This window comes from Pseudorhodoplanes sp. (assembly GCF_059499825.1).
The window spans coordinates 109,610-164,684 of the sequence record NZ_JCABZI010000019.1 but is presented as its reverse complement, the minus strand read 5'-3'; the positions used below and the strand labels follow the sequence as shown (position 1 = coordinate 164,684).

Annotated in this window: 56 protein-coding genes (2 of these 56 cut by a window edge); 26 read left to right on the top strand and 30 right to left on the bottom strand. The window is 63.4% G+C overall.

Annotated elements, in window-relative coordinates; translation table 11 throughout:
* The 3 genes in view from AC5I5I_RS23635 to AC5I5I_RS23625 are tightly spaced (at most 10 nt apart) and all read right to left on the bottom strand, a layout consistent with a single transcriptional unit that may run on beyond the window.
* Positions 1–261, bottom strand: the 5' portion of a protein-coding gene (locus AC5I5I_RS23635; RefSeq protein WP_495977216.1) for an MBL fold metallo-hydrolase. The gene continues 471 nt to the left of window position 1, outside the view; 261 of the gene's 732 nt are visible here — the first part of the coding sequence; its start codon is at positions 259–261; its stop codon lies off the left edge, out of view.
* Between the two features lie 10 nt (positions 262–271).
* Positions 272–1,507, bottom strand: coding sequence for an MFS transporter (locus AC5I5I_RS23630; protein ID WP_495977214.1), 1,236 nt, complete (start codon positions 1,505–1,507; stop codon positions 272–274).
* Positions 1,504–2,556, bottom strand: coding sequence for a YeeE/YedE thiosulfate transporter family protein (locus tag AC5I5I_RS23625; protein ID WP_495977212.1), 1,053 nt, complete (start codon positions 2,554–2,556; stop codon positions 1,504–1,506). The genes AC5I5I_RS23630 and AC5I5I_RS23625 overlap by 4 nt, the downstream gene beginning before the upstream one ends.
* 454 nt (positions 2,557–3,010) lie before the next feature.
* Here AC5I5I_RS23625 and AC5I5I_RS23620 point away from each other — a divergent pair, with 454 nt between their 5' ends.
* Positions 3,011–3,154 (top strand): hypothetical protein, encoded by a 144-nt coding sequence (locus AC5I5I_RS23620; RefSeq protein ID WP_495977210.1) that lies wholly within the window; start codon positions 3,011–3,013, stop codon positions 3,152–3,154.
* A gap of 23 nt (positions 3,155–3,177) precedes the next feature.
* Here AC5I5I_RS23620 and AC5I5I_RS23615 read toward each other — a convergent pair whose 3' ends face one another.
* Positions 3,178–3,396, bottom strand: a complete 219-nt coding sequence (locus tag AC5I5I_RS23615; RefSeq protein WP_495977208.1) for a hypothetical protein — start codon at positions 3,394–3,396, stop codon at positions 3,178–3,180.
* Positions 3,397–3,556: 160 nt separating this feature from the next.
* Here AC5I5I_RS23615 and AC5I5I_RS23610 point away from each other — a divergent pair, with 160 nt between their 5' ends.
* The 6 genes from AC5I5I_RS23610 (at position 3,557) to AC5I5I_RS23585 (ending at position 9,654) form a co-directional block, all read left to right on the top strand.
* On the top strand, positions 3,557–3,940 hold the full coding sequence (locus AC5I5I_RS23610; protein ID WP_495977207.1) for a GYD domain-containing protein: 384 nt from the start codon (positions 3,557–3,559) through the stop codon (positions 3,938–3,940).
* A 102-nt stretch (positions 3,941–4,042) separates the two neighbouring features.
* A complete protein-coding gene (locus AC5I5I_RS23605) occupies positions 4,043–5,068 on the top strand; it encodes a hypothetical protein (protein WP_495977205.1) in 1,026 nt (341 codons plus the stop codon).
* Positions 5,069–5,160: 92 nt separating this feature from the next.
* The gene (locus tag AC5I5I_RS23600) at positions 5,161–7,107 is read left to right on the top strand and encodes an acetyl/propionyl/methylcrotonyl-CoA carboxylase subunit alpha (protein WP_495977203.1); all 1,947 of its coding nucleotides are present in this window, start codon (positions 5,161–5,163) and stop codon (positions 7,105–7,107) included.
* Positions 7,108–7,168: 61 nt separating this feature from the next.
* On the top strand, positions 7,169–7,606 hold the full coding sequence (locus AC5I5I_RS23595; protein ID WP_495977201.1) for a DUF1489 family protein: 438 nt from the start codon (positions 7,169–7,171) through the stop codon (positions 7,604–7,606).
* A 111-nt stretch (positions 7,607–7,717) separates the two neighbouring features.
* Entirely contained in the window at positions 7,718–8,656 is a 939-nt protein-coding gene (locus AC5I5I_RS23590) for a dioxygenase family protein (RefSeq protein ID WP_495977199.1), read from the top strand.
* Positions 8,657–8,781: 125 nt separating this feature from the next.
* Positions 8,782–9,654: a FecR family protein gene (locus tag AC5I5I_RS23585; protein WP_495977197.1), complete on the top strand. Its 873-nt coding sequence runs from the start codon at positions 8,782–8,784 to the stop codon at positions 9,652–9,654.
* 66 nt (positions 9,655–9,720) lie between these two features.
* On the opposite strand, the gene panC is transcribed toward AC5I5I_RS23585, so the two are convergent.
* Positions 9,721–10,572, bottom strand: coding sequence for a pantoate--beta-alanine ligase (gene panC, locus AC5I5I_RS23580; RefSeq protein WP_495977195.1), 852 nt, complete (start codon positions 10,570–10,572; stop codon positions 9,721–9,723).
* Positions 10,573–10,734: 162 nt separating this feature from the next.
* On the opposite strand from panC, the gene AC5I5I_RS23575 reads away from it, so the two are divergent.
* The 3 genes from AC5I5I_RS23575 to AC5I5I_RS23565 all read left to right on the top strand — a co-directional run bounded on the left by AC5I5I_RS23575 (position 10,735) and on the right by AC5I5I_RS23565 (position 13,293).
* On the top strand, positions 10,735–11,655 hold the full coding sequence (locus AC5I5I_RS23575; RefSeq protein ID WP_495977193.1) for a division plane positioning ATPase MipZ: 921 nt from the start codon (positions 10,735–10,737) through the stop codon (positions 11,653–11,655).
* Positions 11,656–11,844: 189 nt separating this feature from the next.
* Positions 11,845–12,576 carry a vWA domain-containing protein gene (locus AC5I5I_RS23570; RefSeq protein WP_495977191.1) on the top strand — a complete coding sequence of 244 codons (732 nt, stop codon included), beginning with the start codon at positions 11,845–11,847 and terminating at the stop codon, positions 12,574–12,576.
* Between the two features lie 18 nt (positions 12,577–12,594).
* On the top strand, positions 12,595–13,293 hold the full coding sequence (locus AC5I5I_RS23565) for a DnaJ domain-containing protein (protein ID WP_495977190.1): 699 nt from the start codon (positions 12,595–12,597) through the stop codon (positions 13,291–13,293).
* A 41-nt stretch (positions 13,294–13,334) separates the two neighbouring features.
* On the opposite strand, the gene AC5I5I_RS23560 is transcribed toward AC5I5I_RS23565, so the two are convergent.
* Complete coding sequence (locus tag AC5I5I_RS23560; RefSeq protein ID WP_495977188.1) at positions 13,335–15,053, bottom strand: serine hydrolase; 1,719 nt, start codon at positions 15,051–15,053, stop codon at positions 13,335–13,337.
* 296 nt (positions 15,054–15,349) lie between these two features.
* Here AC5I5I_RS23560 and AC5I5I_RS23555 point away from each other — a divergent pair, with 296 nt between their 5' ends.
* On the top strand, positions 15,350–15,700 hold the full coding sequence (locus AC5I5I_RS23555; protein ID WP_495977186.1) for a phasin family protein: 351 nt from the start codon (positions 15,350–15,352) through the stop codon (positions 15,698–15,700).
* Positions 15,701–15,787: 87 nt separating this feature from the next.
* Here AC5I5I_RS23555 and AC5I5I_RS23550 read toward each other — a convergent pair whose 3' ends face one another.
* Both AC5I5I_RS23550 and AC5I5I_RS23545 read right to left on the bottom strand, forming a co-directional pair.
* On the bottom strand, positions 15,788–17,467 hold the full coding sequence (locus AC5I5I_RS23550; RefSeq protein WP_495977184.1) for a pilus assembly protein TadG-related protein: 1,680 nt from the start codon (positions 17,465–17,467) through the stop codon (positions 15,788–15,790).
* 304 nt (positions 17,468–17,771) lie between these two features.
* Complete coding sequence (locus tag AC5I5I_RS23545; RefSeq protein ID WP_495977182.1) at positions 17,772–19,082, bottom strand: vWA domain-containing protein; 1,311 nt, start codon at positions 19,080–19,082, stop codon at positions 17,772–17,774.
* A gap of 393 nt (positions 19,083–19,475) precedes the next feature.
* Here AC5I5I_RS23545 and clpS point away from each other — a divergent pair, with 393 nt between their 5' ends.
* From clpS to AC5I5I_RS23515, 6 genes are all read left to right on the top strand, one after another.
* Positions 19,476–19,811 (top strand): ATP-dependent Clp protease adapter ClpS, encoded by a 336-nt coding sequence (gene clpS, locus AC5I5I_RS23540; protein ID WP_495977180.1) that lies wholly within the window; start codon positions 19,476–19,478, stop codon positions 19,809–19,811.
* 306 nt (positions 19,812–20,117) lie between these two features.
* Positions 20,118–22,574, top strand: a complete 2,457-nt coding sequence (clpA, locus tag AC5I5I_RS23535) for an ATP-dependent Clp protease ATP-binding subunit ClpA (protein ID WP_495977178.1) — start codon at positions 20,118–20,120, stop codon at positions 22,572–22,574.
* 74 nt (positions 22,575–22,648) lie between these two features.
* Positions 22,649–23,158 (top strand): DUF6636 domain-containing protein, encoded by a 510-nt coding sequence (locus tag AC5I5I_RS23530; RefSeq protein WP_495977176.1) that lies wholly within the window; start codon positions 22,649–22,651, stop codon positions 23,156–23,158.
* A 108-nt stretch (positions 23,159–23,266) separates the two neighbouring features.
* Positions 23,267–24,580: a gallate dioxygenase gene (locus tag AC5I5I_RS23525; protein ID WP_495977175.1), complete on the top strand. Its 1,314-nt coding sequence runs from the start codon at positions 23,267–23,269 to the stop codon at positions 24,578–24,580.
* A gap of 276 nt (positions 24,581–24,856) precedes the next feature.
* Positions 24,857–25,039: a hypothetical protein gene (locus AC5I5I_RS23520; RefSeq protein ID WP_495977173.1), complete on the top strand. Its 183-nt coding sequence runs from the start codon at positions 24,857–24,859 to the stop codon at positions 25,037–25,039.
* 224 nt (positions 25,040–25,263) lie between these two features.
* Positions 25,264–27,006 (top strand): DUF3300 domain-containing protein, encoded by a 1,743-nt coding sequence (locus AC5I5I_RS23515; protein WP_495977171.1) that lies wholly within the window; start codon positions 25,264–25,266, stop codon positions 27,004–27,006.
* Positions 27,007–27,055: 49 nt separating this feature from the next.
* On the opposite strand, the gene AC5I5I_RS23510 is transcribed toward AC5I5I_RS23515, so the two are convergent.
* The 4 genes from AC5I5I_RS23510 to AC5I5I_RS23495 all read right to left on the bottom strand — a co-directional run bounded on the left by AC5I5I_RS23510 (position 27,056) and on the right by AC5I5I_RS23495 (position 30,869).
* Positions 27,056–28,435: a PAS domain-containing HWE histidine kinase family protein gene (locus AC5I5I_RS23510; protein ID WP_495977169.1), complete on the bottom strand. Its 1,380-nt coding sequence runs from the start codon at positions 28,433–28,435 to the stop codon at positions 27,056–27,058.
* Between the two features lie 154 nt (positions 28,436–28,589).
* Positions 28,590–29,213, bottom strand: a complete 624-nt coding sequence (locus tag AC5I5I_RS23505) for a glutathione S-transferase family protein (protein ID WP_495977167.1) — start codon at positions 29,211–29,213, stop codon at positions 28,590–28,592.
* A 123-nt stretch (positions 29,214–29,336) separates the two neighbouring features.
* Positions 29,337–30,536: a zinc metallochaperone GTPase ZigA gene (zigA, locus tag AC5I5I_RS23500; RefSeq protein ID WP_495977165.1), complete on the bottom strand. Its 1,200-nt coding sequence runs from the start codon at positions 30,534–30,536 to the stop codon at positions 29,337–29,339.
* A 57-nt stretch (positions 30,537–30,593) separates the two neighbouring features.
* On the bottom strand, positions 30,594–30,869 hold the full coding sequence (locus AC5I5I_RS23495) for a hypothetical protein (protein ID WP_495977163.1): 276 nt from the start codon (positions 30,867–30,869) through the stop codon (positions 30,594–30,596).
* Between the two features lie 368 nt (positions 30,870–31,237).
* Here AC5I5I_RS23495 and AC5I5I_RS23490 point away from each other — a divergent pair, with 368 nt between their 5' ends.
* Entirely contained in the window at positions 31,238–31,972 is a 735-nt protein-coding gene (locus AC5I5I_RS23490) for an AzlC family ABC transporter permease (RefSeq protein ID WP_495977161.1), read from the top strand.
* Positions 31,969–32,319 (top strand): AzlD domain-containing protein, encoded by a 351-nt coding sequence (locus tag AC5I5I_RS23485; protein WP_495977160.1) that lies wholly within the window; start codon positions 31,969–31,971, stop codon positions 32,317–32,319. Before AC5I5I_RS23490 ends, AC5I5I_RS23485 begins: the two co-directional genes overlap by 4 nt.
* 6 nt (positions 32,320–32,325) lie before the next feature.
* On the opposite strand, the gene AC5I5I_RS23480 is transcribed toward AC5I5I_RS23485, so the two are convergent.
* Genes AC5I5I_RS23480 through AC5I5I_RS23465 form a run of 4 tightly spaced genes read right to left on the bottom strand, consistent with a single transcriptional unit; the run spans position 32,326 to position 35,256 of the window.
* Positions 32,326–32,754, bottom strand: a complete 429-nt coding sequence (locus AC5I5I_RS23480; RefSeq protein ID WP_495977158.1) for an HIT family protein — start codon at positions 32,752–32,754, stop codon at positions 32,326–32,328.
* A gap of 5 nt (positions 32,755–32,759) precedes the next feature.
* Entirely contained in the window at positions 32,760–34,025 is a 1,266-nt protein-coding gene (locus AC5I5I_RS23475; RefSeq protein WP_495977156.1) for a GNAT family N-acetyltransferase, read from the bottom strand.
* 22 nt (positions 34,026–34,047) lie between these two features.
* On the bottom strand, positions 34,048–34,776 hold the full coding sequence (locus tag AC5I5I_RS23470) for a glycerophosphodiester phosphodiesterase family protein (protein ID WP_495977155.1): 729 nt from the start codon (positions 34,774–34,776) through the stop codon (positions 34,048–34,050).
* Positions 34,777–34,788: 12 nt separating this feature from the next.
* Positions 34,789–35,256 (bottom strand): RidA family protein, encoded by a 468-nt coding sequence (locus AC5I5I_RS23465; RefSeq protein WP_495977153.1) that lies wholly within the window; start codon positions 35,254–35,256, stop codon positions 34,789–34,791.
* A gap of 131 nt (positions 35,257–35,387) precedes the next feature.
* Between AC5I5I_RS23465 and AC5I5I_RS23460 the strand changes: the two genes are divergently transcribed.
* A complete protein-coding gene (locus AC5I5I_RS23460) occupies positions 35,388–36,233 on the top strand; it encodes a cell envelope integrity EipB family protein (protein WP_495977152.1) in 846 nt (281 codons plus the stop codon).
* A gap of 11 nt (positions 36,234–36,244) precedes the next feature.
* Here AC5I5I_RS23460 and AC5I5I_RS23455 read toward each other — a convergent pair whose 3' ends face one another.
* Positions 36,245–37,504: a DNA polymerase IV gene (locus tag AC5I5I_RS23455; RefSeq protein ID WP_495977151.1), complete on the bottom strand. Its 1,260-nt coding sequence runs from the start codon at positions 37,502–37,504 to the stop codon at positions 36,245–36,247.
* 43 nt (positions 37,505–37,547) lie between these two features.
* Positions 37,548–37,844, bottom strand: coding sequence for a DUF3572 domain-containing protein (locus tag AC5I5I_RS23450; protein ID WP_495977150.1), 297 nt, complete (start codon positions 37,842–37,844; stop codon positions 37,548–37,550).
* 134 nt (positions 37,845–37,978) lie between these two features.
* Between AC5I5I_RS23450 and AC5I5I_RS23445 the strand changes: the two genes are divergently transcribed.
* Positions 37,979–38,350 carry a response regulator gene (locus tag AC5I5I_RS23445; RefSeq protein WP_495977149.1) on the top strand — a complete coding sequence of 124 codons (372 nt, stop codon included), beginning with the start codon at positions 37,979–37,981 and terminating at the stop codon, positions 38,348–38,350.
* 14 nt (positions 38,351–38,364) lie between these two features.
* Positions 38,365–39,738 carry a PleD family two-component system response regulator gene (locus AC5I5I_RS23440; protein ID WP_495977147.1) on the top strand — a complete coding sequence of 458 codons (1,374 nt, stop codon included), beginning with the start codon at positions 38,365–38,367 and terminating at the stop codon, positions 39,736–39,738.
* A gap of 423 nt (positions 39,739–40,161) precedes the next feature.
* On the opposite strand, the gene rpmG is transcribed toward AC5I5I_RS23440, so the two are convergent.
* From rpmG to topA, 5 genes are all read right to left on the bottom strand, one after another.
* The gene (rpmG, locus tag AC5I5I_RS23435; RefSeq protein ID WP_325704970.1) at positions 40,162–40,329 is read right to left on the bottom strand and encodes a 50S ribosomal protein L33; all 168 of its coding nucleotides are present in this window, start codon (positions 40,327–40,329) and stop codon (positions 40,162–40,164) included.
* A gap of 73 nt (positions 40,330–40,402) precedes the next feature.
* Positions 40,403–41,146, bottom strand: a complete 744-nt coding sequence (locus tag AC5I5I_RS23430; RefSeq protein ID WP_495977146.1) for an NUDIX hydrolase — start codon at positions 41,144–41,146, stop codon at positions 40,403–40,405.
* Complete coding sequence (locus AC5I5I_RS23425) at positions 41,134–41,568, bottom strand: DUF983 domain-containing protein (RefSeq protein ID WP_495977145.1); 435 nt, start codon at positions 41,566–41,568, stop codon at positions 41,134–41,136. Before AC5I5I_RS23425 ends, AC5I5I_RS23430 begins: the two co-directional genes overlap by 13 nt.
* Before the next feature lie 5 nt (positions 41,569–41,573).
* Positions 41,574–43,847 carry a ribonuclease R gene (gene rnr / locus AC5I5I_RS23420; protein WP_495977143.1) on the bottom strand — a complete coding sequence of 758 codons (2,274 nt, stop codon included), beginning with the start codon at positions 43,845–43,847 and terminating at the stop codon, positions 41,574–41,576.
* A gap of 65 nt (positions 43,848–43,912) precedes the next feature.
* Positions 43,913–46,717 carry a type I DNA topoisomerase gene (gene topA, locus AC5I5I_RS23415; RefSeq protein WP_495977141.1) on the bottom strand — a complete coding sequence of 935 codons (2,805 nt, stop codon included), beginning with the start codon at positions 46,715–46,717 and terminating at the stop codon, positions 43,913–43,915.
* A 216-nt stretch (positions 46,718–46,933) separates the two neighbouring features.
* Here topA and AC5I5I_RS23410 point away from each other — a divergent pair, with 216 nt between their 5' ends.
* A complete protein-coding gene (locus AC5I5I_RS23410) occupies positions 46,934–47,110 on the top strand; it encodes a hypothetical protein (protein ID WP_495977139.1) in 177 nt (58 codons plus the stop codon).
* 1 nt (position 47,111) lies between these two features.
* Here the strand turns inward: AC5I5I_RS23410 and dprA are convergent, their stop codons facing one another.
* From dprA to ruvX, 5 genes are all read right to left on the bottom strand, one after another.
* The gene (gene dprA / locus AC5I5I_RS23405) at positions 47,112–48,233 is read right to left on the bottom strand and encodes a DNA-processing protein DprA (protein ID WP_495977137.1); all 1,122 of its coding nucleotides are present in this window, start codon (positions 48,231–48,233) and stop codon (positions 47,112–47,114) included.
* On the bottom strand, positions 48,230–48,856 hold the full coding sequence (plsY, locus tag AC5I5I_RS23400; protein ID WP_495977135.1) for a glycerol-3-phosphate 1-O-acyltransferase PlsY: 627 nt from the start codon (positions 48,854–48,856) through the stop codon (positions 48,230–48,232). The genes dprA and plsY overlap by 4 nt, the downstream gene beginning before the upstream one ends.
* A 31-nt stretch (positions 48,857–48,887) precedes the next feature.
* Complete coding sequence (locus tag AC5I5I_RS23395) at positions 48,888–50,195, bottom strand: dihydroorotase (RefSeq protein ID WP_495977133.1); 1,308 nt, start codon at positions 50,193–50,195, stop codon at positions 48,888–48,890.
* 4 nt (positions 50,196–50,199) lie between these two features.
* Positions 50,200–51,153, bottom strand: coding sequence for an aspartate carbamoyltransferase catalytic subunit (locus tag AC5I5I_RS23390; protein WP_495977131.1), 954 nt, complete (start codon positions 51,151–51,153; stop codon positions 50,200–50,202).
* A 158-nt stretch (positions 51,154–51,311) separates the two neighbouring features.
* Positions 51,312–51,803, bottom strand: a complete 492-nt coding sequence (ruvX, locus tag AC5I5I_RS23385) for a Holliday junction resolvase RuvX (RefSeq protein ID WP_495977129.1) — start codon at positions 51,801–51,803, stop codon at positions 51,312–51,314.
* A gap of 164 nt (positions 51,804–51,967) precedes the next feature.
* On the opposite strand from ruvX, the gene AC5I5I_RS23380 reads away from it, so the two are divergent.
* Positions 51,968–52,744 carry a CPBP family intramembrane glutamic endopeptidase gene (locus AC5I5I_RS23380; protein WP_495977127.1) on the top strand — a complete coding sequence of 259 codons (777 nt, stop codon included), beginning with the start codon at positions 51,968–51,970 and terminating at the stop codon, positions 52,742–52,744.
* A gap of 9 nt (positions 52,745–52,753) precedes the next feature.
* On the opposite strand, the gene AC5I5I_RS23375 is transcribed toward AC5I5I_RS23380, so the two are convergent.
* Positions 52,754–53,152, bottom strand: a complete 399-nt coding sequence (locus AC5I5I_RS23375) for a hypothetical protein (protein WP_495977125.1) — start codon at positions 53,150–53,152, stop codon at positions 52,754–52,756.
* A 175-nt stretch (positions 53,153–53,327) separates the two neighbouring features.
* Between AC5I5I_RS23375 and AC5I5I_RS23370 the strand changes: the two genes are divergently transcribed.
* Positions 53,328–54,404 (top strand): C45 family peptidase, encoded by a 1,077-nt coding sequence (locus AC5I5I_RS23370; protein WP_495977123.1) that lies wholly within the window; start codon positions 53,328–53,330, stop codon positions 54,402–54,404.
* 101 nt (positions 54,405–54,505) lie between these two features.
* Positions 54,506–54,745: a hypothetical protein gene (locus tag AC5I5I_RS23365; RefSeq protein WP_495977121.1), complete on the top strand. Its 240-nt coding sequence runs from the start codon at positions 54,506–54,508 to the stop codon at positions 54,743–54,745.
* Between the two features lie 113 nt (positions 54,746–54,858).
* Here AC5I5I_RS23365 and AC5I5I_RS23360 read toward each other — a convergent pair whose 3' ends face one another.
* On the bottom strand, positions 54,859–55,075 hold the 3' end of the coding sequence (locus AC5I5I_RS23360; protein ID WP_495977119.1) for a hypothetical protein. The gene runs 284 nt beyond the window's last position; the window shows 217 of its 501 coding nt (coding positions 285–501); its start codon lies beyond the right edge, outside the window; the stop codon is at positions 54,859–54,861.

The following is a 55,075-nucleotide window of genomic DNA, read 5'->3' as shown; positions in this document are numbered from 1 at the left end:
CAGCAGCGGCCGCGTTCGCTTCACATTGAGCTGCTGGTCCAGAATGAAAAACGGAATCCCGCCGAAGTGGTCGGCGTGGAAATGGGTCAGGAGGATGGCGTCGATCGCGCCGCGGTCGATCCCGGCTTTCTTCAGCGCCACCAGCGAGCTTGCGCCGCAGTCGAGAAGGATGGAGCTCCCGCCGTCCTCGACATGGATGCAGGTATTGAACCGGCCACCCGACCCGAATGCGTCGCCGCAGCCGGCGAGCTGCACTTTCATGTCACGTTCCTCAAGCCGCCGCCGCGACGATAGCGCGCTGGCGGGCCCAGTTCAGCGCGAGCCCAATCAGGGCGGCCCCGGCAATGGCCCAGCACAGGATCGGGATCCAGCTCAGCGCCACGGCCCATTCGGCGCTGTGGTGCCATCCGGTCCAGACCAGTCCCATCCGCAGGAACGTGGCGAAGGCGAGGGCGGAGAACAGGAGCCCAACCATCTTGCCTTCGTTCCCGCCTTCGCCGGTTGCAAACGCCGCGGTGAAAGCGCTCATCAGAATGCAGCCCCAGGCGGCGCCGGCTGCGAACTGGGCGATCACAAGGAAATTCAGCGCGGTCGCGAGCTCGGCCGCGCCGATGGCGACGGCGCCGGCGAGGCCGGATACGCCCATCACGCCGAACGACCCCCAGCGCCGGACAAGAAGACTCGCCGGAAACATCGCGACGTTGAAGCCGACCCAGAAGACCGGCGTCAGCCAGGCAATCTGCTCGGTGGAGTCGGTGAACTGGCGGAACAGCGGCGTGGTGTTGACCGCAAAATGCAATTGATAGCCGAGTGCCAGCACTATCATGGCAATTGCGAAGATGACGCGGGCGGTGGAGACCTGTGACGCCGCGGGAACAGCGGCCGGTGCGGCGAGGCGCTGGCTCGCGATCCTGCGCTCGACATGAGCCAAAGCGAATGTCGCCAGCACAAGCGCGACGCTCGACAGCACGAACGGGATGCGCGGGTCGATCCCGCGCAGGGTCAGCGCCAGATAGGGCGCGAGTGCACTCGCGACGCCATATCCGACGGTCACGATGGCCGTGAGAATTGGCAGGGACGGTTTCGCCGCATATTTGCCGAGCAGCATGATCGGCGGCGCCCGGAGCGCCGATGACGTCGCGGTCCAGACGATGGTGGCGGCAAAGAACATCCACTGGTTGGTGGAGCTCGCGCCATTGATGAATGGCAGGATCACGAAGGCGACACATGACACCAGCGTCACCGTCGCAACGATGCGCCCGACCTTGCCGATCATGCGCGACATGCGGTCGGCGCCGACACCGGTCGCGACGTCGAAGACGGTGAAGATCGCCTGGTCCATCATCAGGATCAGGATCACCGTGCCGGCGGCAATCCCGATATTGCCGGCGAGCGAGGGCAGGTAGATCGCATAGACGACCCAGCACAGGTTGAACAGGAATTGCAGCAAAGCGAGGTAAAGCGCAGTCGCGCCGGACACTTTTGGTTCGGATGCAATGTCGCTCACGGTTTCTCTCGCTTGGTCAGATCGGCACTCGCGTCGGCGATATACATGTCATTGCGGCAGGCGACGCGCATTTCGACGCTGAAGACCGCGCGCATGGTCAGCAGCGCGACAAAAATGCCGAGCAGGAGCGCGGCGTAAGCTGGCAGCGCGTGCGGCGACAGGCCCGGAATCCCGTACAGGATCAGCGCATCGTTGCCGCCCGGCAGCAGCGCGCAGCCGAGCCCCATCAGGATGCCGCCGAAAATATTGCGAAGCCATGACCAGCGCGGCCGCCAGTCGATCCGGAAGCTGCCGCGTTGCCAGGTCGAAGCGAACATGCCGAACAGCACCGCGCCAACCACGAACCAGCGGCCGTAGGCCGGCATCGGCCGTGTCCCGGCATGAGCCTCGATCACCTGTTGGAAGGTCGTGGTATATCCGGCCGAGCCGAAGATGAGAAAGATCAGGCCGCCGGCGACCCCCATCAGCAGGGCCGCAGTCGACAGGCGATAGGCGGGCGCGCAAACCAGCGCGCTGAGCTTGGAGCCGGCCTCACGGCTGCGCCATATCCTGACGAACTCGTAGACAACGAGCATCAGCAGAACGACGACGATATATGGTGCGGTAGCCACTACGCCGGGGATCTGGCTCGGCGCCGGCGCGGGTCGCACAATCGTGCCGGTCCCGAGCAGTGCGACAAATATCAGAACGCCCAGCACGAAGCCGAAGACCGTGAGCAGCATCCCGATTTCGCCATCGACCATGCGGGCCATTGTTGCATAGGCGCACGCGCCGTTGACGCCGGCGCCGATGCCGAACAGGAGCCCGCCGAACATCGCCGTAAGGGTGAGTTGCCATCCGGCAAGCCCGGTTGCCGTCTGCGGGAGCAGGAGAAACACCGGGACCGTAATCGCAAAGACCCACAACGCGGATTTGACGATGCTCGCGAACATGTAGCCGGTGCCGGAATGCGTGAATTCGGCGACCGCACGCACCGTGCAGATGCTCGCGCGATGGGCAGCGAATCCTAGGACGGCGGCCAGGATGCAGGCGATGATCAGATTCAGCATGTGCGGTGCAGAAGCTGCGGATTGTAACCGCATCGAGTCATCTTGGAACTTAGCGGCGAAACCCTGCCCGGCAAACATGAACGGCCGCGCCGTGCTCGGGACAGCCTGGGGACAAGCTGGGGATAGCTAGGGGACAGGATGTCCGATCCGCACAGGAAAGGTCACCGCAGACGACACATCGGCCGATTGCTACGGCTCGCTGCAACCCCATTCGCGGGTTCCGGAAGCGGCGCTAACTATATGAAATGGATGGTAAAAAGCTCCGGCTTGGAGCTGCGGAATTTTTCCCCGGAAGCCCCGAACGGTGCTATAGTGCAACACGATAATGAAAATTCAGGGCCGCTGGGCCGGCCTTGACGCGGGTAGGGCGAACCTGTCGCGCAGGATGGAGTTCAGCGTGCTAAAATCTCACAGGTACACGTTGGGGCAAACGGTCCGCTATATCGCTGGGCCGATGAACCGGGCGACCGCAAGCGGCACCTACAAGATCATCAAGCTACTCCCGCTGGATGGCGACGAGCATCAATATCGGATCAAGAATACCGAAGAAGCGTTCGAGCGCGTGGCGAAAGAAAGCCAGCTCGACCGATATCGGTAGCCGAGCAGGCTTGATCGAAGCGATCAGGCGCGGTTGATGCGTGCACGCAGGTCGGCAAAGCCGTCCTGCAGACGAACCTTGAGGCTGTTCCAGTTCGTTTCTACCACGTCCCAATTTACCATCGGGCGATTCTGGGTTGCGCCGGGCCCTGCCGCGACCGTCGATGTGTGCATGCTGTCATGATAATAGGCGCCCGCGATCAACAGCAGGGCGCCGAGAACCATTCCGAGGATCAGTCGCATCGACGTTGTCTCCGTTGGTGGTAAATCCGGAAACGGTGCCGATCCGGTCGACACCTCCGGGTCGGTTTGGCATCAGAAAAACAAACGAATCGCGTGCGGCTTGGGACTGGCGATCCTGTGACGTTCGCCGCACTGTCGGCAAGTTGCCGGATCAAACGTGGTGGATCAGCGGAAGTTCCATCACGACAGCGGCGAAGTGAGGTTCGGGATGCCGATTTTCATCACGCAGGGCCGATACACGCGCGATGCCCTCAAAGGTATGGTGGTCAGCCCGGAAGACCGGGCGGACGCCGTCGGCCGCCTGCTGGCAAAAGCCGGCGGGAAACTGATCGGCTATTATCTGACATTCGGCGAATACGATTTTCTGGTGATTGCCGAAGCGCCCGGAGCCACCCAGATGGCAGCCGTGCTGTTGGCGGCTGCGAGCGGCGGGGGCGTGAGCGACCTCAAGACCACACTCGCCATGAATTCGGTCGAGGCCAAGGGAGCGTTCGCCGCGGCCAGCGATCTGACGCATATTGTCCGTTCGCCGGGAGGCGTCTGACCGGGCATTTCATGTGCGAAGTGTCTTGCTTTGGCCGGCTTTCGGGCGTCCAATTTACCGCAACGGCAGCTGGGGCGGACTTGATGCCGGACTTAATTCAGCATGGGTGAGATGACGTCCTTTCCGCTTTGGGCCACGGTGGCTCTGGCCGCCGTGTTGGCAAGTGTTGCAGTGGTCGCCATCGTCCGGTTTGGCGGGCGCGCGGTCGTCGCTGCAGGGGTAACGGCCGTCCTCATCCTTGGACTGGGTGTGGTCGCGCTCGACCGGCTGGACGCGCAGGACAAGGCGGATCAGCGCCGTGCCATCGAGGCACGCGTCATGGCGCTCAACGCCCAGGCGCTGCTGCCGAACTCCAATCTCTCCTGTCTTGACGCCGCAGGCGGGGATCTGGTGCACGAAGCGTGCGAAAAATCGATCTTCGCCGGACCGGAGCAGGTCACGGCGGCGCTGAATTATGTCGGTGCGCGGCTGGACGTTCTGCGGGAAATCGCAGCGCTGCAGGATCGCGACGAGACAGCCTATGAAAGCCTGCGCGCGCCGATCGTTCGCAGCCTCGAGGCCGATCGCTTCGGGCTGGTCGCTCAGGTTCTGGTGGCGCGTGACGATTGCCAGCCTGCGGCCTGTTACGCGTTCGATATCCTGCCGCGCCGTGACCGGATCGTGGACAACATGAAGGCGCGTGCTTACGACGCGCGGGTGACCCAGTTCGCCGCGACCTGGAACGAGAAGGTTGGCGCGCAGCCAGGCGCCGTGCTGGCTTCGCAGGGCGCACCGTCGCCGCAGCCGCCATCGCCGCCTCACACGCCGTTGAATATCGACTTCCCCACAGCGGACTCGATTCCGGCGGTCAGTATCATGTCGAACGAGCCGGGGCGGACCGGACAGAACGGGGTTGGCGCGGCGCCGCGACCGGAATCTCGTCCGTCGCAGCCGCAGCCCTCTACCGCTCCGCCGCCGCAGGCCGCTCAGGCGCCGCCACCCGCACCGCCGGCACGCCGTCCGGCTCAGAAAGCCCAAGCACCGCGCGCGGCGCCTCCACCATCTGCGCCGACCCCGCCGCCGGCCGCCGCTGACCCGTTCCCGGTGCCGGTGGGTTCAGCGCAGACCACCGGAACGCAGCAGCAATAGGCGTCCGAAATCTGAGCGGCTCGCCGATCTGCGGCCTTCCTTTGCCGTGTTGGCACAGGCATCCTGCGTGCCATGACGCGCGCGGGTGATTCATGTTTGCTTCGGTTCTGATCGCCAATCGCGGCGAGATCGCCTGCCGGATCGCACTTACGGCGCGCCGGATGGGCCTTCGCACCATCGCGGTCTATTCGGACGTCGACGCCGATGCGCCGCATGTCCGGCAATGTGACGCGGCGTATCTCATCGGAGCCGCACCGGCGCGTGAAAGCTATCTCGACGTGGAAAAATTGCTGGCCGTGGCGCGGGAGAGCGGAGCCGCCTGCATCCATCCCGGCTACGGCTTCCTGTCGGAGAATGCCGACTTTGCCGAGGCCTGCGCGCAGGCCGGTATCGTTTTCGTCGGTCCGTCGCCCGCGGCGATCCGCGCGATGGGTCTGAAGGACCGCGCCAAGGCCTTGATGAGCGAGGCGGGCGTGCCGGTGGTGCCCGGCTATCACGGCGACCAGCAGGACGACACCTTTCTGAAACGCAAAGCCTATGAACTCGGCTATCCGGTGCTGATCAAGGCGATTGCAGGCGGCGGCGGCAAGGGCATGCGGCTGGTCGAGCGTCACGCCGATTTTGACGCATCGATCGCGGCCGCGCGGCGCGAAGCGGCGTCCGCCTTCGGCGACGACCGCGTGCTGATCGAAAAATACATCACCGCGCCCCGCCATATCGAGATCCAGATATTCGCGGACAAGCGCGGCAACGCGATTCATCTCTACGAGCGCGATTGCTCGCTGCAGCGCCGGCATCAGAAGGTGATCGAGGAAGCTCCGGCGCCGGGCATGACCGACGACCTGCGTGCACGCATGGGAGCGGCGGCGGTCGCGGCGGCGAAGGCGGTTGGCTATGCCGGAGCCGGCACGGTGGAGTTCATTGCCGACGGTGCAGGCGGACTGAAGCGGGACGGCTTCTGGTTCATGGAGATGAACACGCGATTGCAGGTCGAGCATCCGGTCACCGAGGCGATCACCGGTTTCGATCTGGTCGAATGGCAATTCCGCATTGCCGCCGGAGAGCGGCTTCCGGTGACCAACCAGACCGAGATCCCGCTGCGTGGTCACGCGGTCGAAGCGCGGCTCTATGCCGAAGATCCCGAGCGCGGCTTTCTGCCGTCGACCGGGCCATTGGTGGCTTTATCTTTTCCGGACGCGGACGGGCTTCGGGTCGACAGCGGCGTGGAGCAGGGCGGGGAGATATCGCCTTATTACGATCCGATGATCGCCAAGCTGATCGCACACGCAGACACCCGCGAAGCCGCGCTCGACCGTCTTGGTGCAGCACTCGACAGCACGATTGTCGCCGGTCCGCGCACCAATCTCGCGTTCCTTTCCGCCCTGTGCCGCTCGCCGGATTTCCGCGAGGGCAATTTCGACACCGGTTACATCGCGCGCCATCATGGCGAACTTGGACTTGATGCGCAGGGCATCGATGCGCCCGCGGCGGCAAGCGGTGCCGCGCATCTGATCGCCGGCGCGCGTGCCGAAACAGCCGTTCCGGATGCGCCGGTGTCGCCATGGGACATCGCCGACGGTTTTCAACTCTCTGGCGTGCGAGCCACGAGGTTGCCGATTGTGGTCAACGGCGATCCGGCGCAAGCGGTGCTGGATGTCTCGACCCGGCCATGGCGCATTTCGGTTCAGGATGCGGAACCGGATCCGGCCGCCACGTTGATCGAGGTTCCGAACGCGGTTTACGTCTTGAGGGGTGGCCGGCAGACGCTCGTGAGCATAGCGGATTTCGAGGCGATCGATTCCGACCATGCTGCTGGCGACGGAACCGTGCGCGCGCCGATGCATGGCAAGTTGCTCGCGCTATTGGTTGCAGCGGGCGAGGTCGTGTCGAAGGGGCACCGCCTGGCCATCATCGAAGCGATGAAGATGGAGCATGCCTTGGTGGCGCCGCGCGACGGCGTTGTGACCGAGATCGCGGTGGCGGTGGGCGCCCAGATTGCGGAAGGTGCCCGCATTATGGCGATCGGAGAGCGGAGCTGACCTGTGGAGAGCGCGGGACGAGACCTTTGACGGCGGCGCATCGCGGCCAGTATGGAAGGGTATGCCGCTTCATCTGATCAAATTGTGCGTGGGCTGCGATTCCGTCGACGAGTTGAAATCGTGGGTGGCCGCCCGCCTGAAGGAAAAGAAGAAGCGTGGGCAGAAGCCGGAACACATCCACACCACCCGTATGGTGCCGAAACGGGCCGACGAACTGCTGGATGGCGGCTCGCTGCACTGGGTGATCAAGGGCCAGGTGATGTGCCGCGAGCGCATTCTCGACCTTCGCCCATTTGTGGACAAGGACGGCATTGGGCGCTGCCGCATCGTCCTGGACGGCAAGATCAAGCTGGTTGTTCCACGGCCCTATCGGGCGTTCCAGGGTTGGCGCTATCTCTCCGACGAGGACGCGCCCGGTGCGCTCGACCGGGCGGCGCGCGGGGCCGCCGCCATGCCCGAACACTTGCGCCGCGAGCTCAGCGAGCTGGGATTGCTTTGAGCTTTCCGCGCCGGCTTTGCTATAACGCAAACCAATAATTCCGATCCGCGCTCAGTCTGGATGGTGGCGCAGCCGTTCCAGCTTCGGGCCGGCCGTGTGTGGAGGAATGGCATGATCATCGGCGACCAGAACGAAGTCACCACGGCGGTCCTCCGGGCGATGGAAAAGACGCCGGACCCGCGGCTGCGCGAACTCGTCACCCTGATGATCAAGCATCTGCACGGTTTCATCCGCGAAGCAAAGCTGAGCGAGGAAGAGTTTCATCAGGCTTGCAATTTCATCGTCCGGCTCGGGCAGAAATCCGATCCCTCGCACAATGAAGTGGTGCTGATGGCGGGTTCGCTCGGTGTCTCGGCGCTGGTCTGCCTGCTCAACAACGGCAACAAGGGGCAGACCGAAACATCGGCTTCGATGCTTGGGCCGTTCTGGCGGCTGGATTCTCCGAAGACCGAAAATGGCGGCTCGATCGTACGCTCGCCGACGCCCGGTCCGGTGTTGTTTGCCGAAGGCACCGTCGTGGATGGCGCGGGTGCTCCGATCGCGGACGCCGTGGTCGATGTCTGGCAATCCTCGACCGAAGGGCTCTACGAGAACCAGGACCCGAACCAGGCCGACATGAACCTGCGCGGGCAATTCCGTACCGATGCGCAGGGCAAGTTCTCGTTCCGTAGCATCCTGCCGGCCGGATATCCGATACCGGTCGACGGGCCGGTTGGCGATTTCATTCGCGCGGTCAAGCGGCCGCACAATTACCGGCCTGCGCATATCCACTTCCTGATCTACAAGCCGGGCTTCAAGACGCTGATCTCGCAGATCTACGTCAACGACGATCCACTGCTCGAGACCGACGTGCAGTTCGGCGTGACCAAGGCGCTGATCGGAAATTATGTGCGCCACGAGCATGAGGTGCCGCCCGCGCCCGACGTGACCGGGCCGTGGTATTCGTTCGACTACACCTTTGCGATGGAGGCGGGCGAAGCGAAGCTGCCGCGTCCGCCGATCTCCGGAAAGGCGGTCAAGGAGACGCCTTCGCCGGCGCTGGCGACCTGACGGCCGCTCGTCCGGCATGGAATACCCGTGCCGTTTCACAAGTGATTGAAAGCGGGGCACGCTCTCTTGCACCTGCGCGTGTGCTGAGCTAGCAAGCGGCCCCCGCAATAACTGCTGCAACCTGCATGAACGCTTTTCGACGGCTCGCGACACTGGCGCTTGCCTCTGCGCTGTCCGTCGCTCCGTCGCTTGCTTTTGCACAGTCCGGATCTGGTAATCCTTTTCCAACACCGATCGGCAAGCCACCGGCCACGCCGGGCGGCAGCAAGCCATCGGCCGGCACTGGAACCGTGGTCGGCAGCGTGGCAACCGTGAAGCCTGCCGCCAGCGTCGCCCGCGGTGGCGCCGGTGCAGCCGGGCTGAACAAGGGCGACGACGTTCGCAAGGGTGACCGGCTTTCGACCAATACCAGCGGGGCGCTCGGCGTGACCTTTGACGACGAGACAACGTTCAGTTTGTCCGCCAATGCGTCGATCACGGTCGACGAATTCATTTATCGCAAGGGCGCGCGCGGCAATGCCGTCGTCAGCGTCACGCGCGGCACGGTCGGCTTTGTCGCCGAACAGGTCGCCAAGACCGGGGAGATGCGGATTACCACGCCGACCGCGATCGTCGGTGTGCGCGGCACCACCGGCGTTGTCGAAGTGGGGGCGGGCGGCGTCACCAACGTCAAGCTCTACGAGGATGAAAACGGGACCGTCGGCCGCATCGAGATTTTCAATCGTCAGGGACAGCGCCTCGCCGAACTGACCCAGGCCGCAACCGGCTACGCCATCCAGATCGTGGCGCAGCAGGTCGTCGCCAACGCGCTGACCATCTCGCCGCAGCAACTGGTGCGTGACCGCAACATCGTTCGCAATGTCTTCAACTTCAAGAATCTCGGCCGCGACATCATTAACCAGCGGCTGAACCTGCGTGACCTGCCGCGCAATATACCGGGTGCGCCGCAACTGCCGTCGATACCGGGCCTGCCGTCGATCCCGGGCTTCCCGCGGTAACGGAGAGCGAATATGGAGTGGCGAATAGGCGACTATTCGCTACTCGCTAATTCGCTATTCGCTCGCTTAGACGCCGAGATTGTCGATCAGCCGGGTCCTGCCGAGCCGTGCGGCCACAAGCAGGCGAATGGGCCCCTCGGAGAGTGCGCCGATCTGGGCCAGCGTTTCGGCATGGCGCGCTTCGAGATAGTCGACTTGAAATCCCGCGCTTTCGATCGTGTTGCGACCGTCCGCCAGCACCTTTGCCGGCGTCTCACCGGCCTTGATCCGCGATGCGCTGTCCTTCAGCACGCGATAAAGCACCGGTGCGGTATGCCGCTCGTCGGGCGACAGGTAGACGTTGCGAGAGGAGCGGGCGAGGCCGTCCTTCTCCCGCATGGTCGGACAGCCGACGACCTTGACCTGAAGGTCGAGATCCGCAGCCATCCGGGTCACCACCTTCAATTGCTGATAGTCCTTCTGGCCGAACATCGCGAAGTCCGGCGTGACCTGCAGGAACAGCTTGGCGACCACGGTGGCGACGCCGCCGAAAAAGTGCGGACGGAACGCATCCTCAAGCCCGGCCGTCGCGGGGCCGCCAGGCAGGATCGCGGTGCAAAAACCGTCCGGATACATGGCGGTATCGGTTGGCGCCCAGACCAACTCGACGCCGAGTTTGGCGAGCGCCGCGACGTCGCTTTCGAAATTGCGCGGATAGGCGCCGAAATCCTCGGTCGGCGCGAATTGCCTGGGATTGACGAAGATCGACGCCACCACCGCGCCGGCACGCTTCCGGGCATGGCGGACCAGTGAAAAATGTCCGTCATGCAACGCGCCCATGGTGGGGATCAGCGCGATATGCTCGTGCTTCTGTCGCAATGCCGCGATGGCTTTGCGCAGAGGCGAAAGCGTTCTGACGATGATCGGCTTTCGAGCCATGAACCCTCCGCGCTTTGCCGCGACACACATGAACCAGTGCACCGTCCGGTGAATGCCGTTGCCGGACGGCCACGGATTAATGATGAACGCGCCCGGCTGCAACGAATGCTTGACCGGACTTGACGCAAAAGAAGATGATAGCGGCGGCAAGGGTGTTGCGTCATGTTGGTCCAGGCGAGCATTGGGCCCCGCAAGTCAGCGCATGTCGTCGTGGTCGGAAACGAAAAGGGCGGGTCGGGTAAATCCACGACCGCCATTCACGTCGCTATTGCGTTGCTGAAGGCGGGTCAGAAGGTTGCGACCATCGATCTGGATTCGCGCCAGAAAAGTCTGACGCATTACGTTCAGAACCGGAAGCTCTGGGCGCGTCGCGAGAAACTTCCGCTCGAGACTCCACTGCATTTTTGCATCGCGCGCTCCGAAGGGCTGCGCAATGATGAAAACGAAAACAACGAATTTACCGCCTTCGCCGAGACCATCGGTTCGGTCGAGCACACCCATGACTTCGTGGTCGTCGATACGCCGGGCTCCGACAGCTACCTGATGCGGCTGGCGCATGCGATGGCCGATACCCTGATCACGCCGCTCAACGACAGCTTCGTCGATTTCGATGTGCTCGGCACCGTCGACCCCGAAACCTACGCGCTGACCGGCACCAGCCATTATTCGGAGATGGTGCGCGATGCGCGACGCCAGCGGCGCAAGGTTGATCAGGAGGCGGCGGACTGGGTTGTGGTGCGAAACCGACTTTCGACTTTGGGTTCGCGCAACAAGCGTCTGTTGTCGGAGGGGCTGCAGGCGCTCGGCCTGCAACTCGGCTTCCGCGCCACCGACGGCTTCTCCGAACGTGTGGTCTATCGAGAGTTCTTCCCGCGCGGGTTGACCGCGCTCGACGACATCAACGAGACCACCCTCGGCACCCGCCCGAACATGTCGCATGTCACGGCCCGGGAAGAGGTGCAGGCGCTGCTCCGGGCCCTGATGCTGCCGATCGACGAGAAGGGCCGCCGCCGGGCCGCCGCGCGGGCGGAATGGTTCAGTTCCGGCGGCAAGCCTCTCGAAACCCACGACCTTCTGGACTGACCTGCGCCGTTCCGGTCGCCCCGGCTGCTGCGGCCGTCGGCCCGGCGACCAAGACCGCGCCTTGATCCCTGAATCCGTTGAGAAAATCGGTGCTGCGCTGTGTCGCGCCAGCTTGCGCGCGGCTCCGCCGGCGAACACATATATATTGCAGTGGCGGAGTCGGACGGCTCCGAGATCGCCAGAGGCCGGATGAACAAGGATCGACCCGATACCAAGGTTGCCAAGACCGATACCGACCGTCCGGTGGCATCGCGGGCCGAAATCGATGCATTCCTGTCCAGGGTGCGCGAGATGGCACCGACGGTGTCGTCGGGGCAACGCGGGCGGCTGGTCTTTGCGCTCGACGCCACCATGAGCCGCCAGCCAACCTGGGACGCGGCCTGCCAGTTGCAGGCCCAGATGTTTCAGGAAGCCGGTTCGATTGGCGGACTGGATGTGCAGCTCGTCTATTTCCGCGGTCTGAACGAATGCCGGTCGTCCGACTGGGTGGCGCAGCCGGAGCGGCTTGGTTCGCTGATGGAAAAGATCGATTGCCGCGGCGGCCATACCCAGATCGGCCGGGTGCTGAAGCATGTGCGCAAGGAATCCGAGAAGCGTCGGGTCCAGGCGCTGGTCTATGTCGGCGACGCCATGGAAGAGCCGATCGACGATCTGTGCGCGGCCGCCGGCGAACTCGGGCTACTCGGCGTTCCCGCGTTCATGTTCCAGGAGGGCGGCGATGCGATCGCCGAGAATGCCTTCCGTGAGATGGCGCGGCTGAGCCGCGGCGCCTATGCGCGTTTCGCACCCGGTGCGGCGCAGGAACTGGCCGAATTGCTGCGTGCGGCGGCGGCCTATGCCGCAGGCGGCATGAAGGCGCTGACGGATCTGTCGTCGCGGCGCAGCGGCGGCGCGCAAAAGCTGCTACGGCAGATGAGCTGATTCCGGGCGAAGCGACACATGGGTCCCATTATCCTCGGCGTTATCGTGCTGCTCGTCGCGGTATGGGCGATGTATGGCTTTCAGCGCGTCGATCCGAAAATCGCGGCGCAGGTGGTGCGCAAGAGCGGTGGCATTGCGGCGCTGGCGGGCGCGGCCTTCCTGACCGCGCGCGGCCAGATCGGTCTGGCCGTGCCGCTCGGCTTTGCCGGGATGTCGCTGCTTGGCTGGATCCCGGGCATGGCAAGCCTCGGCAAGCGCATGAACAAGAGCACCGGTCAGACCTCGCAGGTCCGCTCCGACTTCGTCGAGATGGAGCTCGATCACGACACTGGCGCGATGCGCGGACGCATCCTGAAAGGCCGTATGGAGGGCGTCACGCTCGATGCACTCGACGTTCCGGCGCTGATGTCGCTGCTGCCGGAGATCGACGAGGAGAGCCGCGCGCTATTGATGGCGTATCTTGACCGCCGGGAGCCCGCCTGGCGTGAACACGCGGATGCGGGTTCGGCAGCGGGGCCGGGACATGTCAACAGCGGAAAAATGACGGAAGAGGAGGCCTATCAGATCCTTGGCGTTGAGCCGGGAGCGAGCGCCGCCGATATCGGCCGTGCGCATCGTGCGCTGATGAAGAAACTCCATCCCGATCAGGGGGGCTCGACGTATCTCGCGGCGCGGGTCAATCAGGCCAAGGATCTTCTTCTCAAACGCCATCGCTAGTCACCCCACACAACGCACGCTTACGGTTACGCTCAGTCCAATCAGTTCCTCGTGGCGAAGCATGCCATGTTATTCTTTTGCAATTCTTTACAGGCCTGGTCGGCGGCGCTTTCTTTCAGTCCGGCGAACCGGGCGCGGTAATAGCGCTTGTCTTTCTTCGTGAAGATTTCGGTGTAGGGGGCGGCGCCGCGCAGCAGGTTGCCGGCCTTGCTCTGCGCCATGGCAAGCTTCTCGCGGGCCTCGTCGCGATCCCCGAACGCGCCAACCTGGATCACCCAACCGCTCACCCGCGGCTTGCTCTCGGCCGGCGTCGAACCGGCCGAGATGGTCCCGGTGGGCTCGCGGGACGACGCAGCGGCAGGTGCCATCGGTGCTACCGATGCGGTCACGGTTCGCTGGGCCGGCGGCTGCGACACATCTTTCGAGGACAACACGCCCAATACGCCCGGGCGAGAGCCCGGCGGCGGGGGCGGGAGAGCATCCGCGTTGCGGCCATCGGTTTCCCGCTGCGGAGAGGCCGGCGCACCAGCAACAAGCGCGTTGCGTCCGGTGATCGGTTCAGGCGACAGCATCGACATGGCGGCGACGGTTTTGGACATGCCGGCCTGAACCGAGAAGGTCCGGACGAGATGCGGTTTGATCGGCTCGGTCGAACCGGGAACCGGATGCTCGACCTGCGCGGGCGCAGCGCGGGTCTCGACCGCGGTGGGCGTGAGCGAGAGCGGTTCGCCCCGGGCCGGTGTGGCAGAGGCCACCCTGGTCGGCTTTTCCGCAGGCGCGGCCTGGGCAGGCAACGGCTTCGGGAACGGCGAGGCTTGCGGCAGCGGCGGCGAGGCTTCGGCCACCTCGACGATCTTGGGCGCGGTGCGCTTGACCGAGGCGAGCATGACTTTCTGCTCGATCAGGCTGCGCATTCTTGCATCGCGCGATCCGGCGGAGGTGCCGCCGAGAACCACTGCGACGATCCGTCGGTCGCCGCGGTCGACGGCGCTGACGAGATTGAAGCCGGATGCGCGGATGTAGCCGGTCTTGATGCCGTGCACCCCCGGGACACTTCCCAGGAGCCGGTTATGGTTTGACATCCGCACGCCGCGATAGACGAAGCTCCGGGTCGCGAAATACCGGTAATAGCGCGGGAAGCGTTCCTGGATCGCAAGTCCAAGCAGCGCCTGGTCGCGCGCGGTCGTGACCTGTGCGGGATTGGGCAACCCATTAGGGTTCCTGTAGACGGTCCGTGTCATGCGCAGCGCGCGGGCCTTGCGCGTCATCAACCTGGCGAAGTCTTCTTCGGATCCGGCGAGATGCTCGGCGATGACCACGGATGCGTCGTTGGCGGATTTCGTCACCAATGCCTTGATCGCATCCTCGACCATCAGCGTCTGGCCTGCGCGAACGCCGAGTTTGGTCGGCGCCTGGCTCGCCGCGTTGGCCGAAACTTCCATCTGGGTATCGAGTTTGACCCGGCCTGCCTCGAGCTGCTCGAACAGCAGATACAGTGTCATGATCTTGGTCAGCGAAGCCGGGTGGCGGATCGCATCGGCATTGGTCGAATGCAGCACGTCGCCCGTGTTGGCGTCGACCACGATATCGGCATAGCGCGCGTCGGAGGTCGAGGTCGCCGCGACACTGCGTTTGACGGATTTGCGCTTGCTGCGCGCGTCAGCGTCTGTCGCCGACAAGGATAGGGCTGCAAAGGCGATGGCCAGCACGGCAACACCACAACGCAGCCCGAACGAGGCCTCGGTCGATACGCGAAACATGGTCAACCCGTCTTCCCGCTCACTGGGGCGCATGAGCGCCCGATTGATGTCCCCCTAGGGCGGTCGAACGATCCCGGCCGCGTGCCGGGCGCGGCCGATAATCCACTGTCAATCAAGGTAGGAGCGTGGCATTTCTAAAAAGTTAATAAAATCCGATGGTTAATGAATTCGTTTGCGTTGCAAAAAAAAAGCCTTGAATTATTGTGCGGTGCAACATAATTAGTTCCGTGACGGCCAGTAACTGGCCGGAGTCGCGGACAATGCGGCCTTGCGGGCCGGCGCAAAGGGCAAATCACATGAACAACTTCGATACCAAGTCGATCGACGACTTCCAGAAATTCAGCAAGGAAAGCGTGGACGCCAGCATGAATGCGTTCAGCACGCTGTCCAAGGGCGTACAGGCGATCGCGGTCGAGAGCGCCGACTATTCCAAGAAGGCGTTCGAAGACGGCACTGCCGCACTCGAAAAGCTGTTCGGCACCAAGTCCGTCGAGAAGGCGGTCGAGATCCAGCAGGACTACGTGAAGAGCGCCTATGAAGGCTTCGTCGCGCAGGCGACCAAGATCGGCGAGCTTTATGTCGATCTCGCCAAGGAAGCCTACAAGCCCTACGAGGGCTATCTGGCCAAGATGACCCCGGCCAAGTAATCACCCGCGTTCATCCGCAGAAATGAAAAAGCCCGGCCGTTTGGCCGGGCTTTTGTATTCTGGAACGTCACGTCGGGATCGAGACGATCACATCGCGATTCTGAGCTGCGACAATTCCTTGCCGATCTGCTGGAAGACGTCGATCAGGCCCGCGCCGCTCGTGACCATCCAGAATTTGTCGCCGGACGTTTTCTTGTCGCCCGAGCAGTTTTTCAGAAGCGTCGACGTCGGGTCGCCGCCCGTGTTGACCTGCACGGCATAGATCGTGATGTCCGCGGCCTTCACATTGGCGCAGGTGCCGACGCTCGAGGACTGATACATGCGCTGATCGACCGAGGTGTTGGTGCTGGAGCCGTTGCCGTACCACCGGTCGAGGGTGTTCAAGCCGTCGGACATCAGCACGATCACTTCCTTGTACTGAAAGTTCGGGTCCTTGGCAGGCGGGGCAGGGAACGGGCCGCCACCGACGAGCGACTGCCAACCCCAGACGAGTCCGATCGGCTGGTTGGTGGCGCCCTTCGGGAAGAGCCCGTCGATCGCGGCATTCATGCTGGTCCAGTTGTAGCTGAGCGCTGTCACCTCCGGCGAGCAATTCTCGTTTTGCTCGGCCGGGAACAGCGACGCGGCAACGCTGGTGCTCGGCGTCGTCACCTTGCGGTCGTAATCGTTGCTCGGTCCCGAGGTGGTACCGCGATCGGTGATGCATCCGGTCCAGGTGCTGCGCGCCGGCGTTGCGTAGGGGACGCTGCCGTTCATGGCGAGAGCCGGTGTGTAGGTCGCGTTAGTGTTGGTCGGGCGCCAGGTGTGCTCGACGTAGCTGCCCTTGGTCTGGCAGGTCTTGCTCGAACCGCTGCCGGTACAGTTGCAGATGGAGGTGTTCGTGCTGGTGCAGGCGCAATTGCTGCCGACACATTTCGTCCATGTATTGTAGCAGCCGTTATAGACGATCCCGATCTTGTTGGATTTCTTCCCGCCGCTGTCGGTCCCGGGACAGATCAGGCCGCTGTAATTGCCGCTCGATGGCACATTGTTGACGTTCGACGTGCCCTGGGGCTGCGATACACAGCGGAAGCCGTAGTTGCTGGTACTGGTTCCGAACGGACAGGAACCTCCCTTATCGGTAGTGTACCATGAATTCGGCTTCGAGCCTCCTTCGTCCGTGTCGAGAATGATCGGCTCGGCCTCCCAATCGGTCCAGTCGAGCCAGTTGGCATTCCAGTTGCTTTTGCCGACATTGATGTTCTTGCTGAACGGTATGATCGACACATAGACGTCACCGGGATTGGTGACGGCGGTCTGCAATTCGGACAGCAGGTCCTTGGCCGCGGTCTTCAGCGCCGGCATCTTGCCGGCGCTGTTCATCGAGCCGGTGGTGTCGAGAACAAGCGAGACCCGCAGCCGCGTGTTGCCCCATTTGATCGTGACGTCGGTCCCGATGTCCATTTGCGTGATGCCGAGTACACCCGCGATCGTGGTGTTGATCTTGCCTTCGGCCTTGAGCTTCAACTCACCGCCGGGGTCGCTGGTGAATGTAGGCGTCACCTTCAGGTCTTTGATTTGGGCATTGTTCAGGTTGGCCTGAACGTAATCGAGCGCCTTCTGGTTCAACTGGGCCGGGGTCAACTTCGTGACCTCGCGCGCGAGCGACAGTGCCGCGGCGTCGATCGCGCTCTGAAGCGACGTGCGGGCCGAGTTGCCTCGGCTGTAGTCGACCGCCGCGCCAACCGCGCCGATCACCGGAATGATCGCCAGCGCAAACGTGATCATCACGTTGCCGCGGTCATCCCGACGAAACAGGCCGAACCGGGAAAGGGCGGAACGCAGGCGGGACATCATGTTCATGGGCGTACCGGTGGCTGTTGGTCAGCCTGACCTGTAAGCCACCCGCCTGAAACATCTGTAAAATGCGACCGGGAAAAGTCGTTAAAATTCGTAAACGGATACGCTCAAAATCGAATGGTGCGCGGAGCGGTAACCCCAACCGGACGATGCAACCGACCTTGGCAAGCGGCCCGCATGGATAGGCGGCACTGGCCGATTGAGCGCTGCTCGCCCCCGGTCGCCGCAACCCCTATTTCGCAATCCGCAGATTGGCGAGGTTCTGCGCGATCGAGGAGAACACGGCATTGAGTTGCTGAGCCTCGTCGACGTCATAGAACCATTCCGGCTTGGTGGCGCAATTGCGCAGCAGCGTAGCGTTGCCGTTGATCACGCGCACGGTATAGATCTTGACGTTGTCCGCCTTGGCGTTGGCGCAGACTTTCTCGGTCCGGGAATCGATCGACGATTGCGAGGTGGAGAAGCGGCTTTCGGTGTTCTGCCCGTCGGTGAGCAGCACGATCACCCGATCGAGGTCGGGGGCGGGGCCCGGCGCATTCATCGGTTCAACCGCCGAGATCGTTTGCCAGGCCCAGGCCATGCCGATTGCGACATTGGTGTTGCCGGCCGGCGTCATCGCATCCACCTTGGTGTGAAGCGCGCTCCAGTCGCTGGTGAGCGGGATCAGCGCCGTCGGGCAATTGCTCGCCTGGTGGGCGCGGAACTTGGTCGCCTGCGCGGCGCCCGGGGCGGTGTTCTGCACGTCGAAATTCTGGTCGCGATCCCAGACGCACCCGTTCCAGGTATTCCTGGAGGCGACGGTCCATGTCCGGCCAGCATTCTGGCACGACGTCTTCGTCTTGTAGGAGGAGTACGAACACGTGCCGTTCACATTCTCCCATTGTTCCCAGTCGACCCAGGACGCATCCTTATAGTTGACGCCGATATTCACGTCGGTGGCGAAGGGGATAATCGACACCTTGACGTCGTCGGGCTGCTTGGCGGCGGCCTGGAGAGTATCGAGCAGGTTATGCGCGGCGGTTTTCAGTGCGGCCATCTTGCCGCTGGATAACATAGATCCGGTGTTGTCCAGCGCGAGGGCGAGGTTCAGCCTTTTGATCCCCCAGACGATCTCGGAGGTCGCGGACACCGTAAGCTCCGAGGTCCCGACCAGGGTGGCGAAACGGGTGGGAACCGTCGCCGTCCCGATCAGCTTCAGGGTAAAGCTCCCTTGCTGGGCGGTGCTGAATTGCTGGGTGATCGTGACATTCTGTGCATCGGGACGATTGAATTGCGCGTTGAATAGCGCGGTCGCTGCGGCTGCGAGATCGCCGGCCGGCATCGTTTCCGCGCGCTTGGAGAGCATCAGTCCGGTTGAATCCAGGGCGGCCTGCAGTGCGGCCTTGGTTGCATTGGCGCGGGCGTAGTCGATCGCGGCGCCGGTGAAACCCATCAAGGGGATCAGCGAGAGGGCCAGGAACGGGGCGGCGCCACCGTCGATGCACCTGAAAAACCGCCCGGCAAGCCGCACAGCGAATCGTCCACGCAAACCTAAAGGCAACATGCCGCCGGCTCCGACACTCGGATCATTCTCACCGGCGTCACTATCTGATCTCAGACGTTGAGGAACGATGCCGCGATTTGGAACGGTTTTCGGAGCTTTTGCCGCGATTTATCCGTATTTCGGAGGATCATGGGTGCTTTCAGGGATGCTGGTGCCATCGCGCACCACTATCCCCAAGTCGTTCGCCGGCCTTGCGTTTTTGCAGGCGTCGCCTATTTCCGCCGGTCTGGCACAGCGCTTGCTCCCGCATTACTATGAGTGTGGCTGCGACCTGGCCAGAACCCGATCACGACGCGCGAAGCTGTGCGAATGCCCGAAACTGCCATGCCTTTTTCCGATCCCGTCTCGTTCCGCCTGCGTTGGTCGGGTCGCGAGCCGCAACACGCGCCGCGGATGGCCGACGACGACCGCAAGAAGCGGCAGGATTCCAACGCGCCGGGCACCGCCGTCATCACCAAGACGCGGCCGCAGACCAAGCGCCCGAGCATGTACCGGGTGCTATTGCTGAACGACGACTACACGCCGATGGAATTCGTGGTTCATGTGCTGGAGCGATTTTTCAACAAGGATCGCGAGGCTGCAACCCAGATCATGCTGCACGTCCATCATCATGGCATCGGGGAATGCGGCATCTTCACCTACGAGGTCGCCGAAACAAAAGTGACGCAGGTGATGGACTTTGCCCGCAAACATCACCATCCTCTGCAATGCGTCATGGAGAAGAAGTAGATCTGGCGTGCGGGTGCTGAAGACTTAAGTTGGGTGAAGTCCTGGTTGGACCAAGTCTTGGTTGGACGAAGACCTCAACCGGATGCAGACTGCGGGACTGATCGGTTCGGGATGCTGATCGGTTTGAAATGAAGACTACGCTGGATGAAGACCAAGAAGACCAAGTTGAATCGCGTCTTGGGGATTACGTCGTCGATGAGGGGACGCACGGCCGGGGGCGGCCACATATCAGGATTTCTTGGAACAGGATCTGTTGACGCTATTTGTCCTGTAACAAGTCGTCCTGGGGACCTTTAGGGACATCGAATGCCAAGTTTCTCGCGCAGCCTCGAACAATCACTCCATCGGGCGCTCGCGCTCGCCAACGAACGCCATCACGAATACGCAACGCTTGAGCATCTGCTCCTTGCGCTTCTCGATGACTCCGACGCAGCCGCGGTGATGCGCGCCTGCAATGTCGATCTCGACAAGCTGCGCCGTTCGCTGACCGCCTATCTCGAAGCGGAACTGGAAAATCTCGTCACCGATGGCGGCGAAGATTCAAAGCCGACCGCCGGGTTCCAGCGCGTGATCCAGCGCGCGGTGATCCATGTGCAATCGTCCGGCCGCGAAGAGGTGACCGGCGCCAATGTCCTGGTCGCGATCTTTGCCGAGCGCGAGAGCCATGCCGCGTATTTCCTGCAGGAACAGGACATGACGCGCTACGACGCGGTGAACTATATCAGCCACGGCATCGCCAAGCGGCCGGGCCTGACCGAGTCGCGTCCGGTTCGTGGCGCCGACGAGGACACCGATGCCAAGGGCGGCAGCGACGAGCCGAAGAAGAAGGGCGACGCGCTCGACGCCTATTGCGTCAATCTCAACAAGAAGGCCAAGGACGGCAAGATCGATCCGCTGATCGGACGCGATTCCGAGATCAACCGGACCATCCAGGTGCTGTGCCGGCGCCAGAAGAACAACCCGCTGTTCGTGGGCGATGCTGGTGTCGGCAAGACCGCGATCGCGGAGGGGCTGGCCCGCCGCATCGTGCATGGCGAAGTTCCGGACGTGCTCAAGAACGCCACCGTGTTCTCGCTCGACATGGGAACGCTGCTCGCCGGTACCCGCTATCGCGGCGATTTCGAAGAGCGGCTCAAGCAGGTGATCAAGGAGATCGAGGCTACTCCTGACGCGATCATGTTCATCGACGAGATCCACACCGTGATCGGTGCGGGCGCCACCTCGGGCGGGGCGATGGATGCCTCGAACCTGCTGAAGCCGGCGCTCGCCTCGGGCTCGCTGCGCTGCATCGGTTCGACCACCTACAAGGAATACCGGCAGTATTTCGAGAAGGACCGGGCTCTGGTCCGTCGCTTCCAGAAGATCGATGTCAACGAGCCCTCGGTGCCGGACGCAATCGAGATTCTGAAAGGGCTGAAGCCGTATTTCGAGGAATACCACAAGCTGAAATACACCAACGACGCGATCAAGGCGGCGGTGGAATTGTCGGCGCGCTATATCCACGATCGCAAACTGCCGGACAAGGCCATCGACGTGATCGACGAATCCGGCGCGGCGCAGATGCTGCTGCCCGATTCCAAGCGCAAGAAGACCATCGGCATCAAGGAAGTCGAGACCACGATCGCCACCATGGCGCGGATCCCGCCAAAGACCGTGTCGAAGGACGATGCCGAGGTGCTGCAGCATCTCGAGAACACGTTGAAGACCGTGGTCTACGGCCAGGACAAGGCGGTGGAATCGCTGTCGGCCTCGATCAAGCTGGCGCGGGCCGGGTTGCGCGAACCGGAAAAGCCGATCGGCTGTTACCTGTTCTCGGGTCCGACCGGCGTCGGCAAGACCGAAGTCGCCAAGCAGCTTGCGTCCTCGCTCGGCGTCGAGCTGATCCGCTTCGACATGTCGGAATATATGGAGCGTCACACCGTCTCGCGGTTGATCGGTGCGCCTCCGGGCTATGTCGGCTTCGATCAGGGCGGCCTGCTCACTGACAGTGTCGACCAGCATCCGCATTGCGTGCTGCTGCTCGACGAGATCGAGAAGGCGCATCCGGATCTGTTCAACGTGCTGCTGCAGATCATGGATCACGGCCGGCTGACCGACCACAACGGCAAGCAGGTGTCGTTCCGCAACGTAATCCTGATCATGACCACGAATGCGGGCGCCGCCGATCTCGCCAAGGGCACCTATGGCTTCACCCGCAACAAGCGGGAAGGCGACGACATCGAGGCGATCAACCGTTTGTTCGCGCCGGAATTCCGCAACCGTCTCGACGCGGTCATCACCTTCGCGCACCTGTCGGAGGACGTGATCTCCAAGGTGGTCGAGAAGTTCGTGATGCAACTCGAGGCCCAGCTGGCCGACCGCAATGTCACGATCGCGTTGTCCGACGAGGCGTCGCGCTGGCTGATCGCCAACGGCTATGACGAACTGATGGGTGCCCGCCCGATGGCGCGGGTGATCCAGGAGAACATCAAGAAGCCGCTGGCCGACGAGGTGCTGTTCGGCAGGCTCAAGGATGGCGGCCACGTGAAGGTGGTCGTGCAGAAAGACGAGACCGGCCGCGATGCGCTGGGCTTCGAATATCTTGAGGGCCCGGTCACCCCGAAGCCTGAGAAGCTGCCGCCGGAGCGCGCCAAGGCCAAGCGCAAGCCGCCGCAGCGCAAGCCGAAGCCGCCATCTGGCGGCAGCGGCGGAAAGGGCGGGCCGGGCGGTTCCGACCCCTCGGGCCGCGGCTCGGTGCCGAAGGTGCCGCTGGTTAAGGCCTGATTGCATCGAAACGCCCGGTCAAAGCCGGGCGTTTCCGCATCTGCGAACTCCATCTGAAGCGGCAGGAGAGATTGTTGATCGGGGCGTGTCGCGTTGACCTGTTGCGATCCGGCATGATCGTCGCGATGCTTGCCGTGATTGGTGTCGGTGCCGGCCCGGCCGCCGCACAGCGGATGACGCTGGACAACGGGTTCCGGTCTCCGTCCGGAAATATCCATTGCCAGTATTTCGACACGGACTCCGTTCTGCGCTGCGACCTGAAGCAGATCGCCAATCGGCCGCTGCCGAGGCCCCGCGACTGCGAGAACGAATGGGGCCAGGCGTTCGAGGTGTTCGGGCGAAAGAATGAGTCCGGGCCGATCTGTTACGGCGACACGGTGATGGACGACCGGCTGCCGGTTCTCGGTTATGGCGAACGCTGGCAGCGCGGCGACTTCGTTTGTCATTCCGAGCGCACCGGCGTGTCTTGCCTGAACTCGCTCGGCGCGGGTTTCGAATTGTCCCGAAGCGCCCAGACCATCCTGCGCGGTGAGCAGGGCGGCAAGTTAAACACCGGCAAATCGGTCGGCGGCCGCGTCGATTAGGGACAGCCCGGACGGCTGTTGTCCGGCTGTCCGTTGTTTTGCGCCAGATCAATGTTGTGGGCAGAGCCGCCCCGCAGCGTGTCCGGGACATTTCCCGGAGACTGCACCATGGCCCGCATCATCGGCGCTATCGCGACGTCGCACACGCCCACCATCGGCTTCGCCTACGACCGCAACAAGGGCAACGATCCGGTCTGGGCGCCGATTTTCGAAGCCTACAAGCCGATCCAGACCTGGCTCGCGGAGAAGAAGCCGGACGTGCTGTTCATGGTCTATAACGACCACGTCACCTCGTTCTTCTTCGATCATTATTCCGCCTTCACCCTGGGCATCGACGATCGTTACGAGGTCGCGGACGAGGGCGGCGGTGCCCGCGCGCTGCCGCCGGTCAGGGGACATGCGCCGCTGTCGCATCATATCGGCGCGGCGCTGATGGCCGACGAATTCGACATGTCCTTCTTCCAGGATCATGCGCTCGACCACGGCTGCTTTTCGCCGCTGTCGATGATGTGTCCGCACGAGCCGGACTGGCCGGTATCGATCGTGCCCTTGCAGGTCGGCGTGCTGCAGTTTCCGATTCCGTCGGCGCTGCGCTGCTGGAAGCTCGGTCAGTCGCTGCGCAGCGCGATCGAAAGCTACCCGGAAGACCTGAAGGTCGCGCTGGTCGCGACCGGCGGCCTGTCGCATCAGGTGCATGGCGAACGCGCCGGCTTCAACAACACCGCATGGGACGAGCAATTCCTCGACCTGATCGAGCGCGACCCGGTCAAGCTCACCGAGATGACGCATGCCGAGTTTGCGCGGCTCGGCGGCCTGGAAGGCGCGGAGGTAATCATGTGGCTGGTGATGCGCGGCGCGATGTCGGCGAATGTCCGCAAGGTGCATCAGAGCTATTACCTGCCATCGGTCACCGGCATCGCGACGGCGATCTACGAGAACGAAGCGATCGCTGTTCCGGCTGCCACCGCCGAACGCCATCGGGCGCATATCGGCCGGCAGTTGGAGGGTGCCGAGACGCTCACCGGAACCTATCCGTTCACGCATGCGCGCTCGCTGAAGGGCTACCGGATCAACAAGTTCCTGCACCGGCTGGTCGAGCCAGCGCATCGCGCGCGGTTTCTCGCTGAGCCCGAAGCGGCCTTTGCCGAAGCGCGCCTCAGCCCGGAAGAGCGCGACATGATCCGGCAGCAGGACTGGCGCGCCCTGATCCGTTACGGCGCGAACTTCTTCATGCTGGAGAAGCTTGCCGCGGTCACCGGCTCATCCAATTTGCACATCTATGCCGGGATGCGCGGCGAGTCGCTCGACGACTTCATGAAAACCCGCAACGCTCCGGGTGCGCTTTATTCGGTCGCGGGCAAGGATGCGAAAAGCTTCGCCTGGGACAAGGACGCCCGAGACAGGGCGAAGGCGGACGCTTAACGCAAAACGGGATCAGCGTCCGCGACTCAGGGCGCGCTCTTTCGGTCTTGTCGATGCCACGCGGATGAGCCGGCGCGGCATTTTCTTGTGCATCGCGAACGGCCGACGCTTCGTGCATCCGCGCGCCGTGAAATCCGGCGCGCACGCCATCCCGATACCGGCCGCGCATTCACTCCGGCTTTTTCCTGGGGAGGAACGTCAGCGCTGTGTCTTAATTTATATCCAGCCATCGGGTTTTCGTCGAAAACGATAACGTGGTGTACTGGACGATAAAGCATGACGGTATCGGACACGCGGGCAATTAAGAACAAGGTTCATGAATTCCGCGAGCGTGCTGTGAAAGCCAAACTCAAGGCGGCGGCGACCTCCGAGACGGTTGCCAGGCGGATGTTCGAGGATGCCGCCCACCAATTCGACGACATGGCCGACAAGCTCGAGAAGCACGGACGGCCGTATTAGGCCAACCGTTGCGGCGGATGACGTTTGGAATGCGGTGCGGGGCACCCGTCACGTCATGCTTGCGGCTTTCGCGACGCTGATCACGGCGTCCTGCATGCAGGTTTTAAAAGGCAGGTGTTGGATTGATGCACATCGCTGCCATTGAAACTGGCCTCCTATAAGCCATCTTGGCTGACTAGGACGGTGCCATGTCGAGTGTGGGCGACTGTCTGCCGGAGGCGTCAATGAAGTCCGTGGTTCGCGTGGTCGTGTCGATGGCGGCACTCATCCTGGTATCGTCACATTCGGCGAGGGCTCAGGATGTGCCAGTGCCGGCGGCACCCACCACTGTGTCGCCTGCCGCACCGAAGACTGAGGCTCTGATCGAGCCCGCGGTGGCGACCGAACTCCTGAAGCCCGCCGAACTCGAGGCGCTGGTCGCGCCGATCGCGCTTTACCCCGATGATCTGCTGTCGCTCGTCCTGATGGCGTCGACCTATCCACTCGAGGTGGTCGAGGCCCAGCGCTGGCTCGACGCCAACAAGAAGCTGAGCGACGAACAGCGCAAGGCGGCGCTCGAAAAGCTGAGCTGGGATCAGAGCGTGAAATCTCTGGTCGCCACGCCGACCGTGCTGGAGATGATGAGCACGCAACTGGCATGGACCCGAAAGCTCGGCGACGCCGTGCTAGCCCAGCAAGCCGACGTCATGGACGCGATCCAGCGGCTGCGTGCGAAAGCCCGCGGCCGGGACAAGCTGGTCAGCAACAAGCAACAGAAGGTCACGGTGCGAAATGCCGGGCCCCGGCAGGTCATCGCTATCGAACCGGTCGATCCGGATCTGATCTATGTACCGTATTACGAGCCTGCGATCGTGTATGGCGACTGGCCCTATGTGGACTACCCGCCGTACTTCTTTCCTTACGCCGGATACTTCGCCAGTGACGTCCTCGCCAGCGGCATCTGGTTCGGTGTCGGCTACGGCCTCGGCTATTGGGGCGGCGGCTATTACTGGGGCGGGCGCTGCAACTGGGCGAACAACAACCTCTATTATCGCAACGGCAATCGCTGGACGCATCGCCCCGAACACCGGCGCGGTGTCGGATACGCCAATGATCGCCTGCAACGGCAGTTCGGAAACAGGCAGGGCGGCCGCGACCAACTGAACTTCCGCGGCCGTGACGGCCGTCAGGTGGTCAGGCCGAGCGGCGACCGCGCCAATCGCGGCGCAGACTCAAATCGCCGCGATGCGGCGGGGACACGGGCCGCGCGCGGAGATCGTGCCGCCAATGCCGGGACGCGACAGGCTAACCGCGCCCGATCGGGCCAGCGCGCGGGGCAACGTTTTGACGGCAATCGGGCAGCCTATCGCCAGCGGGGTCAGAACGGCCGCATGGCCGGCCGCTATCCGGGCCGTGCAGGCATGAATGTCAGGGACGGACGCCGCGGTTATGCCGGCCGCGGCTTTGCCGGACGTGGCGGCGGCGATTTTCGTGCCGCTGGATCTCGCGGTGGCTATCCCGGCGGTGGCAGGGCTGCGTTCCGGGGTGGTAGAGGCTATGGCGGCGGCGGGTTGGCGTTCCGCGGCGGTGGTGGCTATCGCGGCGGAGGAGCGGCGTTCGGTGGCGGCGGTTTCCGTGGCGGCGGTGGCGCAGCCTTTCGCGGCGGCGGTGGTGGCGGCTTCCGTGGCGGTGGAGGTGGCGGCTTCCGCGGCGGCGGTGGGGGTGGCCACCGGTCCGACATCCGGTTGAAGACGGATGTTGCGCTGGTCGGCCGGCTCGACAACGGCCTTGGCTTGTATCGCTTCCGGTATCGCGGCAATCCGCAAACTTATGTCGGCGTCATGGCGCAGGACGCGCAAATGGTGCGGCCCGATGCAGTGACGCGGGGACGCGACGGCTATCTCCGCGTTCGCTACGACCGGATCGGGTTTGAGATGCAGACCTACTACTATTGGGCAGGGCAGGCGCGGATGGCGCAGGGTCTGTAGTCCCGTTTCCCGGATATCACCGGTTTTTGGGATCAGGCGATTTACAACGTTAGAGTTTGGCCTGTACGCGATCCAGCGGCGCCGTCAGCCGCCAGACGAGCCCGGTCGCAGGATAGTCGAGATCGATTTCAGCACCGAGGGCGAAGCGCGGATTGCGTTCGACCATGACCGTTCCGAAGCCTTTGCGAGCGGGTTTCGAGATCGGAATGTCGCATCTTTCTTGCCATGTCAGTGCGAACTTGCCGGGCTCGATTCCGTCGATGACCGAACAGGCAATATGCACGGAGCCGCCTGCTTTCGACAATGCTCCGTATTTCACGGCGTTTGTGGTCAATTCATGAATCGCGAGGCCGATCGCTTCTGCGGCGGCGGGTGCGAGCATCAGGTCCAGATGTCCTGTCAAACGGATCCGCATGCCCAGAAGGTCCGACACCATTGCGAGTTGGGATGTTATCAACTCTCCGACCGGCACACCCTTCCAGCGGCGCTGCGCCAGCATATCCTGATTGTGGCCGAGTGCGAGCAGCCGCTGCGACAGGCTTTCGGCGTACCGCTTGTCAGCCGTCCGCGAAACCAGAGCCTGGATGATCGAAATCATGTTCTTTGCGCGGTGGCTGACTTCTCCCATCAGCAGTTGAATTTGATTTTCATGTTCGCGCTGTAACGTGATGTCGGTGTTCGTACCGAACCATCGCCAAATGTTCCCTTGATGGTCGAGGATCGGATTTCCCCGTGAGAGAAACCAGCGATATTCGCCGTTGCTGGCTCTCAGTGGAAACGTATCCTCCCACTCCTGGCCGCTGTCCCAGCTCTGCTGGATGCGCGCCTTCACGCGGGCGACGTGATCGGGGTGGTGGACAGCGGTCCATCCCCAGCCCTGCACCTGGTCGATGGTGGTGCCAGTGTATTCGTACCAACGATCATTGTACCAGAAGATCGACCCGTTTGCGTCCGCCATCCATGCAAGTTGGGGAATGCTGTTGGCCAGCATACGAAATTGCTTCTCGCTCTCTTCGAGCTTCGCGCGGATCTGCAACGTTTCGCTGATGTCGTGTGCGATTTTCGAAGCGCCGATAATGCGGCCTGACGAATTGCGCAACGGAGAGACCGTGATCGCGAGCGGCACCGGCTTTCCGTTTTTGTGCTGACGGGTGGTTTCGAATTTCGGAACGACTTCTCCCGCAACGATCCGCTTCAGTACGACATCTTCCTCACCGAGAAGGTCTGCGGGTATGATCACTCGAATGGATTTTCCGACGATTTCCGCCGACGACCATCCGAGCAGCGTCTCGGCGCCGCGATTCCAGGTTCGAACGATGCCTTGCAGATCCTTCGAGACGATCGCGTCGAACGAATGCTCCACGATGGAAGCGAAAAGCTCCCCAGCCAGGTCGGCACCGATCAGTGTCGGGTCGGGTGGATTCGCCATAAAACTGAATGAAAAAACTCAGTGATCATAATATCATGGGCGTCCAACGCAAAATATCAAGCTCGAACGACAAGCTTTTGCGTCATTCTGAGCGACAAGCTGCCTCACCATTCATATCGCGTTGTCGTAATGTGTATCGTTGACGTCAGGCCGGTCAGGAGGGCGTTGTCGGCATCGCGGCATCGTCCAGCGCCGCCGCGCGCTTCGCTGCGGGCCGATCGGCGACCTTCGCGCAATAAGCCTCAAAGGCCAGCCGCTTTTCGATCGTGCCGAATTGCATGCTGTAGCCGAGAAGGGCACCGACATGGAGGTCGGCGGCGGTGAAACGATCGCCGGCGATAAAGGGCATGCGCGTCACCGCGTATTCGATCGTGTCGAGCGCCTGTTTGTAGCTGCCATAGCCGACGGCCGCCGCGCGCTCGGCCGGTGGCGTCATGCCGAACGCATTGTTGGTCACCGCATATTCCAGCGGGCCGGCAGCAAAGAACAGCCAGCGATAATAATCCGCGCGCTCCGCCGGTGCCGGCGCGAGGCCCGCATCGGGAAACGCATCGGCCAGATAGGCACAGATCGCGGCATTCTCGGTGATGATCTTGCCGTTGTGAACGATGGCGGGAACCTTGCCCATCGGATTGATCGCAAGATAGGCCGGCGCCTTCATGCTGGTCGCGTAATCGAGAATCTCGACGCGATATGGTGCGCCGACCTCCTCGAGCATCCAGCGGGCAACGCGACCCCGCGACATCGGGTTGGTGTAGAGCACGAGTTCGTCGGCCATCGGCATTCCTTCACTCACACAGTCCACTCATACAGTGTTAGAACATAACAAGAACAAATTTGGCTTGTCCAGCCGACATTAGTGAGCGCACAAGGCGCGCCGGTGACCGATGGGTTGTGGAGGTCAGCGTTTCCAGACCGGGAACGGATCGGGCAGGGCTTTCCACGCGTCGACAGCGAGCCCGTCCGTTTCCGGCGTCGTCACCAGGCAGGCATCCAGCCTCCGCGTCAGTTCGCGCTGGTCCATGCCGGTGCCAATGAAGACGATCTCCTGCCGGCGGTCGCCCCAGGTGTCGTCCCAGTAGGACTTCAGCATGGTGCGCCATTCCGGCTGGCGCGGCCAGCGCTCCAGCGGGATCGCGCACCACCACATGCCGCGGCCTTCGCTGCGCACGATCGCGCCGGCCTGGCTGATCTCGCCGACCCAGTCCGGACGTGTCGCGATCCAGAAATGTCCCTTGCACCGGATGACGCCCGGCCAGGTCGAATTGATGAAGCGATGGAATGCCTCCGGCTGGAACGGGCGGCGGGCGCGATAGACGAAACTCTGGATACCGTATTCCTCGGTCTCCGGCTTGTGGTCGGCAAACTCATAGAGTTCCTTGAACCAGATCGGATGCCGCTGGGCGCGCTCGAAGTCGAAGCGGCCGGTTCCGAGAACGCGCGACATCGGCACCTGAGAGAAACTGGACTCGATGATGTCAGCCTCCGGATTGAGCGCGCGCACGATCTTGCGTGCGGCCTCGGCCTTTTCGGGCGCGGCATCGTCGATCTTGTTGAGCACGATCACGTCGGCAAACTCGATCTGTTCGACCAAGAGATCGACGATGGTGCGGTTGTCATCGTCGCCAAGCGATTCACCGCGCTCGCGCAGGAAGTCGGTCGAGGCATATTCGTTCAAAAGATTGGCGGCATCGACCACGGTCACCATGGTGTCGAGGCGCGCGACATCCGACAGGCTCTCGCCGTCTTCATCGCGGAAATCGAAGGTCGCGGCTACCGGCAACGGTTCGGAAATTCCGGTCGACTCGATCAGCAGATAGTCGAAGCGGCCGTCTTCGGCCAGTGTGCGCACCTCTTTCAGCAGATCGTCGCGCAGGGTGCAGCAGATGCAGCCATTGGTCATTTCGACCAGTGTCTCATTCGTCCGCGAGAGGTTCGCACCGCCATCGCGGATCAGGTCCGCGTCGATGTTCACCTCGCTCATGTCGTTCACAATGACCGCAACCCGCTTGCCCTGCCGGTTGTTCAGGATGTGATTCATCAGCGTGGTCTTGCCCGCGCCCAGGAAGCCCGAGAGCACGGTGACGGGAAGTCGTTGCATTGCGGGGGGATCCGAAAATGTTTGCGAATGGTTTCATGCGAGGTGGAGCAGGGCGCGCTATTGCGGTTTGCAATTCGGCGCGACGCCGCTGCCGATGTCATGCGCAAGCCGCGACAGGATCACTGCGGCCTGCGCGGGACCGTAGGTGTTGACCAGCCGCGGCAGCGTTTCCGCCAGCAATGCCGCGAGCAGGGAGGTCTCCGGAGTTCCGGATGCGTTAGCCTGCCCGATGCCGCTTCGGAGACAGTCGCGAGCCTGCAGGAATCCGGGCGGGATGATGTCGTGGGTGTCGTCGTCCTGGGACGCGGCGCTTTGGTCCTGCAGCAAGCTCATCATGGCGCTCCAATTAGGTTATGTTATAACATAACATTTTTCATGTTCAAGACCTGCTCCGGTTCGAGGGTGAGCGAGGCGGGCGGTGGGGCGGCCTCGGAGAACGCACGGCCGTTCATGTCCGTCCGGCACAGATCGCAGATGCAGCGGACCGGCGATGTCACCTGACTGAAACAGTGCAAAAATCCGCCGAGCTTTCGCATGAGCATGGGCGAGGAGCGATGCTCGACGGCTGTTCTAAAGGTAGCTCTGTGCAGCATAGGACTATGTTCATGTGAAACGCTCCGCGTCACCCATGCAGCATTAAGTCCGCGCCATGAAGCGGTTGGACGTTGTTCTTGTGCGTGCGGTTCAGCATTGTGCGGCGGATGCCGGAGCCTCACAGAATCGATTTTCCCAGCAACACCGCCGCATGGATCGGCGGCGTTCGCTCGGCATGGCTGTCGGTGTTCGCCTATGTGCTGTTCGGCACCTATATCGGCGTCGGTGCGCTCGCCTATGATCTCGACTTCAGCCTGCTGTGGGTGACGTTGTCGACGCTGCTGGTCTGGGCCGGGCCGGCCCAGGTGATCCTGATCTCCACCCTCGGCGGCGGTGCAAAGCTGATCGAGGTCGCGGTAGCCGTGGGTTTAAGCGGCGTCCGGCTGCTGCCGATGGTGGTGTCGTTGATGCCGATCCTGCGCGGCCCGAAAACGCGCACCTGGCAGCTTCTGCTGCCGGCGCATTTCACCGCTGTCAGCATGTGGGTGGAATCGATGCGCCTCGCGCCGCAAATGCCGGTCGAGCGTCGCATCCCGTTCTGCAACGGGCTCGCCTGCGGCTACATGGCGTCCGCGATGATCGCGACGGTGGCGGGCTATTACCTGGCTGCGCGGCTGCCGGTCTTGCTGACCGCGGCGCTGCTATTCCTGACGCCGATGTCGTTTCTGGTTTCGATCGCGCGCAATTCGAGCCTTCTGGTCGACCGGCTTGCGCTGATCCTCGGGCTGATCATCGGCCCGGCGCTCGCATTTGCCGCCGTCGAACTCGACGTGTTGTGGGCGGGGATTGCCGGCGGCACCATCGCCTACATCGCCCATCGCGTGCGGGAGAGCATGCGATGAGCCTCACCACATCGGCATTGTGGCCCTATGTCGTCCTGATCCTGGTCGGCTTTCTGCCCAACGAAATCTGGCGCTTGCTCGGTTTCGCGTTGGCGCGTGGGATCGATGAAGGCTCCGAAATTCTGGTCTGGGTGCGGGCGGTCGCGACCGCGGTGCTTGCCGCCGTCATTGCCAAGCTGATCTTTTTCGCGCCGGGTGCGCTCGCGACCGTGCCGCTGTCGATACGCTTGGCCGCGATCGTCGCCGGTTTTGCTGCTTTTGTGGCGTTCCGGCGCTCGATCTTCCTCGGCGTCGCCACCGGCGAGGCGGTGCTGATCTGCGGCGCGCTGCTGTGGCCGCTGCTTTAGCTACAGCTACGCGGACGCCATCGCGTCGGACAGCTTTTTCGCCTGATCGCCCAGCACCTCCGGCTTCTCCTTTTCGCTCGCAGGCGGTTTCATCGCGATGCCTTCCTTGCGCGGGATTACATGCACATGCAGGTGAAACACCACCTGGCCGCCGGCATTCTCGTTGAATTGCTGCACGGTGACGCCGTCGGCCGAAAACACCTGCATGCCGGCACGCGCCACCTTCTGGGCGATCTTCGCCACATGCGCGAGATCGTCAGGGTCGACGTCGAGGATGTTGCGGGCGGCGCTTTTCGGGATCACCAGCGCATGCCCGGGCGCACGCGGCATGATGTCGAGGAACACCAGCACGCGGTCGTCCTCATAGACCTTGTGGCAGGGCAGTTCGCCGCGAATGATCTTGGCGAAAATATTGTTCGGGTCGTAAGCCGGCATGGTCGCTACTCCTGTTCCGCCATCTTGCGGAAGGGGGTCAATTGTTCAAGCTCGCGCCCCGCCGCATCCACATAGGCGCGCTCGCGCTTGAGATAATCCGCAATGGCGCGGCGCAGCCCCGGATCGGCAATGTAGTGGGACGAGTAGGTCGTGACCGGCGCATATCCGCGCGCCAGCTTGTGTTCGCCCTGCGCGCCGGCTTCCACGGTCGCGAGCTTGTGGGCGATCGCGAAGTCGATGGCCTGGTAATAGCAAAGCTCGAAATGCAGGAACGGGTGATGCTCGATCGCACCCCAATGCCGGCCAAACAGCGCGCCGGCGCCGATGAAGTTGATCGCGCCGGCGATATAGCGTCCGTCGCGTTTGGCCATGACCAGCAGGATCCGGTCCGCCATCTCCTGGCCGATCAGTGAGAAGAACGTGCGGGTGAGATAAGGCCGACCCCATTTGCGCGATCCGGTGTCGATATAGAAGGCGAAGAAATCGTCCCACACGGCCTCGGTCAGGTCGCTGCCGGTGAGCGGATGGATGGTGATGCCGCTGTCGACGGCCTCTCGGCGCTCGCGGCGGATCGCCTTGCGCTTGCGGGACGCGAGCGCCGACAGAAAGTCATCGAAGCTGCCGTAACCCTCGTTGCGCCAGTGGAATTGCTGGTCGGTCCGTTTCAGAAAGCCCTTGGTGCGCAGCCGGTCCCAATCCGCCTGCGGCAAGAAGGTTGCGTGGACGGACGAGGCCTGCCGGCGTTCGCACAGGGTCACGAGGCCGGTCGCGAGTGCGTCCTTCACTGCGTCAGCATAGGGCGATGGCTTGACCAGGAGTCGCGGTCCGGTCGCCGGCGTGAACGGCACCGAGACCTGGAGCTTGGGATAATAACTCCCGCCCGCGCGCTCATAGGCGTCGGCCCAGCCCTGGTCGAACACGTATTCGCCGCGCGAATGCGACTTGAGATAGCAGGGAACCGCGCCGAGGACCTCGCCCTCCTTGGTCTCGGCAACCAGGTGTTGCGGCGCCCAGCCGGTGCGCGGCGTCGCCGAACCGGATCGCTCGAGCGCCGACAGAAACGCGTGAGAGACAAACGGATTGGCGGCCCAGCGGGCGTCGGCCTGAAGCAGATCAGTTTTCGGATGATCCGGTTCATCCGAGGTCTGAGCGGCGTCGGTCGTCTCATTGCCGGCGCACGCATTCCAGTCCCCGGCGGGGACCTCGCCGAGATCGGATACGATCCGGAGTTGAAGTTCGATCGGGCTTTGCGGGACGTCGGTTTCGGACATTCTGGCAGTTCCTAGCCCAGTTTTATGGCCGAAATCCTTCGAAAATCATCTGGTCGGCCCAGCGCCGCGCGCGGGTCGCCTCTGCCTCGGTGCGGACCGTCCAGGTCAGGAGCGGCAAGCCGAAGGCCCAGCGGCCAAGCAGCGGCCAGAAGGCGGGGAGGTCGCGCACCGACCAGGCCAGAAAATGCGGTCTCGCGCGGAATGCTGTCGCTGCATAGCGGCGCTCGTCGATGCCCGCATGGCCGTTATCCTTGGCGCCCTGCGCAACCAGACCGCGCGGCAACCATGGCGCAGCGGCTCGCAATGCCTGCACCATATCGGGATCGAACGACATGGCGGCAACCGGACCGGCATAACCTTGCACGACCGCGGCGAGGCGGTTCGATAGCGTCGGATTGCCATCGAAACCGCTTTTCACTTCAAGGATCAGGGGGACGCGCCCGGCCACGAGATCGCACAGATCTCCCAGCGACATCATTCGATCGCGCGTCGCCCGGAAGGCGATGGTCTTCAATTCAGACGAGGCGAAGGAGGCAAGCGCGCCATGCGCTTCGGTCAGACGGTCGAGCGTGTCGTCATGGAAAACCATGGCTTCGCCATCGGCCGCGAGTTGAAGATCGCATTCGATCGCATACTGCCCAGCAATCGCGGCTGAAAATGCCGATTCCGTGTTCTCGACGACGCCCTGTGCTGCGTCGTGCAAGCCGCGATGCGCCACCGGCCGCGCGGTCAGCCAGTCGAGGCCGGGCATGAGTTCTTGCCGTCAGGCCACCTCGAACATGCCTTCGACTTCGACGGCAGCATCCAGCGGCAGCACCGAAACGCCAATCGTCGTGCGGGCATGACGACCCTTTTCGGCGAACGCCGTCACCATCATGTCGGAGGCCCCGTTCATGACTTTGGGTCCATCGAGGAAGGCCGGGACGGAGCTGATGAATCCGCCAAGCCGCACCACGCGGACGACTTTGTCGAGATCGCCGAGTGCAGCCTTCACCTGGGCCAGCACATTGACGGCGCAGGCGCGCGCGGCCTTCTGGCCGTCTTCTACCGAGACCTCGGCGCCGAGCTTGCCCTTGGCCACGAGCTTGCCTTCGATATCGAGGCAGAGCTGTCCGGACACCACGAGCAGGCTGCCGGTCCGCACGAAGCCGACATAGTTCGCGAGCGGGGCGGCCGGCGTCGGCAGTACGATTCCAAGGTCGGCCAGCTTCTTCTCGACGGCACCTGCCATTTTAATCTCTCCTGCGCCAATGCGCCTCAGAATGGACGTATTCTCTTCGCCGATTGATGATGGCTCCGCAAGTGGTCCAGTTGCAACGGGCCGTCGCCGAGTTTATCTCCGGATCACAGGATTCGAATTCCATGAGAGATGCCTTGTTCCTGAGCACAATTGCGGCCCTGGCGATGTCGTCCGGCATCGGCCTCGCGGCCCCTGTGCAGAATGCCGGGGCCACCGAATTTGCCTCGCATCGGGCCGTCTACGATCTCAAGCTGGCATCGTCGCGCGGCAACCGGCCGGTCGAAGCGGTGCGTGGCCGCATCCTCTACGACTTTTCCGGCAGCCAGTGCGAAGGCTACGCGCTGCAGTTTCGTCAGGTGTCCGAGATCGATGCGGGCGAGGGCGTCAGGCTCATGACCGACATGCGGGCCACGACATGGGAAGATGCCGCCGCGAAAATGTTCCGGTTCAACTCGCAGAACTTCGTCGATCAGAAGCTGAAATCCTCGGTCGATGGCCGTGCCGAGCGCGAGGCCGCCAAAGCCGTCGTCAATCTGAGCAAGCCATCGGGTAAGAATTTCGGTGTCGACGCCGATGTCATGTTTCCGACCGACCATATGCGCCGGATCATCGCCGCCGCGCGCGAGGGAAAGACGCTGTTGCAGGGGCTGGTGTTCGATGGGTCCGACACCGGCGAGAAAATCTACGACACCCTCACGGTCATCGGACAGCCGATCGAGCCGGAAACAAACAAGCCCGATGATGCCGCGGGCAAGGACGAACAGTTGTCGAAGCTGCGCAGATGGCCTGTGAGCATCAGCTATTTCGACAAGTCGAAGGCAGATGGAGACCAGCTGCCGGTCTATGGCATCAAGTTCGAGCTTTACGAAAACGGGATCTCCCGCTCGCTGGCACTCGACTATAACGATTTCGTCGTATCCGGCACGATGACGTCGCTTGAAACCCGCCCCACGACGCCCTGCAAGTGACGGCCTGAAGTTTAGCCGCCATCGTCCAGCGCGAGGCCGCGCTTGATGGCGCTGCGGCCGAACTTCGCCCGCAGCGTATCGACGGCCCGCTCGCTGGTCGCGGCTTTGCGCGCGCGCGGGTCCAGCAGGTCGTCGGGGTCTGCCGCCTGCGCAGTTTGAAGGTTCGACACGCCGATTCCTATCAGCCGGAATTTGGTGCCGTCGACTTCCTTGCCAAGCAATTCTCGCCCGCAATCGAAAATGCGCTGTGCGAGTTGCGTCGGGTCGCTGAGCGAGCGGGCGCGGGTGCGCGTCTGAAAATCCGCCGACTTGAGCTTCAGGGTGACGGTCGAGCCGCTGATATCGCTCGCCTTGAGTCGCGCCGACACGCGTTCGCTGAGATCCCACAAGATCCGTTCCAGAGGTCGAAGCGCGGCGATGTCGGTATCGAAGGTGGTTTCGGCCGAGACGCTCTTCGCATCCCGATCCGGAACCACCTTGCGGATGTCGATGCCGCGGGCGAGCCGGCTCAACCGCTGGCCTTCGGCGCCGAGCCGCCGCATCAGTTCGCGTTCGTCGTGCCTCTGCACATCGGCAATTGTGCGAAAGCCGTCGCGGGCAAGCCGCTCCTGCGTCACCTTGCCGACACCGAAGATGATCGAGATCGGTTTCGGTGCGAGGAACGACATCGCTTCGGCGCGCCCGAGCATGGCGAAGCCGCGGGGCTTGTCGAGGTCGGACGCGATCTTGGCGAGAAACTTGTTATAGGAGAGGCCGATCGATACCGTGATGCCGATGTCCTTCTCGACCGTCGCGGCAAAGCGCGCAAGCGATTGCGCAGCACTCCGGCCGTGCAGGCGCTGCGTTCCCGACAGGTCAAGAAATGCTTCGTCGATCGAGACCGGTTCGACCAGCGGGGTCAGATCCCGCATCAATGCGCGCACCTGACGGGCGACGGCGACGTATTTTTGCATGTTGGGTCGGACCACCACCGCATCCGGGCAGAGCCGCCGCGCCTTGAACATCGGCATGGCAGAATGAACACCGTAGGTGCGGGCAATGTAGCAGGCGGTCGATACGACACCCCGGGTACCGCCGCCGATGATCAGCGGCTTGTCTGCAAGCGAGGGGTCGTCGCGCTTCTCGATGGTCGCATAGAACGCGTCGCAGTCGACATGCGCGACCGACAGGTCGTGAAGTTCCGGATGACGGGCGAGGCGAGGCGAACCGCACGTGCCGCAGCGCAGGCCGGAACCGGCATCGGCGAGGCAGTCGCGGCAGAATCCCTGCATGTCAGGTTGCCCGGGTCCGTTCAGAATGTGCGGTCGTGTGCGGTCATGGGGTGTCGCGCTCGACAGGCGGCCCGGACAACATGTCCCGGGCACGCGCAATGTGCTCCGGCGGGATACCGGTCTCCTGCGAAAACGCCAGCATGGCCGATTCGTCCTCCGTCATGTGGTCGAGCACGCCGGCGAGGAAGCGTGGCTCGCGCGCGGCTGCTCTGATCTCCGCCGGGCCAATACCGGTTGCCGCCAGAAATCGGCCCAGCCGGGCTTCATCGGCCGCCAGGAAGAAGAGCGCCCGAATTGCCACATTTTTCGCGTCTACGCTGCCTTTTGCCTTGTGATCCATAGCGTTGCGTTTGCCTTTCCGTAAGGAATGGAAACTACCGTGAAGAACCGTGCCCGACCTCGCATTTTTGCGGGCGTGCAGTACATGCCTTGGGACGCTGGGCGGGTTAAAAAAGTGCCCAGGAGGGGCGGGGAATGGCCAAGACGGTCCTGATCGTGGAGGACAATGAGCTCAATATGAAGCTCTTCCACGATCTGCTGGAAGCGCACGGCTACCATACCGTCGGCACCCGCAACGGGATCGACGCGCTGGATCTCGCGCGCCGGCATCGGCCCGACCTCATCCTGATGGACATCCAATTGCCCGAGGTGTCCGGTCTCGAAGTCACCAAATGGCTGAAGGACGATGCTGAGCTGAAAGCCATTCCGGTCGTGGCCGTAACCGCATTTGCAATGAAGGGCGACGAGGAGCGCATCCGCGCCGGCGGCTGCGAAGCATATCTTTCAAAGCCAATTTCGGTCGGCAAATTCATCGAAACGATCCGCCACTTTCTTGGCAACGCTTAGAAGCTGAAATTCTCATGACCGCAAGAGTCCTTGTCGTTGACGATGTTCCCGCGAACGTGAAGCTGCTCGAGGCGCGGCTGTCCGCCGAGTATTTCGACGTGACGACCGCCAATAGCGGCGCCGAGGCTTTGGCGGCCTGCGAGCGCGCCGAATGCGACATCGTGCTGCTCGACGTGATGATGCCGGGTCTTGACGGTTTCGAAGTGTGCCGCAAGCTCAAGAGCAATCCGGCGACGCACCACATTCCCGTCGTGATGGTGACGGCGCTCGATCAGCCGTCGGACAGGATTGCGGGGTTGCAGGCCGGTGCCGATGACTTTCTCACCAAGCCGGTCTCGGACATCGCACTGATTGCGCGCGTGCGTTCGCTGACGCGCCTGAAGATGATGACCGACGAATTGCGGATGCGCGCGGCGACGTCGCGCGAGATCGGCATCGAGAGCGCGGAGCGGGAGGCGATCACGGAGCAGGGGCGCCAGGGCCGCATTCTGCTGGTGGACGACCGCCGTTCCTCCTATGAAAGGCTCGCCGCAATGCTCGAAGAAGAGCACATCGTCGAGATCGAGCCCGATCCGAGCGCCGCTTTATTCCGGTCTGCGGAGGGCAATTACGAACTCCTCATCGTCTCGCTCAGCCTGGAGAATTTCGACGGGCTGCGCCTGTGCAGCCAGCTCCGCTCGCTCGAACGCACCCGCAATCTGCCGATCCTCGCGATCTGCGAGCCGGACGACACCGCGCGGCTGATGCGCGGGCTCGAGATCGGCGTCAACGACTATCTGCTGCGGCCGGTCGACGGTCACGAATTGCAGGCGCGCGTGCGCACCCAGATCCGGCGCAAGCGCTATACCGAGCGCCTGCGCGACAATGTGCAGATGTCGATCGAGGCGGCGATCACCGATGCCCTGACCGGCCTGCATAACCGCCGCTACATGGAAAGCCATCTCGGCAAACTGGTCGAACTGGCCGGCTCGCGTGGCAAGCCGCTGGCCGTGCTCGTGCTCGACATCGATTATTTCAAGTCGATCAACGACACCTACGGCCACGATTGCGGCGACGACGTGCTGCGCGAATTCGCCATCCGCGTCCGCAAGTCGATCCGCGGCATCGATCTGGCCTGCCGCATCGGCGGCGAGGAATTCGTCGTGGTGATGCCGGAGACCGACATGGCCGTGGCTGCCACGGTTGCAGAGCGCCTGCGCCGCAAGATCGCGGCCGAGCCGTTTCCGATCGAACAGGGCCGCCGCAACATCGACGTGACGATCTCGATCGGGATTGCCTCGCTCGAATCCTCGCACGACACCGCCGCGCAGCTGCTCAAGCGGGCGGACCAGGCGCTCTACCGTGCCAAGCGCGATGGCCGCAACCGGGTGGTCGCGGACGCGGCCTGACGGGGTACGGGAACGCGGATGCGCATGCGTTCCCCGGCACACGCCGCCACGGGCGGAAACCTTAATCCTTTACGTTGACGGAAGCTTACCCGTGCGGCCGGGAGTTCGCCTTTGATTTCCGAGGGGTGAGGGATTAGGTTCCAATCCGGGACGAAAGGCGGATCAAGCGAAGGCAGCTTGAGCGCTGGACGGGCCAGCCGCGGCGGCGGCCCCGACGTTCCAGCTCTTTGAAAACCCTACGGAGTGCTCAGGTCCGCCGCATCTCCTGGGTCCGTGGGGTTCGGCCGGCCCGGGAGCGGTGGACGAGTGGCCTCCTCATAACATCGCTTCCGGCCGGCCACCTTTACTGTGGCTGGTCCGCAAAAATTTTGCAATTAAAAGTTGTGAAAAATGAGAGGCGCAGGCGGCGGAAGCCCGGCGCCCTTACTTGATCTTGGCTTCGCGGAACTCGACGTGCTTCTTCGCGATCGGATCGTATTTCTTCTTCGCCAGCTTGTCGGTCATCGTCCGGGAATTTTTCTTGCTGACATAGTAGTAGCCGGTGTCGGCAGTGGACACGAGCTTGACCTTGATGGTGACGGCCTTGGCCATAATCGACCTCAAAAATGACGGGGATTTGCGCGGAAACTAGCGGCAAAGCCGCCAATGTCAAGGAAACTGCGGATCACGAGATCAAATCGCGGAAGAATACTTTCCGCGGCATCCGGTAGAACGGGACCGGCAGGTCATGCCCGAAACCGGCCGAAACCCGCGCCTCTAGTTCCTGCAGCACGACTCCCGTGATCGTCGGCAAGTCCAGGCTGCGCGCCTCCGAGATCGGCATCCACACCAGTTCGACCAGTTCCGCGTCCGGATGGACCACGTTGTCCACCTTGTGCGCGATGGTTGAGGCGTCGACGGCGAAAAAGCGGGTGTCGAAGCGGCGCGGCCGCCGCGACGGCGTGATTGCGCGGGCGACGAAATGCAGGGACGACAGGTCCGGATAGAAGCCGGCCTTGGCAAAATCGGCCCATGGGCCCTCCGGCACCGGCATTTCGCCGTCCCGTTTCGCGCCGAGGATCAGACCGGTTTCTTCGAAGGTCTCGCGGATCGCCGCGAGCGCAAGCCCCTTGGCCCGCGCGATGCTCGGCCGTCTCATGCTCCGCATCAGATATTGTTCGGTATAAGGATTGAGCGGCGTCGCCGCTGGCATCAGCCGGTCGCTGGGTTCGAGCCGGCCGCCGGGAAACACGAATTTTCCAGGCATGAATTTGTGGCCGTGATGGCGCTTGCCGAGCAGCACCTTCGGCGTCGAGCCGGAGCGGTCGACGATCATCAGCGTCGCCGCATCCTTCGGCCGCACGTTCGGAGACGCGCGCTCCCGCTCCGCCGCGGTGAGCCGTTGTTCGAGATCGGTCAGTTCGCGCATTTGGTCGAGGTCGTCACCGGGAGCGGGTCGTCGATGCTGCCATTGGGGTCGAAGCCGTGCATGCGCATCGCCCATTGCCAGGCGACCACGGCGCCCTTGATCGGGTGCATCAGCGCGAATGCGAGAATGAGCAGCAGCGGCAGCCAGATCACCGCATGCACCCAGTAAGCCGGTGCGAATGCTGTCTCGACCGCGAGCACCAGCGGCACCACGATGTGACCGACGAGCACGATATTCAGATACGCCGGAAAGTCGTCCGCGCGGTGGTGATGCAGCGGTTCGTCGCAGGCCGGGCAATTGTCGTTGACCTTCAGAAGCCCGCGGAACATCCGGCCCTGGCCGCAAGCCGGGCACGTCGAGGCGAGGCCGCGCCTGATGGCAAGCCATTGGTCGCGCGGGTTGGTCGAGATTGCATCCGTCATCATCGTCATCCTCGCCGCTTTCGCGGCAACTTGTCATCCCGCCGGGCGCCCGGGCGGGAGCGGGTCGAACGAAGGGCCACGCGTTTGCCGGCACGACCGGCCGATACCAACTCGAAACGAAGCGCGCCGGCAACCGGGATCGCTTCGACCAGCTTGACCGTGACGTTATCGCCCAGCCGGTAGGTTTCGCCGCTGGATCGCCCGATCATGGCGTGACGGTCCTCGTGATACTGGAAATAGTCATCGCCGATGGTCCGCGCCGGAATGAATCCGTCGGCGCCGGTTTCGTCAAGCTTCACGAACAGTCCGGCGCCGGTGACGCCCCCGATGCGGCCCTCGAAAGTGGCGCCGACCCGGTCGGCCATGTGATGCGCGATCAGCCGGTCATTGGTGTCGCGCTCGGCCGCCATGGCACGCCGTTCGGCCGCGGAAATACGGGCGGAAATCTCGTTCAGGCTCTTGAGGTCCATGCCCTCCGGCAGCGCGCCGTCACCGGACTTGAGCGCACGGATCAGGGCGCGGTGTACGATAAGGTCTGCATACCGGCGGATCGGCGATGTGAAATGCGCATAGCGCCGCAACGCCAGTCCGAAATGCCCGTAATTCTCCGCCGAATATTCGGCCTGCGCCTGGCTGCGCAGCACCACTTCGTTCACCAGCGTTTCGGTCTCGGTGTCCTTGACCTGCTGCAGCACCGAATTGAACAAGGCCGGCCGCAGCACCGCGCCCTTCGGGAACGACATGTCGAGGGTGCGCAGCAGATCGCGCAGTCCCTCGACCTTTTCCAGCGAGGGCTCGTCGTGGACGCGATAAATCTGCGGGACACTGGCACGCTCGAGCGTTTCGGCCGCCGCGACATTGGCGAGGATCATGAATTCCTCGATCAACCGGTGCGCGTCGAGGCGCTCCGGCATGATGACCCGGTCGAGGGTGCCATCGGCATTCAAGAGAATCTTGCGCTCCGGCAGATCGAGATCGAGCGGTCCACGGACGTCGCGCGCCTTCTTCACGGCGCGATAGGCGGCGTAGAGCGGATCGAGCACGGTTTCCTTGATCGGCCCGGTGGTGTCGTCGGTCCGGCCGTCGATCGCGTCCTGCGCCTGCGCGTAATGCAGCTTGGCAGCGGAGCGCATCAGAATGCGGTGAAAGCTATGCGAGCGCTTGCGGCCGTCCGGCGCGATCACCATCCGCACCGCGATGGCGGCGCGGTCGACCTGCGGCTTCAGAGAACACAGATCGTTGGAGATGCGCTCCGGCAGCATCGGCACCACACGGTCCGGGAAATAGACCGAGTTGCCGCGATCCAGCGCCTCGCGATCGAGCGCCGAGCCGGGGCGCACGTAATGAGCCACATCGGCAATCGCGACCGTAACGATATGGCCGCCACGATTATCGGGGCTGGTGTCGGGCTCTGCGTAAACCGCGTCGTCGTGGTCCTTGGCGTCGGCCGGATCGATGGTGACCAGCGGCAGCTTCCGCCAGTCCTCGCGGCCGCCGGACAGGTCGGCAGGTTTCGCGGCATCGGCTTCGGCCAGCGCCTCGCGCGAAAACACCTGCGGGATGTTGTGCGCATGGATGGCAATCAGGCTGACCGCCTTTTCGCCCTTCAGCGATCCGAGCCGCTCCTTGATGCGTGCGGACGGGAGACCGAAGCGGCCTTCCTTGGCCACGTCGGCGGCGACCAGTTCGCCATCCTCCGCATCCAGTGTGGCATTGGGCGCAATCGCGAGTTCGCGGCCGAGCGCTTTCTTGTCGACCGGGACGAGGCGGCCACCGCCGCCGGGAAGGCTGCGGAAGATTCCGATCGTCCGCTTTTTGGCGCGGTCGAGAACCTTGATGACGCGGCCGGAATAGGTAGCCGTGCCGTCGCGTTCGGAAAGCTTTTCGATGCGCAGCAGCGCGCGATCACCGATCCCTGCGGCTTCGCCGACTTTAAGCTTGCGTGGCGTCAGGACCCGGATGCGCGGCACCTCGCCATGCGCCTCTTCATCCCACTCGGTCGGCACCGCGATGATTTCGCCGTCGCGGTCGCGTTCGACGATGTCGGCGAGTGTGATCGAGGGCAGGGTGCCGGGCTTGTGCAGCGTCTTGCGGCGCTTTTCGACGGCGCCCTCGTCGGCGAGGTCGCGCAGCACGCGTTTGAGCTGCGCGCGATCGGCATTCTTCAGGCCGAAGGCGCGCGCGATCTCGCGCGTGCCTGCTTCTCCGGTGTGATCCTTGATGAAGGCAAGCAACTGCTCGCGGGAGGGAAACGCGGCGTGTTGTTTCGTTTTGGCCAAGATGACCTGTGATGTGGCCCTTGCCGGCCGATCCGGCAAGGGGGTCTCGAGAGGGCCCGTGAGGGCTAATGCGCAACCTTGCGTTTTCGTCCCGTGGGGGCGGCGTCGCCGGGGGCCTTTTCCGCCGCGCTCGAAGCCGCCGTCTTGCCGCGCGACTTCGATGCCGCCGATTTAGAGGGTGCCTTTCGGGCGGTCGAGGCCTTCGAAGGCTTGCTCTCGGCGTCGTCCGCCTTCACCGGTTTGACTTTCTTGGCCGCCGACTTGGCTTTCGGTTTAGCGGGCTTGGCGGACGCGCCGTCCTTTGCCGCTGATTTCGGAGCCGCCTTGCTCGCGGGCTTGCGCTTCTTGCCGCCGCCGGCGGCGATGCGCGCATCGAGCAACGAAATCGCTTCTTCCAGGGTGATGGAGTCCGGCGTCTTTTCCCCGGGCAGCGTGGCATTGACGCCGTCATGGGAGACATAGGCGCCGTAGCGGCCATTCTTGACCACGATCGGACCGCCCTTGTCGGGATGGTCGCCGAGCGAGCGGCCGGGATCGGCGCCGAAACGCCGGCCCTTGCCGGGATTGGCCTTCTTCTCGGCGATCAGCGTGACGGCGCGATTGAGGCCGATATTCAGGACCTCATCGCCCTGTTCGAGATTGGCGTAGGTCTTGCCGAGCTTCACATAGGAGCCAAAGCGGCCGATGCCGGCGATGATCATCTCGCCGGTTTCGGGGTCCTTGCCGACATCGCGCGGCAGCGACAGCAGACCGAGAGCGATCGTGAGATCCACATCGTCCGGCGCCATGCCTTTCGGCAGGCCGGAGCGCTTGGGCTTTTCCTTGATTTCCGGATTGCCTTCGCCGAGCTGCACATAGGGACCGAATCGGCCACCGCGCACGGTGACGTCGAGGCCGGTTTCCGGATCCTGGCCGAGCACGCGGGTCGCGCTGTCGGCGCCGTTGGCACCGGGCGTGAGCTGACGGGTATAGCGGCATTCCGGATAGCGCGAGCAGCCGACAAAGGCGCCGAACCGGCCGACCTTCAGCGACAACTGGCCTTCGTTGCAGGTCGGGCAAAGCCGCGGATCGCCACCGTCTTCCTTCTTGGGAAAGACATGCGGGCCGAGCAACTCATTGAGCGCATCGAGCACCTGGGTGATCCGCAGATCCTTGATCTCGCCGACCGTGGCGATGAAATCGCCCCAGAAGTCGCGCAGCAGCTGGTGCCATTCGAGTTCGTTGTTGGAGACCTTGTCGAGCTGCTCTTCCAGCGAGGCGGTGAAATCGTATTCGACATATCTCTGGAAGAAGCTCTCCAGGAAGCCGACCACCAGGCGGCCCTTGTCTTCCGGCACGAGCCGCTTCTTGTCGATGCGGGTATAGCCGCGGTCCTTCAGCACGGCGAGGATCGAGGCATAGGTCGACGGACGGCCGATGCCGAGTTCTTCCATGCGCTTGACCAGCGAGGCTTCGGTGAAGCGCGGCGGCGGCTCGGTGAAATGCTGGGTCGAGCTGATGCTTTCCTTGCGCAGCGTTTCGCCCTGAGACATCGCAGGCAGGCGCTTGGAATCCTCGTCCTCGGAATCGTCGTCGTGGCTTTCCTGATAAAGCGTCAGGAAGCCATCGAACTTGACCACCTGACCGGTGGCGCGCAGTTCGAGATTGCGGCCGGCCACCTTGGCGGCGATGTCGACGGTGGTGCGCTCGAGCTCGGCCGACTGCATCTGGCTGGCGACGGCGCGGTTCCAGATCAGTTCGTAAAGCTTGGCCTGTTCGGAATCGAGGCTGCGCGCGACGTCACGCGGCGTGCGGGCGGCGTCGGTCGGCCGGACCGCTTCATGCGCCTCCTGGGCGTTCTTCGACTTGTTCTGATAGCGGCGCGGCGCATCGGGGACATAGTCGCGGCCGTAATTCTTGCCGATCATCGTACGAATGCCGGTGATCGCTTCCGGCGCCATGTCGATGCCGTCGGTTCGCATATAGGTAATGAGGCCGACGGTCTCGCCGCCGATATCGATGCCTTCATACAGGCGCTGCGCGATGCGCATCGTATGAGCCGGGGCAAAGCCGAGCTTGCGGCTGGCCTCCTGCTGCAGGGTCGAAGTGGTGAACGGGGGAGGCGGGTTGCGGCGCGCCGGCTTCGCTTCGACCGAGGACACGGTGAAGCTTGCGGTCTCCAGCGCCTGCTTGAAGTCTTCGGCCTCCTGGCCGGTGCCGATATCGAGCCGCGTGATCTTACGTCCGTCGGCGCCGACCAGACGGGCCTCGAAACTGTCGTTGCGCGGCGTCGCCAGCGTCGCGACCAGCGACCAGTATTCGCGTGCGACGAATTTTTCGATCTCGAGTTCGCGATCGCAGACCAGCCGCAGTGCGACCGATTGAACGCGGCCGGCCGAGCGCGCGCCCGGCAATTTGCGCCAGAGCACCGGCGAGAGCGTGAAGCCGACGAGGTAATCGAGGGCGCGGCGCGCGAGATAGGCATCGACCAAAGCATGGTCGAGCTGGCGCGGATTCTTCATCGCCTCGCTGACCGCCTGCTTGGTGATGGCGTTGAAAACCACGCGCTCGATGGTCTGATCCTTGAGCGCCTTCTTCTCCTTCAGCACCTCCAGCACGTGCCAGGAAATCGCCTCGCCCTCGCGGTCGGGGTCGGTCGCCAGAATCAGTTTGTCGGCGCCTTTGACGGCGCGGGCGATGTCGTTGATCCGCTTCTGGGCGCGCTCGTCGACCTCCCAGATCATCTTGAAATTGTGATCGGGATCCACAGACCCGTCCTTTGCCGGCAGGTCGCGGATATGACCGAAAGAAGCCAGCACCTCGTAGCCGGGGCCAAGGTATTTATTGATAGTCTTGGCCTTGGCCGGGGATTCGACGACCACGATATTCATGCAATTCCAGTGGGTTAGGCCCAATACTCAGACCTTGGGCGGCGAGTCTGCCGCTTAGGTGGGGCCGGACCATGGGTAAATCGACCCCTTAAGTCAAATAGGGGCCCCGCGCTGGCAACCGGGATCGAGGCATTTTCCAGCGCGATTGTTGCAACCTAAGATATATATCTTTAGATGATTCAATCATTGATACGAGGCCGGAGCCGGCGTCTTGCGATGAACGAAAAAGCGCCCAGTCCAGCCGAAGCTCGCACGGCGGCCGCCGTCTATATTGCCGATCTGACGGGAAGCCTTGCCCTGATCGCGCGCGGCCATGGTCTCAATACGCTCGGGTATCTGCTCGATATGGCGAAGCTGGAAGCTGAGAACGCAAAGAACAGCCCGGCCCCGTAAATCAGGTCAGGGCCACCCGTCCGCCCGTCTGCCGTTCCAGCCGGCCGGCCAGTTCGAGTTCCAGCAGCACTGTCCTGACGACTGCGGCGCGCGCGCCGGACTGGCGGATGAGGTCGTCGATCTCCACGGGAGTCGGGCCAAGCAGGGCGATGATCCGCCGCCGTTCGTCGGTGGCGGGCTCCGCCGCAGACCCCTGAGGGTCGGGTTCCGGTTCCTCGGCCGGATGGTTCAGGCTCCGCCCGAGTATCGGCCCGAGCACATCGAGCACGTCATTGGTCTCGGTCACCAGCGTGGCGCCCTGTTTCAGAAGACCGTTGGTTCCCTCGCAACGCGGGTCGAGGGGCGATCCCGGCACCGCAAACACTTCGCGGCCCTGTTCGAGCGCCAGACGGGCGGTGATCAGCGAGCCGGACCGGCGCGCGGCCTCGATCACAACGACACCAAGCGACAAGCCTGCAATCAGCCGGTTGCGGCGGGGAAAGTCGCGGGCGCGCGGCTCCCATCCGAACGGCATCTCCGACACCGCTGCTCCACGTTCCAGGATCTGTTCGAGCAATGGCACGTGCTCGGGCGGATAGATGCAGTCCTGACCGCCTGCGAGCGCAGCGACCGTCCCGGTACCAAGACTGGCGCGGTGAGCCGCCGCGTCGACGCCGCGCGCCAGCCCCGACACGGTAATGAACTCGTGCTCGCCCAATTCGCGCGCGATCTGGCTTGCGAATTTGGCACCGGCCGCGGACGCATTGCGCGATCCGACGATCGCCACCATCGGCACTTTGAGAGCATCGATCTGGCCCCGCACCGAGATCAGCGGCGGCGCATCGTCGATCATCCGCAGCCTTGCCGGATAATCCGGCTCGCCCAGCCCGACAAACACGGCTCCACTGCGCGTCGCAATTTCGATTTCCCGCTCGGCTTCCGCAACCGAACAGATGCGGCCGGGCGCTTGTGCGCCACCGCGTCTTGCCAGCGCCGGCAGCATCTCGATTGCGGCCCGTGCGCCGCCATAGTGGTTGACCAGAGCGCGAAACGTCCGCGGTCCGACATTTTCGCTTCGGATCAGACGCAACCAGTCGAGCCGCTGGCTATCGCTCAGCTTCACGCCGGCGGTGGCGCCGGTCACGGTTTCACCGCGGATTGTCCGATTTTCGTTTCCGTTCCGGCGATCAGGCGCGCGATGTTGGCGCGGTGCATGATGAAGACGAGGACAGCCAACACGGAGAACAAGGCCGCCGCGGACGGTTGGTTGAACGCCCACAAGATGGCCGGCGTGACCGCGCAGGCGACAAGGCCCGACAGCGAGGAATAGCGGGTGAGCGCGGCGATGCCGATCCAGATCGCGGCGTAAATCAGCACCGCGATCCAGGAAAAGCCGAGCAGGACGCCGATGAAGGTCGCGACGCCCTTGCCGCCTTTGAAGCCGAGCCAGACTGGAAACAGATGGCCGAGAAAGGCGCCGAGTCCGGCGGCGATTGCTGCCTCCGCCCCGAAAAGTTGACGGATCAGCAGAACCGCTGCGGTGCCCTTCAGCATGTCGGCGATCAAGGTCGCGGCGGCGAGGCCTTTTCGTCCGGTGCGCAGCACATTGGTCGCGCCGATATTGCCGGAACCGATGCCGCGAATGTCGGGGCCGCCCGAGAAGCGTGTCAGCAACAGTCCGAACGGGATCGACCCGAACAGATAGCCGACGGCCAACGCCCCCAAAAGCACAGGCCACATCGCGAGAATACCAGACCCGTCCATCATGCCCCAGCGCCTCGCCAGCCCGCGATCTGCGTCAGGCGGAAGCGTACTCGTAGGCCGTGCGCCCGGCAACGATGGTACGCACCACGCGGCCTTCGAGCCGCGCTTCGTCGAACGGCGTGTTCTTGCACTTCGACTTGAGATCGGATGGGTCGAGTATCCACGACGTGTCGGGGTCGATCACGATCACGTCCGCGGGCGAGCCATTGCGCAGCGTGCCGCCGGGAAGTCCAAGCAATTCCGCCGGCCGCGTCGACATCGCCGCAAGCAATTGCAGCAGCGAAAGGTGTTCGCCATGCACCAGCCGAAGGCCGGCGGTGAGCATGGTCTCGAGGCCGATCGCGCCGGGTGCCGCTTCCGCAAACGGCAGCCGCTTGGTCTCGACGTCCTGCGGATTGTGGTCCGACATCACGATATCGATCAGCCCGGAGGCGACCGCCTCGACCAGGGCTGCCCGATCGTCCTCGGCGCGAAGCGGCGGGGCCAGTTTGAAGAAGGTGCGGTATGGACCGATATCAATCTCGTTCAGGGTCAGATGATTGATCGATGCGGAGGCGGTGACGGGGAGGCCAGCCTCCTTCGCGCGCTGCAGGATGTCGAGCGAGGCGCGGCAGGTGATCGAGGCGGCATGGTAGCGGCAGCCGGTCAGCGCGACGAGCCGCATGTCGCGTTCCAGCATGATCGCTTCGGCGGCGGCCGGGATGCCGTGCAGACCGAGTCTGGCCGCAAGCTCACCCTCATTCATGACGCCTTCGCCCACGAGATCGGGGTCTTCGGTGTGATGCACGACAAGAGCATCGAAGTCGCGCGCATAGGTGAGGGTGCGGCGCATCACCAAAGCGTTGGTCACGCTCCTGGCGCCATCGGTAAAGGCAACGGCGCCAGCGGCCTTGAGCAGGCCGATCTCGGTCATCTCCTTGCCGTGCAGGCCCTTGGTGAGCGCCGCCATCGTCTGCACATGCACGATCGCGGTATCGCGGGCGCGCCGAAGGATGAAGTCGACGATCGCGGGATCGTCGATCGCGGGCGAGGTGTCGGGTTGGCAGATGATGGTGGTCACGCCGCCCGCCGCCGCCGCCTGGCTCGCGGTCGCCAGTGTTTCGCGATATTCGGCACCCGGCTCGCCGACAAAGGCGCGCATGTCGATCAGCCCCGGGGCAACGATGCGACCCTTGCAATCGACGACTTCGGTGCCCTCGGGCACGCCGGCGGCGCCAATGCCACGCTTGGTTTCGCGGATCACACCGTCGGCGATCAGCAGATCGCCGGGAAAGTCGAGGTCGCGCGACGGATCGAGGATCCGGGCATTGGCGAGCAGGATCGGACGGCGGTCGGACAGCATGTCTTTAAGCGTTCGGCAGGTTGCGAGACAGGGCTTCGAGCACCGCCATGCGAACGGCGACGCCCATCTCGACCTGTTCGCGGATCAGCGATTGAGCGCCGTCGGCGACGGCGGAATCGATCTCGACGCCACGATTCATCGGGCCTGGATGCATCACCAGTGCGTCCGGCTTGGCGTATGCGAGCTTCTTCTGATCCAGGCCGAAATAGGCGAAATATTCCTGCGTCGAGGGGACGAACGAGCCGTTCATGCGCTCACGTTGCAGCCGCAGCATCATAACGATGTCGGCGTTCTGAAGACCCTCGCGCATGTCGCCCGTCACCTCGACGCCGAGGCGTTCGACATTTGGGGGCAGCAGCGTGGATGGTGCAACAACGCGCACGCGGGCGCCAAGCGCGTTCAGGAGATAGATGTTGGATCGTGCGACGCGCGAATGCAGGATGTCGCCGCAGATCGCAACGACCAGGCCCTCGATCGAACCTTTGTTGCGGCGAATGGTCAGCGCGTCGAGCAACGCTTGCGTCGGATGCTCATGCGCGCCATCGCCGGCATTGATCACCGAGCCGTCGACCTTCTGCGCCAGCAGTTCGACCGCGCCGGAGGCGTGATGCCGGACCACCAGGATATCGGGATGCATGGCGTTCAGCGTGATCGCGGTATCGATCAACGTCTCGCCCTTTTTCATCGCCGAGGAATTGACCGCCATGTTCATGACGTCGGCGCCGAGCCGCTTGCCGGCGAGCTCGAAGGAGGACTGTGTCCGGGTCGAGGATTCGAAGAACAGGTTGATCTGGGTGCGGCCACGCAGCGACGTGCGCTTCTTTTCGATCTGACGGTTGAGATCGACGAATTCCTCGGCCAGATCGAGAAGGCCGAGGATCTCCTCGCGCGAAAGGCCTTCGATCCCCAACAGATGCCGCCGGTTGAGGACGAATGACGATGTGGCTGCGATGTTCATTAAAGCCGGGTCTATAGGCTCATCGCGGGCAGGCCGCAAGGCACCGCTTCAGGCCATCCCCAGCGCATGGTGAATTGTCGGAGAACCCTTGACGTTCGCTTGATCAGGCACCGGATGAGCGCGGCGGTCGCGCCGGGGCGGGGCAGGCCAACCCGGCTCTACCAGGGTTCCGTCCTGTTTCCCGCGAGGCGCAGAAAGTCCAGTGCGCCCTGCAGGATGAACGCCGCCGCATGCTGGTCGATCACCGCGGCGCGTTTGGCGCGGCTCACATCCGCCGCGAGCAGGTCGCGCTCGACTGCGGCGGTCGACAGCCTCTCGTCCCAGAATGCGATCGGCAATTCGGTCAGTCGTGCGAGATTGCGCGCAAAGGCGCGGGTTGATTGTGCGCGCGGGCCTTCGCTTCCATCCATGTTGAGCGGCAAGCCGATCACGAGCCCGACGGCCCGCCGTTCCGCAGCGAGGCTCAGGACACGCGCGGCATCGGCTTGGAACGCCTTTCGCGCGATGGTCTCGACGCCGGCCGCAAGGACGCGGTCCGGGTCTGAGGCCGCAACCCCAATGGTCTTGGTTCCGAGGTCGAGGCCGATCAGCGCACCGCGTACAGGCAGGACGGACCGGGCTTCGGCGAGGGGGCTGACGATCGCTGGCATCCATCGTCCATAGCATGCAAGCGGCAGGCGGCGGCAGGCTGTGCTATGGCCCGGACCAGGAATAACGACTCTGAACCGGCCTTCGACCGAGCCGGGATGAGGGCTTGAATGATGAGGGCTTGAATCATGTGGACCGGCGGCCGGACACCGAACCTGAGACCATGATGACAGAAAGCGCCACCGGCCCGCGCCGGACCGAGGCCCGTCCGCCCTGCCAGCCGCTGGGGGTATGGACCACAACGGCCTATGGATTGATCGCGATCGTTGCCTGGTTTGCCGCACAATTGCTGTCGGCATTCGTTGTGCTGTCGTTTCTTGCCGCCGGCCGGGATGCTGCGGATGCCGGGCTCCAGACATTGGCATCGCATGCCGTGACGATCGCGGTTGCCACCATCGTGTCGATGCCGGCACCGATCGCCGTGATCGCGATTGCCGCGCGGAGGGCAGGCTGCGCCGCCGTCGATTATCTTGCATTGTATCGGCCGAAGCGTGCCGACCTGATCGTCGGAATGCTGATGATTGCGGTTCTGCTGCCGCTCGGCGATCTCAGTTCGTGGCTGACCGGCCGCGATCTGGTCCCGCTGGCGGTGGTCGACGCCTACAAGACGGCGCGCAGTTCGGGGACGCTGGTGCTGCTGGCGATCGCTCTGGTCGTCGCGGCGCCGCTGATGGAAGAATTGCTGTTCCGCGGATTTCTGTTTCCGGGATATGCGGCATCGCGGCTAGGGCCGTGGGGCGCGATCGTGCTCACCTCGGCCGGCTGGTCGGTGATGCATGTCCAGTACGAGGCATTCTATCTCGTGCACATTTTCGTGCTTGGTTGTGCGTTCGGCTGGCTGCGCTGGCGGAGCGGTTCGACGCTGCTCACGGTGATCCTGCACGCGATCGTCAATGCGGTCGCGCTGGTGCAGGTCGCCTTTCTGGTCGAGCGGGCAGGGTAGCGCGGAGCATCAGCGCTTCGAATAGAAGCCGTCACGAATGGCTTCGAGGCGGGTCTGCGGCGTATAGTTGCCATTGCGTTCGGCCTGCCTTTTGACGGCGTCATCGCATGCGACGCGCCCAACGGATCGGATGCGCCAGGTGCCGTTATCGATCTCGCGGTACTCGCAGGTATTTCCGTCCGCGGACGTGACCAGGATCGAGCCGGTGCGGATGCTGTCGGCGGAGGTGCCGCTCGAAACTGCCGGCGCCTGCCGAGCAGAAAAATCCGGAAGGAGCTTGCCGTCGGACAGACTGGTGGCAATGACAAAGACCAGCATGATGGCGGCCAACACGAGGCGCGGACCGTCGCGCTCAATCCACCGAGGCTGATCCGGCCCGCCGATGCTTGCCATGATGCGCTTGATCATGCGTGTCACCCTGCCTGAACTACCGACCACATTACGGTGATCAGGGTTGACGAATGGTATGCGAGCGAAAAACCTAGCTTCATCAATGCCCTTACGGCTCCGTCTCGATCCGTTTGCCGCCCCGTGCCGTTGGAACCAGATGTAACCGATCGCGATTCGCTGGTAGAATTGGCCCATGACCACATTGTCCGAGATTCCCATCATCGATGTCCGCGAGGGCGGTCCGCTGCGCCAGGCCGAGGCGGGCGCGGTACGCGCGCGCGCCTTGCGCGACGATTGCCTGTCGTTTTTTCCGCGTCCGGTCGCGGCGGCCTTGCCGCTGCTCGACGGGCTGGCGCGGCGCTGGCTGTCGCGGTCGCAATCACCCTATGTCGGCGAGATCGAAGGCATCGCCGCGACGCTTGGCTTCAGCGGCGTCTGGTTCCTGAACGGCTCCTATTCGTGGGGCTGCACCACCATGAGCCGGGACGAGGACGGAGAACCCTGGCTCGTGCGGACACTCGACTGGCCGTTTCCAGGCCTCGGCCGCCACGCCGAGATCGCTCACAAATGGGGCGAGGCGGGCGATTTCTACAGCGTCACCTGGCCGGGCTATGTGGGCACGCTGACCGCTTTGGCGCCGGGACGGTTCGGTGCGGCGATCAACCAGGCCCCGTTGTGGCGGCGAACTCGTCACCCCTGGTTGCGGCCCTACGATCTGGCCGCCAATGCGATCAAGACATGGCGCGTCCGAAACATCCCGCCGGATCAGCTGCTGCGTCAGGTCTTCGAAACCTGCCCCGATTTCGCAACCGCCCGCGCCATGCTCGAAGGGACGCCGGTCGCGCGCCCGGTGATCTATTCGCTGGCGGGAACGCTTCCGGGCGAGCGCTGCGTGATCGAGCGGACCGAAACGGATTTCGAAACCCGATCGACCGCGACCGTGGCAGCCAACGACTGGCATACCTGCCGCGATCCGTGGGAAGCGCGGATCGGCGGCGACCTGATCCTGACCTGCCGCTATGAGGAGGCCGGCGAGAACAGCCGCTGCCGCCGCGAAACAATGCAGAGCTTTTCCGGTTCGCTGATGCGCGAGCCGTTCGGCTGGCTGACGGCGCCGATCAACAATCGGTTTACGCGCCTTGCCGTCGAAATGTGCCCGGCGCGCGGCGTGCTGCGCGTGATGGGACTCGAACGTATCGGGGAGGAGATGACCGCAACGCCGGTAACCGCGATCAGGGAGGTGGCGGCGTTACCCTCACTTGCGGCCTGATCCGGAAGACGTCATTCGCTGCCATCGTCGCGACATGACGGGATGAACAGTAACGAATGGCGGCCGATTCGTCGGCCGCCGATTCTCTCAGGGAGGACACAATGAGAGTTCTGATACTTGCCGCGACTTTGGCGCTCGTTGCCGGCAACGCTCATGCCGCCGCCTGCAAGGTCGAAGCGTCGAACAAGAAACTCGCCGGCGCGGCGCTGAACAGCTTCATGACGAAATGCGAGAAGGACGCCCAGGCGCTGTGCGACCAATCCGCAGCCGACAAGAAACTTGCCGGCGCCGCCAAAACCAGCCACGTCAAGAAATGCATGACGGATGCGGTCGGCAACTGATCGCCGGTGAATTGTCCTTTGGAAGGCAGGTCCGCGGCGCGCGGGCCTTGTGGCTCACATCGCTGACGCTGGCAGGCTCGGAACGCTAACCGCGGCGAGGCCGTGACCGGACGTTAGTCCGGTCCGGCGCCGTTCCTGGTCTGAAATCCATTGCGGATCGCATCGATGCGTCGCTCGAATTTCTGAGCGCGTGTCGGACCCGCCGACTCAAGGCCGACCGCGTCGTCGCAGTGAAGTTCGCCGCCTTCGCGCAGCACGCCGGTCTTGTTATCGAGCCAGCGGCGCCGGCAATTGTGGCCATATTCCGGGACGAACACGACCGCGCCGCTG

Excerpts from the sequence above, each read along its gene's own strand:
- AC5I5I_RS23365 (WP_495977121.1), top strand. The coding sequence starts at position 54,506 with ATGAGAGTTCTGATACTTGCCGCGACTTTGGCGCTCGTTGCCGGCAAC.
- AC5I5I_RS23370 (WP_495977123.1), top strand. The coding sequence starts at position 53,328 with ATGACCACATTGTCCGAGATTCCCATCATCGATGTCCGCGAGGGCGGT.
- AC5I5I_RS23440 (WP_495977147.1), top strand. The coding sequence starts at position 38,365 with ATGACCGCAAGAGTCCTTGTCGTTGACGATGTTCCCGCGAACGTGAAG.
- AC5I5I_RS23525 (WP_495977175.1), top strand. The coding sequence starts at position 23,267 with ATGGCCCGCATCATCGGCGCTATCGCGACGTCGCACACGCCCACCATC.
- AC5I5I_RS23375 (WP_495977125.1), bottom strand. The coding sequence starts at position 53,152 with ATGATCAAGCGCATCATGGCAAGCATCGGCGGGCCGGATCAGCCTCGG.
- AC5I5I_RS23520 (WP_495977173.1), top strand. The coding sequence starts at position 24,857 with ATGACGGTATCGGACACGCGGGCAATTAAGAACAAGGTTCATGAATTC.
- AC5I5I_RS23595 (WP_495977201.1), top strand. The coding sequence starts at position 7,169 with ATGCCGCTTCATCTGATCAAATTGTGCGTGGGCTGCGATTCCGTCGAC.
- AC5I5I_RS23545 (WP_495977182.1), bottom strand. The coding sequence starts at position 19,082 with ATGTTGCCTTTAGGTTTGCGTGGACGATTCGCTGTGCGGCTTGCCGGG.
- AC5I5I_RS23475 (WP_495977156.1), bottom strand. The coding sequence starts at position 34,025 with ATGTCCGAAACCGACGTCCCGCAAAGCCCGATCGAACTTCAACTCCGG.
- clpA (WP_495977178.1), top strand. The coding sequence starts at position 20,118 with ATGCCAAGTTTCTCGCGCAGCCTCGAACAATCACTCCATCGGGCGCTC.
- AC5I5I_RS23620 (WP_495977210.1), top strand. The coding sequence starts at position 3,011 with ATGAACCGGGCGACCGCAAGCGGCACCTACAAGATCATCAAGCTACTC.
- AC5I5I_RS23570 (WP_495977191.1), top strand. The coding sequence starts at position 11,845 with ATGAACAAGGATCGACCCGATACCAAGGTTGCCAAGACCGATACCGAC.
- AC5I5I_RS23470 (WP_495977155.1), bottom strand. The coding sequence starts at position 34,776 with ATGCCCGGCCTCGACTGGCTGACCGCGCGGCCGGTGGCGCATCGCGGC.
- AC5I5I_RS23590 (WP_495977199.1), top strand. The coding sequence starts at position 7,718 with ATGATCATCGGCGACCAGAACGAAGTCACCACGGCGGTCCTCCGGGCG.
- AC5I5I_RS23445 (WP_495977149.1), top strand. The coding sequence starts at position 37,979 with ATGGCCAAGACGGTCCTGATCGTGGAGGACAATGAGCTCAATATGAAG.
- AC5I5I_RS23410 (WP_495977139.1), top strand. The coding sequence starts at position 46,934 with ATGAACGAAAAAGCGCCCAGTCCAGCCGAAGCTCGCACGGCGGCCGCC.
- AC5I5I_RS23450 (WP_495977150.1), bottom strand. The coding sequence starts at position 37,844 with ATGGATCACAAGGCAAAAGGCAGCGTAGACGCGAAAAATGTGGCAATT.
- AC5I5I_RS23625 (WP_495977212.1), bottom strand. The coding sequence starts at position 2,556 with ATGCTGAATCTGATCATCGCCTGCATCCTGGCCGCCGTCCTAGGATTC.
- AC5I5I_RS23515 (WP_495977171.1), top strand. The coding sequence starts at position 25,264 with ATGAAGTCCGTGGTTCGCGTGGTCGTGTCGATGGCGGCACTCATCCTG.
- rpmG (WP_325704970.1), bottom strand. The coding sequence starts at position 40,329 with ATGGCCAAGGCCGTCACCATCAAGGTCAAGCTCGTGTCCACTGCCGAC.
- AC5I5I_RS23395 (WP_495977133.1), bottom strand. The coding sequence starts at position 50,195 with ATGCTGTCCGACCGCCGTCCGATCCTGCTCGCCAATGCCCGGATCCTC.
- AC5I5I_RS23430 (WP_495977146.1), bottom strand. The coding sequence starts at position 41,146 with ATGCGCGAACTGACCGATCTCGAACAACGGCTCACCGCGGCGGAGCGG.
- topA (WP_495977141.1), bottom strand. The coding sequence starts at position 46,717 with ATGAATATCGTGGTCGTCGAATCCCCGGCCAAGGCCAAGACTATCAAT.
- AC5I5I_RS23555 (WP_495977186.1), top strand. The coding sequence starts at position 15,350 with ATGAACAACTTCGATACCAAGTCGATCGACGACTTCCAGAAATTCAGC.
- AC5I5I_RS23550 (WP_495977184.1), bottom strand. The coding sequence starts at position 17,467 with ATGATCACGTTTGCGCTGGCGATCATTCCGGTGATCGGCGCGGTTGGC.
- AC5I5I_RS23480 (WP_495977158.1), bottom strand. The coding sequence starts at position 32,754 with ATGCCGGCTTACGACCCGAACAATATTTTCGCCAAGATCATTCGCGGC.
- ruvX (WP_495977129.1), bottom strand. The coding sequence starts at position 51,803 with ATGCCAGCGATCGTCAGCCCCCTCGCCGAAGCCCGGTCCGTCCTGCCT.
- AC5I5I_RS23605 (WP_495977205.1), top strand. The coding sequence starts at position 4,043 with ATGGGTGAGATGACGTCCTTTCCGCTTTGGGCCACGGTGGCTCTGGCC.
- AC5I5I_RS23485 (WP_495977160.1), top strand. The coding sequence starts at position 31,969 with ATGAGCCTCACCACATCGGCATTGTGGCCCTATGTCGTCCTGATCCTG.
- plsY (WP_495977135.1), bottom strand. The coding sequence starts at position 48,856 with ATGATGGACGGGTCTGGTATTCTCGCGATGTGGCCTGTGCTTTTGGGG.
- AC5I5I_RS23495 (WP_495977163.1), bottom strand. The coding sequence starts at position 30,869 with ATGAGCTTGCTGCAGGACCAAAGCGCCGCGTCCCAGGACGACGACACC.
- AC5I5I_RS23510 (WP_495977169.1), bottom strand. The coding sequence starts at position 28,435 with ATGGCGAATCCACCCGACCCGACACTGATCGGTGCCGACCTGGCTGGG.
- AC5I5I_RS23615 (WP_495977208.1), bottom strand. The coding sequence starts at position 3,396 with ATGCGACTGATCCTCGGAATGGTTCTCGGCGCCCTGCTGTTGATCGCG.
- AC5I5I_RS23575 (WP_495977193.1), top strand. The coding sequence starts at position 10,735 with ATGTTGGTCCAGGCGAGCATTGGGCCCCGCAAGTCAGCGCATGTCGTC.
- AC5I5I_RS23585 (WP_495977197.1), top strand. The coding sequence starts at position 8,782 with ATGAACGCTTTTCGACGGCTCGCGACACTGGCGCTTGCCTCTGCGCTG.
- AC5I5I_RS23425 (WP_495977145.1), bottom strand. The coding sequence starts at position 41,568 with ATGACGGATGCAATCTCGACCAACCCGCGCGACCAATGGCTTGCCATC.
- zigA (WP_495977165.1), bottom strand. The coding sequence starts at position 30,536 with ATGCAACGACTTCCCGTCACCGTGCTCTCGGGCTTCCTGGGCGCGGGC.
- AC5I5I_RS23565 (WP_495977190.1), top strand. The coding sequence starts at position 12,595 with ATGGGTCCCATTATCCTCGGCGTTATCGTGCTGCTCGTCGCGGTATGG.
- AC5I5I_RS23380 (WP_495977127.1), top strand. The coding sequence starts at position 51,968 with ATGACAGAAAGCGCCACCGGCCCGCGCCGGACCGAGGCCCGTCCGCCC.
- AC5I5I_RS23460 (WP_495977152.1), top strand. The coding sequence starts at position 35,388 with ATGAGAGATGCCTTGTTCCTGAGCACAATTGCGGCCCTGGCGATGTCG.
- AC5I5I_RS23560 (WP_495977188.1), bottom strand. The coding sequence starts at position 15,053 with ATGTTTCGCGTATCGACCGAGGCCTCGTTCGGGCTGCGTTGTGGTGTT.
- panC (WP_495977195.1), bottom strand. The coding sequence starts at position 10,572 with ATGGCTCGAAAGCCGATCATCGTCAGAACGCTTTCGCCTCTGCGCAAA.
- clpS (WP_495977180.1), top strand. The coding sequence starts at position 19,476 with ATGGCCGACGACGACCGCAAGAAGCGGCAGGATTCCAACGCGCCGGGC.
- AC5I5I_RS23505 (WP_495977167.1), bottom strand. The coding sequence starts at position 29,213 with ATGGCCGACGAACTCGTGCTCTACACCAACCCGATGTCGCGGGGTCGC.
- AC5I5I_RS23455 (WP_495977151.1), bottom strand. The coding sequence starts at position 37,504 with ATGCAGGGATTCTGCCGCGACTGCCTCGCCGATGCCGGTTCCGGCCTG.
- AC5I5I_RS23465 (WP_495977153.1), bottom strand. The coding sequence starts at position 35,256 with ATGGCAGGTGCCGTCGAGAAGAAGCTGGCCGACCTTGGAATCGTACTG.
- AC5I5I_RS23390 (WP_495977131.1), bottom strand. The coding sequence starts at position 51,153 with ATGAACATCGCAGCCACATCGTCATTCGTCCTCAACCGGCGGCATCTG.
- AC5I5I_RS23490 (WP_495977161.1), top strand. The coding sequence starts at position 31,238 with ATGCCGGAGCCTCACAGAATCGATTTTCCCAGCAACACCGCCGCATGG.
- AC5I5I_RS23600 (WP_495977203.1), top strand. The coding sequence starts at position 5,161 with ATGTTTGCTTCGGTTCTGATCGCCAATCGCGGCGAGATCGCCTGCCGG.